Here is a 54371-nt window from a genome sequence, read left to right on the forward strand (position 1 = left end):
GTTCAGCCGTCTCTGCTGTAGGAGGGGAGGTAAGTCCTGCTCTTGGGCGAAAGTCTAAGTTTAGGCACTCCCCTATGATTACAGAAGCCCCAACTTCAACCGTACTCGGTAAGTTGGGGTAGTTCACTGTAAGAATTCAGAGGTCAGAATACAGGAGTCAACCAAAAGTCAAAAGTAAATATTACCCCATAACTAAAGTTAGGCGATGCACTGAGTTTACGGTGAGCGCAGTCGAACTGCGTAGCCGAAGTATTACGAATTATAAAAAACTCCACGCCACTTGCGGGATGGAGTTTTTGGGCATGGGGAATCGGGCATCGGGGAGGCAGTGCGGTGAGGCAGTGTGCCATTCGGGGGTTTCCCCCATGAACAACTGCCTCTCTTCGTAGCGTTAGCGACGCAGGAGCGTCACCCTGAAAGGGTCTTGGGGTTCACCCCGCGCGAGAGCAACTGCCGTCATGGGGAAGATGTACCGCCACAATCCCCTGTTTGCCCCAAGCGGCGGGGCGACTGTCCCGGAACAGACACCTGGGGATGGAGTTTCCCGTCGCTTTCAATGAATTAGTTTGTCATCAATGTTACAATGTTGACTCTTAAGGTTACAACATTTTGCCTTAGAGCTAGAACATTTTGGCTTAGAGCTACAACATTTTGGCTTAGAGCTACAACATTTTGGCTTAGAGCTACAACATTTTGGCTTAGAGCTACAACATTTTGGCTTAAAGTTACAACATTTTGGCTTAGAGCTACAACATTTTGGCTTAAAGTTACAACATTTTGCCTTAAAGTTAAAGCGATCGCTGATAGCGGTTCTCAATTGCATGGAATACAGACCATTTGTAGGGGCACAGTAACGCTGATTGGTGTCAGCCGCTTAGTACACGTCACCGTAAAAGGGGTTCGGAAATATCGAGGCAAGATGTTGGGTAACACTAAAGTTCTACCCCTACTACGAATAATTACAGCAGAAATCATGTATTTGAACCACATCTATCGTAGGGGTTTAGCAATGCTAAACCCCTACCGCGTGGTCTATTTACCTGAAAATAGCTGTAAATTCCATACCCTTTTTGTGGTGGGCTGTACTAAGGGGCTGAGTGAATTTTGAAATTACATCCGGATTACACAAGTGCAAAGTAGTTTATGTATAAAAAAGAGATTGCTTTGCATGATTAATCAAATTGTCACTTTAGAATCTTGTTGGCATAGTTCTGTACCGTGGGGAAAAGCCATGCCAGCATTAGCAGTTCAAATCCTGGAAAAAGTTTTGTTATCAAGTTCTGATATATCAGGTTACTGTTGTGGTGTCCAATGGGAGAGACAGGAATGGATTTATGCCATTGTCTGCTGTCGTGAAATACTCTACTTGCCTCAAGAAGAATTTTCTGGAACAAACGTAGTGGAAAAAGCCACAGTTGCTACACCAGCTTTTAAGTTGGGCGATGTGGTGGAAGTTGATTTTAGTGAAGAACCATCACGTCGGATTATTCAAGGGATTTTTAGCCTGAAAAACAATTGGCTTTATGCAGTAGAATGGCGTTCCCCAATTTTGTCAGAAATGGCATCGGCTCAAAGTAGAATTATCTGGCTTGCGGATGTGGATTTAGTAAAAGTGAATGTATGACTGTATGACTATGTTTTTGGAGTTGTACCAAAAAAGTTAGTGCGATCATCCGAGTGTGCGCTTAATTGTTTGGGTTGATTTCCTATTGCTGGGATTGAATCTTAATAGTGAATCAACCAAATCCCAAATCCGAAGCTGGTCTATGAAGGACGCCTTTTGCGAGAAACTTTTAGCGATGAAGCAGCGATGCGAGAGGTTTTGATAAGTGATTGTTGGGTAACTTTAAGCACTATTTTGATCCCAGGCTGACAAATGAGATTTTGAACAACTCACTGCACCTTCAAAAAATATCGCCGCTTTCGTGTCCACAGCCGTCACAAGTCGCGTGCTGTTTAATAACACTCAGCATTTACACTGTGGTATAAAGATTTACTATTAGATAAGATAATGCTTAGAGGCATAAGATACATATATGATATACTCTACTGAGGCAAATAAATCAGTAGAGTATTTTTATAGGAATCCGGTATCTGTTCCTTGCCCCTCACCCAACAATTTTGGGGAAGCCAGCCTAGTGCTAGTTTTCCTCTCCTACAGTCATATATCTAATGCAGAAGACAGCGATTCGGGGGTGTCGAGGGAATGGCTGCTGTGATGAAGAATGAAACCTGTCCGAGTCTATATGTCAAAGTTTCTGGTATTTAGCGCCTACGCTGTGATTATTGTTGCGGCTTTCTCGCAGTCTGGCTGTGTGCGCGAGAAAACAAAAAAAATTGTCGGATTTTCGCAGACAGAGAACATCGGCCCGTGGCGCATCGCCGAAACGAACAGCATCAAAGAGGAGGCTGCCAAGCGTAAGAAAACTTACGATTTCCTGATGACGGATGCTCAGGGGCAGACATCGAAGCAATTTTCTGACATCGAGGATTTGATTGCCCGACAAGTCGATGCCATATTTCTCGCGCCACGCGAATATGAGGGTCTTACACCTGCTCTCGAAGCAGCGAGAGCGGCAAAAATCCCGGTGTTTCTCATCGACCGTGAAGCTGCGGGAAGACCAGGCGAGCATTTCGTCAGCTTTCTCGGGTCGGATTTCATTGTCCAAGGCCGCCGTGTTGGCAAATGGCTGGCTCAGGCTACTAATGGCAAGGCGTCTATTGTGGAACTCACCGGAACAGCAGGGTCATCGGTCGCAATTGATCGGGCAAAGGGGTTTCGGGATGCGATCGCCAGTTATCCCAACATGAAGATCATCGCCACCCAGACGGCGGATTTTTCGCGGGCTGCGGCCGTGCGTGTAATGGAAAACATCATTCAGGCTAAAGGTTCTGATATCACCGCAGTGTATGCTCACAATGACGAAATGGCATTGGGTGCCATCCAGGCTCTCAAGTCCGCAGGCATGAAGCCTGGTAAGGATGTGATCGTCGGTTCAATCGATGGTCAGAAAGCCGCACTTGAAGCGATTAACCGTGGTGAGCTTGGCGTGAGTGTAGAGTCGAACCCGCGTTTTGGCCCACTTGTTTTCGCTACGATGGAGAAGTATTTTGCTGGCAAAAAGATTCCTCCTAGAATAATTCTTGAGGACAGACTCTTCGATGTGACAAACGCCAAAGATTTTGTGCAAGAAGCATACTAGTACTCGACCAACCCAAAAGAAGGCAGGGGGAGCAGGGGGAGCAGAGGGAGCAGGGGGAGAAAAGAACTTGATTTTCTTACCATAAACCCCGCAAAGTTTCTTTGGTGGACTACTAGTACTCGACCAACCCAAAAATGACGGGTGAAGGCAGGCTGTTCTTGAGCAGGAGGAGAAAAGAACTTGATTTTCTTACCATAAACCAAGCATTGTTGCCTTGGCAGACTACTAGTAGTTTCTCAAGCGAAGTTTGAAGGGTAAAGGAACGAACCGCATAGACGCAAAGCGGCTTCCCGCAGGGTAGGACGCAAAGAGCGCAAAGGAAGAAGGAAAAGAGAGAAATAAAAATTTGATTTACCAAGCATTGTTGGCTTAATAGACTACTAGTACCGCAAGGCGGAAGTCAAAAGTCACGCATAATTGTATTTCAAGCTCTTGCGCCATATAAATAAAGATAAAGATAGCCAGGAAATATGCTGAACCTGGACGATGAATAAACAAGATGACGACTATGGGGTATCAGGACAAAAACTAGGTAAAGCCGATGACTCAGGCGACTCGAACTGTCTTGTGCATGAGGGACATAAAGAAAAGTTTTTCCGGGGTATCGGCGCTCCGGGGCGTCGATTTTGAGCTAAAGGCGGGCGAGATCCATGCGCTGGTCGGAGAGAACGGCGCTGGTAAATCGACACTCATTAAGATCATGACGGGAGCGTATCGACGAGATTCGGGTGTTATGGATTATGGCGATCCCGTTACATTCCAGAACCCGACCGAAGCGCAGGCGGTAGGCATCGTAGCTGTCTACCAGGAAATCCATCTCGTGGGTTTCCGAACCGTTGCTGAGAACATTTTTCTTGGCAGAGAGCCGCATCGCTTTGGGATTATTGACAGACGGCGCATGAACACTGAGACATCGGAGATATTGGAGCGCCTGGGGTTGGATATCGACCCGCGATCGCTGGTTAGTTCGCTCAATATTGCCCATCGCCAAATGGTGGCGATCGCACGCGCTATATCCTTTGGTGCGCGGGTGCTTATCCTCGATGAACCCACGAGTTCGCTTACCGAAACCGAGGTTTCTGTTCTTTTTAATGTCATGCGGCGGCTAAAGTCGGAAGGGACATCCATCGTTTACGTCAGCCACCGTTTTGAAGAACTTTACGCCGTGTGCGATCGCGTCACAGTTCTGCGTGATGGGTGCAACATCGTAACGCAATCCCTGGCCACGCTCAATCGCCTGGAACTCGTTTGTTATATGCTGGGCCGCGAACCAGAAGAGGTGAGCAAAGGAGTCACGGCGTTCGCAGGGCGATCGCAAAATGCGGTAAATCGACCAGTGCTGCTCCAGGCGGAAGCTCTCAAATATAAGAAACGGCTCGATGGTGTCTCGATTGAAATGCGGCATGGCGAAATCGTTGGGCTTGCGGGTTTGCTCGGCTCTGGTCGAAGTGAAACAGTGCGTACCCTGTTTGGGGCTGAACCACTTGAGGGTGGAACTGTAAAACTCGAAGGTAATCTTCTATCCCTGCGTGATCCTCATGATGCCATCGACGCTGGGATAGCTTTCCTTTCAGAGGATCGCAAGGCGGACGGCATCATCCCTGAGCTTTCGGTGCGAGAAAACCTCACCCTCGCTGCACTACCAAACCTTACGCAATGGGGCATCGTTTCCAGAAAACGACAGAATGAGCTTGTTGATCGTTTCATGCAGCGCCTTGGAATTAAGGCGACTAGCGCCGAACAGAAGATCCACGAACTATCAGGCGGCAATCAGCAGAAGGTTCTTCTGGCGCGATGGCTGTGCAAAAATACAAAACTTCTTCTCCTCGACGAACCGACTCGCGGTATCGACGTTGGTGCAAAGGGCGAGATCCAGCGCCTGATCGCCGAACTAGCAGAGCAAGGGCTGGGGGTTCTGATGATTTCATCGGAAGTGGAAGAGCTAGTTGAAGGTTCGCAACGTGTTATCGTCCTCCGTGACGGGCGGTCAATCGCAGAACTCAGTGGTGAACAAAAGAACATAAAGGCAATTCTGCACGTAATGGCGGAAGGTGCACGTCAGGAAGGCGTGAAACAGAGCAGGACAGATAATGAATAGCAAGAAGCCTGACCTGAGTTGGAAAAACCTGTGGAACCCAAACTTGGGTGCCCCGGCGGCACTGCTAATTCTCTATGTTGCGAACGCCGTTTTCACTCCGCGTTTCGCTACAGTTAGCAACACCTTGAACATGTTGCTCCAAGTATCCACCACAATGTTTATTGCCGTTGGGATGACATTTGTCATTGCCTCGCGTGGCATCGATCTGACAGTCGGCTCTACTATGGCATTGGTTTCAGTTATTGTGGCATTGCTTATTAAGTATGGAATTACTGTTGCCATTTCGTTCGCCTTGTGCTGTGCCCTGTTGGTAGGTCTACTCAATGGCTTTCTCATCTCACGTCTGAAACTTGATCCCCTGATCACTACCTTGGCGGCTCTGATCTTATGGCGTGGGGTCGCTCAGGTCATCGGGGATGGTCAGCTCGTTCCCTTCACCCATCCCACATTTGAAGCGCTCGGAAAGGGCTATCTCGGTTTTATACCAATTCAGGTTGTAATTGCGGCAGTCGTCATTGCAGGAGCCTTCTTCTGTATCCGCTCTACGCTTTTTGGGCGTCAGATTGTTGCAGTCGGCGGCAACGAGAAAGCTGCAAGGCTTGCGGGTATCCGTGCGGAACGGGTGAAATACATCGTCTATATAGTTAGTGCCCTGCTTGCTGGGCTGGCCGGACTCGTCGAGACGGCGAGGCTCGGTATGGGCGATCCTAGTAAGGTCGGTGTCAACGCGGAATTCGAGGCGATCGCAGCCGTTGTTGTTGGCGGCACGCCCTTCTCTGGTGGCCGCGCTAATGTACTCGGAACTGTTGTGGGAGCGCTGATCATGCAGGTAATTTCCACAAGTTTCAACATGCTTTTGATTCCCTTCACTTGGTCATTAGTTTTAAAATCCGTAATCATTCTTTTCGCCATTTTTTTACAGCGTCCTAAGGAGGTTTAACGTGTCATGGCTGCTACAAGGTCTCTTGCAGTTGCTGGAATGCGGCTCTCGAAGCGTCTCGCCAGACTCCTCACCTCGCAAGGTGTGCTGCTCATGCTCCTTAGTTTGGCTGTTTTCGCATCGTTTCGTTATGAAACCTTCCTGACACCTCTTAATCTCATGAATATCATGCGACAGAACAGTATGCTGGCGATCGTGGCACTGGGCATGACTGTCGTGATTCTGAGTGGAGGAATCGATCTCTCCGTGGGTTCCCTCGTTGCTCTAGGCGGTGTCGTCGCGGCATTGCTTGCTGGACAAGGAAGCTTTGTGGCAATTGTTGGCGGCATTGCCAGCACCACCTTGCTTGGTGTGGTAAACGGTCTTCTCGTATCCCGCGCAAGGCTCCAGCCGTTCGTTGTTACGTTATTCACCGCAAGCGCTGCACGGGGGCTAGCGTTGAGCATCACCGAGGAGAGGTCGATTGCAGTACCATCGGCAGCATCAGGACTTGTTTGGCTGGGCAGAGGGTTTATTGGTTTCGTTCCTGTCCCCGTGCTTATAGTTGCGCTCTTATATTTTGCAGCTTGGTTTATGCTGCACAAAAGCCGATTAGGGTTGCATGTGTTCGCTATCGGCGACAACGAGGAAGCCTCCCGGCTGATGGGCGTGAACCCAAACCGAGTGAAGCTTGCGGTCTACACATTCAGTGGTATGCTTTCAGGGCTTGCTGGTGTCGTTCTCGCGGGTCGTCTAGGGGCGGGTCAGCCTGTGGCTGCCTTTGGCTGGGAAACGGATGCGATCGCCGCGACTGTCATGGGAGGGACATTTCTCGTAGGGGGGCAGGGGAGCGTGTTTCCGACGCTTGTCGGTGTACTTTTACTAGGAATGATGTACAACCTTCTGAATCTTGAGGGGACTATTACTCCGTGGTGGCAGCTTGTGCTTCGAGGCGGCTTTCTACTTATGGTCGTGATATTCCAGCAGCGCATCGCCCAGAGGGAATAATACCAATTCAATTAATGATTTTAAACACATCCTTGGGTAAAGACGCGATGAATCGCGTCTCTACAGATGGTCTATTTGTCGCATTCTTTTTTCAAATTGGTATTACGCTCTACTTGCAAGAGCTTCCGTCTTCACGTTTCAGTGTTTCGCGCAGCCTGTAAGAGCTTCCGTCTTCCCTGTAAGAGCTTCCGTCTTCACGTTTCAGTGTTTCGCGCAGCCTGCAAGAGCTTCCGTCTTCCCTGTAAGAGCTTCCGTCTTCACGTTTCAGTGTTTCGCGCAGCCTGCAAGAGCTTCCGTCTTCCCTGCAAGAGCTTCCGCCTTCACGTTTCAGTGTTTCGCGCAGCCTGCAAGAGCTTCCGTCTTCCCTGTAAGAACTTCCGCCTTCACGTTTCAGTGTTTCGCGCAGCCTGCAAGAGCTTCCGTCTTCACGTTAGCAAAAACATACTTGCGTTACACCTATTTTCACGCATATAAAATATACTTTTGCAGTACAGTAGTACTGTGTGCTGACAATAAATGTGGTTCAAAGATGTAAAAACTACTGTTAGTCATTTAAGTTTCAATACTTCTCGGTTAAGCCCAAAATCAGGTAAATTAAGGGTTTCACCTTTTCTTCGTGAGATTCATCCTTTTTTGCTCTTTTTGATTAGACATAGAAGGGAAAAAGAATGTAAAGACGTAGTAGTGCTACGTCTCTACAAGGGTTCTGGGTAACGCATATTTTATTTCTGGAGATGTCTATTGGCGATCGCTAGAAATATTATTAGTATTCAGCAACAACTAGCTCCTGGGCACTTATGACTACTAGGGCACAATCAGCACTGGGCAAGGGGAAAGATTAATTACGCGAGTGGTAACACTATCATCGGCTCCCTCTTCAGTCAACCCTAGCCCCCGACAGCCCATAATGATTAAATCGGCTCCGATTTCATCAGCGACATCGCAGATAGTAAAAGCTGGTTTACCTCGCCTTTCCAGGATTTCGGATTGAATTCCTTGCCCAGAAAATAAAGATTGGGCATTTTCCAACAGCTTGGCAACTACCTCTGGTGACACCATCGGATCTGGACTAGGCGCATCTGGAGGTGGTTCTTCTACCACAGACAGCAGCACCAAGCGACTGCTGTACTTTTTGACTACGTTTGTAACTACATCAGCAGCTTCCCGCGTTTCCCGGCTTTGATCAATAGGAAATAGTACTGTCTTAAATATCTCTGTCACTTGGGTACCCCTGACTCCGGTAAAATCTTGATGGTTCTACTTTCAAAACAATAACAAAAAGGCAATCAGGAGAGTTTGGTGTGTCCAAAAAAAGTTTAGCAAGTTTATCTTCGGCTGATATATCTGGGAAACGTGCCTTAGTGCGGGTTGACTTTAATGTGCCTGTGGACGATCAAGGCAACATTACCGACGATACTCGGATTCGCGCCGCTTTACCAACCATCAGAGATTTGACGCAGAAGGGTGCTAAGGTCATTCTCGCCAGCCATTTTGGCCGTCCTAAAGGTGTGGATGACAAATTACGCCTAACTCCCGTTGCCAAGCGTCTCTCTGAGTTACTGGGGCAAGAAGTCGTTAAAACTGATGACTCCATTGGCGATGAAGTTGCAGCTAAAGTTGGCGCCCTGCAAAATGGCCAAGTGCTGTTACTAGAGAATGTCCGTTTTTACCCAGAAGAGGAGAAAAACGACCCAGAATTTGCGAAAAAATTGGCAGCTAATGCTGATTTTTATGTAAATGATGCTTTTGGTACTGCACACCGCGCCCATGCTTCTACTGAAGGTGTGACTAAATTCCTGAGTCCTTCTGTGGCTGGATATTTGGTTGAGAAGGAATTGCAATATCTGCAAAACGCCATTGAAAATCCCCAACGTCCTTTGGCGGCAATTATTGGCGGTTCCAAAGTTTCCAGCAAAATTGGCGTGATTGAAACGTTGCTGGAGAAATGCGACAAGCTAATCATCGGCGGTGGAATGATTTTCACCTTCTACAAAGCCCGTGGTTTAAATATCGGTAAGTCGTTGGTGGAAGATGACAAGTTAGAACTAGCGAAATCTTTGGAAGCTAAGGCTAAGGAACGGGGCGTTACCTTCTTGTTACCCACGGATATAGTATCAGCAGATAAGTTTGCTCCTGATGCTAATGCGACAACCGTCAGCATTGAGAACATCCCCGATGATGGTATAGGTTTGGATATTGGCCCAGACTCAGTAAAAGTTTTCCAAGATGCCCTTGCAGATACCAAAACGGTAATTTGGAACGGGCCAATGGGTGTGTTTGAGTTTGATAAGTTTGCGGTAGGTACGGAAGCGATCGCTCATACCCTCGCCGAAATCGGTAAAACTGGCACAACTACCATTATTGGCGGCGGCGACTCAGTAGCGGCTGTGGAAAAGGTTGGTTTAGCCGACCAAATGAGCCACATCTCCACCGGCGGCGGCGCTAGCTTGGAGTTACTTGAAGGTAAGGTATTGCCTGGAATTGCAGCTTTAGATGATGCTTAATAGCCATCTTTAGAATTATGTAGAGACGTTACATGTAACGTCTCTACAAATAGGGGAAAAACTGTGGAAACTAAATGGCTGGAATGGGCACAAAAGTTACAAGCGATCGCTCAAAATGGTTTGACTTATTCTGAGGGTGTTTTTGATATTGAACGCTACAAACAATTACGAGCGATCGCCACAGAAATTATAGCTACTTACTCAAATGTAGAACACAGTTATGTCCTAGATTTATTTAGCCGTGAACTAGGATATGCAACTCCCAAAGTTGATGTGCGAGGAGCAATTTTTCGGGACGATACTATATTGTTAGTCAAGGAAAGAGCTGACGGCTGTTGGACTTTACCTGGTGGATGGGCTGATGTCGGCGAGTCGCCCAGTGAGGTAGTTGTGAAAGAAGTATATGAAGAATCTGGATATCAAGTACGCGCGATTAAACTACTAGCAGTCTATGACAGAGACAAACAGGGACATCCACCGTTTCCGTTTTATGTCTACAAGCTGTTTTTTAAGTGTGAAATTATTGGTGGTTCTCCATCATCAAGTATTGAAACTGAAGAAGTAAGTTTTTTTGCTGAAGATGCGTTACCAGAACTTTCCATCGGACGTGTAACACCAACACAAATCACGCGACTTTTTCAACATCATCGCCAACCAGATTTACCGACAGATTTTGATTAAATGCCTCTGCATTACGAAAATGGGGATACAGAATTCATGGCTTTATTCTGGCTGTTGAGTTCTGATACCATTTCTTTGTGAGGCTGCGCCAAATTTTCTTGGCTTCTTATTTCTTTGTTTGTGTCCTTTGCGTTCTTCTCCCTTGGCGTTAGCCTCTCCCTTTGGGAGAAGGGGAGACGCTAACGCGAATGCGGTTCGTTCATCATATAGTTTGGCGCATCTTCATACAGAACTGGTATGAATTCTGACTCATGAAATAGTCCGGACTTGTAAATAGTCTCTTCTTGTGTAAGGGGGACACGTTACCGTGTTCCCCCAGCTAGGAGGAAAAGTATCCTTGAATCTGCCTTCTGATGTCAGTACAATCTTTAAGTTGACAACGTTCTTATGCAAAACTGACTTGTAGTGTATAAGAACCAGGGTCAAAGGTACTACTAGAGAAACTTCCCCCAGTTTCAGGGAAGAAAGCAAAGTCACTCACTGAAATGGAGTATATACCTGCATCTAGGAACCTGGTGATTAATGAGGAACCGCTACCCCCACCATCGTCGTTAGATTCCAGTAAATTACCAGCATTGTCAAACAGTCCGAGAATTGTATCTCCCGACATCGCTGTGCTGATAGTGACAGTTCCTGAATTTGCTAAAGAAAATGTGAAAAAGTCGAAATCGGGATTATCCCCCGGTTGAACTGTTGCTAACTGGGCTGAAGCATTAACGTTTGAGCCTGATGACAAGGAACCTAATATCTCAGCTGTTGAGAGTGAGTTGTTTGTAGCTTTTCCAGCAATTTCCAGCTCATAGTTGAAAAGGAAGTCATCACTATCAAGTATGAGATTGTTTCTCCCCTGCACAATACCTATGATCTCATCTGGCTCTGCTCCCGGTTTGTCTAACAATATTCGTGTGTTGTTTCCAAAAACTTCCAGACGGTAGTCTAATAAAGATCCTTTGAGTTGAATTTGATCTTGGCTAGAGTCAAAGTCAGTAAGACTAGCGAAGTCCGCAAAACCAGGATTGGCAATGTTGTTATCGTCGTAGAAAACACTTATAAAGTCCCCCAGGATAAATCTATCTGCCCCAGTTCCACCAGTCAAGGTATCAATTTCCCCTAATCCAGGTGGAAGCAGATTACTACCAACAAAACCACCAGCAAAAACACTGATGAAAACGTCATCTCCAGACCCGCCATTGAGTCTGTCATTGTCGAGTCCGCTTCGTAGTCTATCATCCCCGTCCTCACCGTTGAGGATATCATTGCCGCTACCACCGATTATTGAGTCATCGCCTGCTCTTCCATTTAGAGTGTTCCTACTCAAATTAGTACCGATGAGGATGTTATTAAGACTGTTACCTGTCGCATCAATGGCGCTAGTTCCCGTCAGCGTTAGATTCTCCAGATTGGCACCGAGTGTGTAGGTGACAGAAGACCGGACGGTATCTGTGCCTGAATTTGCAGCTTCGGTAATCGTATCAACAGCACTGTTAATTATGTAGGTGTCATCGCCTGCTCCCCCATTCAAAGTGTCAGTGCCCAAGCCCCCATCTAGTGTGTCATTGCCATTTCCACCGATTAGACTGTCGTTTGCCGTCCCACCTGCGAGGGAATCGTTACCATCTCCACCATTCAAGAAATCGTTACCGGAGGGACTATTGGCATTACCACCACTAGCCCAACCAACTATCGTGTCATTTTCCGAAGTCCCAGAAATCTTGTCAGGACTTGTAGTGCCGAAAATAAATGCCATGTTATTTCTCCTAAATTTCTCACCAATACGTAAGTTCAGCCTCAGTCAAAGAACTATTCATCAGTAAAGATGTAAATTACTTGCCATTTGTGTAATCTAAGTTAAAAACTACTAAGTTATCTGGTTAATAACTTCTAAAGAAAAAATATCCACTTATTTATTGTGGGCTGACCCGAAAAGCCCGCCTTTGCTTGTGCAGGAGCGAGACGCCTATTCTAAAAAATTAGATAATTTCTTTTTTGAAAGTCCCTTAATTTCTGACCCAAATGGTAAGTAATTTGATCAAATGTTTGGGTTCTTTTTCCAAACTTTTTTGAACCGACGCTGTAATTATTTACATATCATGAAATCCAATGTTATGTCAATTTTTTACCAAAATTTAAAAATCTTAATAGATAAATAGAGTTTGTAGTGTAATAAAATACACATGTATTTTTTAATTAATTATTGTTTTAAAGTAATGATTTTTTTTGGTGAACATTGGAAGATTTTTCAGATGAACGCGGTATTGTTGTTAAGTTAAGTTTCAATATCATTTTTTTACTAAAAGATAATTTTATATTAAAAAAGGCATTGTAAAATTCCCAAGTTTCATTGATATATTAATCCAGGAATTTTTGCACTTAATAAAACTTAGGCTTTACATAAATTTTATTAAATTTTATATAGTTATTTAGGAGTGGAAAATTATCGATGCCTGTCTTCAAAAGTGACGCTACGCACAGTCGCTAACCGGAGCTTTCGCCCTGCTCGCCTGGGCACTGTGCTAACAGATGCCTGCGGTGGGCTGCGCCAACTGCGGGAAACGACGCGATACACTTTTCGCTGCGGTTCTTGCTAGCCTACGGATACTCACAGAAACCGTCGAAACAAATCTCAATAAGCAAAAGTCCATCTAGACATATCTTTCGTAAGGGCACAGCATCGTTCCCTACAGCATGGTCTATTTCCGATCGCAAGATAATTAAGAAAAACCTTGAAAGGGCTAGGTTTTTGGGGAAATTTGATCATCTATTTGGATGAAACCATTTTTTCGCTGGCAATGATATGCAAATCAATATTTTTGAGCAAGCGCACTAATTTTTGCGTCAAAGATCCTTTGAGGAGCATTTGCCAGCGCGATCGCTGACTCTCTCCGATTACAATTTGGGTGATTCGATATTTTTCGGCGACTTGGGCGATCGCATTAGCTACGTTACTGTTGGTAACACGAATAAAAGTACCTTCAAATTCATTACAGAGTTTCTCACAAGTGTGAATGTGTAAGCTTTCCTCCTTGGTGAGGAAGCGTTCTGGATCGGCGACAAACAAGCTATAAAGCGGCGCGTTCATATAGTTAGCCAGCCTCGCACCCCGGCGTAACAGCTGCACTGAGTTGGGATAAGTAGATATACACACCAAAACCCGCTCGTGAATATTACAAAATTGCCCATTGGGGGTAGTAGCGATCGCATTTTCTTCCACGTTGTCTGCTACTTCCCGCAAAGCCAATTCCCGCAAAGCAATCAGGTTACGACGTTGGAAAAAGTTATCGAGGGATTGTTGGATTTTTTCCGGTGCGTAAATCTTGCCTTCTAATAACCTTTCTTGCAGGGTTTCCGGTGTGACATCTACTACTACTATTTCATCTGCGTCATCCAGAATCTTGTCAGGAACACGTTCACGGACTACTACACCTGTAATTCTGGCTACTAAGTCATTAAGACTTTCCAAATGTTGGACATTCATTGTGGAGTAGACATCAATACCTGCTGCCAAAACTACTTCTACATCTTCGTAGCGTTTTTCGCGTGGGGAACCAGGGACATTGGTATGGGCAAGTTCATCGATTAAGACTAATTGGGGCGATCGCTTTAAAATAGCATCTGTATCCATATCCGTTAGCGTCAACTCCCCGCGAGGATATTCCTTACGGGGTAAAATCTCCAGCCCCTCTCCCTTCTCAGCTGTCTCCTTGCGTCCGTGGGTTTCCAAAAGCCCAACGACGACATCAATTCCTTCCTGTTTAAGTGCGTGTCCCTCTTCCAGCATCCGGTAGGTTTTGCCTACTCCAGGAGCCATGCCAATAAATATTTTATGCTTGCCCCGGCGTCGTACCGGATAAAGCGAGTAACTTGCAGAATTTAAAGGTGCAGTGCTAGCTGAACCAGTATTACTATTATCTGACATTAGACCTCTTGCATGGATATTTTAAATAATTCGTAATTCGTAATTCGTAATGGGCTTCGCCCCGCAACGCTTTCGTAAATTTTGTTTTGTAATGGGGATTTAACCCCAACACAAAACAAAATTTTTATTGAACCGGGGGACTTAAACCCACGGACAGGAGTTAAAACAAGAATCTTATGGCTCACGTAGAGGCGCAGAGAGTAACGAAAAAGTTATCTATTTATTCCTAACTCCAAACTCCAAACTCCTAACTCCAAACTCCTAACTCCTAACTCCTAACTCCTAACTCCTAACTCCTAACTCCTAACTCCTAACTCCAAACTCCTAACTCCAAACTCCAAACTCCAAACTCCTAACTCCAAACTCCTAACTCCAAACTCCTAACTCCTAACTCCTAACTCCTAACTCCTAACTCCTAACTCCTAACTCCTAACTCCAAACTCCTAACTCCAAACTCCTAACTCCTAACTCCTAACTCCAAACTCCTAACTCCTAACTCCTAACTCCTAACTCCCCACTCCTAACTCCTAACTCCTAACTCCTAACTCCTAACTCCTAACTCCTAACTCCTAACTCCTAACTCCCCACTCCCCATTTACTAATTTTCCTGACGATTAAAATCTTGCAAGTAAAGAGCATAATTCAATCGGAGAACATTGACTCCCGGTTCGCCAAAAATCCATAAAAATCTGCCATCAGTATATCTAGTAATTAAACGTAGGATTTCCTCTTCTTTTACTCCCCGCGCACTAGCAACCCGCGTCAATTGCTGCCGTGCTGCTCTCAAAGAAATATGCGGATCTAAGCCAGAACCAGACGTATAAATTATATCAGCGATCGGTTGAAGATTTTCGTCTCGCAATTGATTTGCCTGTTCTAGAATCCGGTTGAGTAGTTCTGGATTGCTAGCAGCGAGATTGCTGGCTCCAGATATGCCAGTTGGCTTGGCTTTTTTGCCTTGGCTATATCTAACAGTACTGGGACGAGGATGAAAATATCGCTCAGATGTGAACACTTGACCAATTAAAGCTGAACCAATTGCTTCATTATTTAGATTCCGCATGATGCTGCCATCTGCTTGATAGGGCAATAAAACTTGACCCACTACAAGGATTATCAGAGGATAGATGATTGCAGTCAACAACCAAAGCATTAGAGTTATAAAAATTGCTCTGATAGTTTCTCGAATAATAGCCATAAAATTTTTCCAATTGCTGCTAATATTTTATTTTTCATTTTTAGTTATTTTACTCAAGCAGAACACTAAATTGTATTGGGACATTGCCTGTGTCAGATTCATTGGCAAAAACTTTTCCCAAACATCGACCTGTTTATTTATATTCTTCTTTTTCCCTCTCTCAACAGGTAAAAGTAAAAATGTTTATTATTTTACTTTGGTCAAGATGCGATCGTTTCGCAGCGTCCCTATTTTTGCTGTGATCAAGCCAAGCCCACAATTGTAATCAGTATATCTATCAACTTAATGGCGATAAATGGTGCAATCACCCCACCTAAGCCATAAATTAAGATATTGCGTTGCAGTAGCTGATTTGCTGTCAGTGGTCTAAACCGCACACCCTTCAATGCCAACGGAATCATCGCGGGAATAATCAAAGCATTATAAATCAGTGCTGATAGAACAGCAGAATTAGGGCTAGTCAAATTCATAATATTCAAGCTTTGCAAATTAGCAGCGACAAATATCACTGGGATAATCGCAAAGTATTTAGCAATATCATTAGCTATAGAAAATGTCGTCAATGCCCCGCGAGTAATCAACAATTGTTTACCAATGCTAATGATATCGATCAGCTTTGTGGGATCGGAGTCCAAATCTACCATGTTGGCGGCTTCTTTTGCAGCTTGCGTCCCTGTATTCATCGCAACGCCGACGTTAGCTTGGGCTAATGCGGGAGCATCGTTAGTCCCATCTCCCGTCATGGCAACTAGTTTGCCTGCTGCTTGTTCCTTTTTAATGACGCTGATTTTGTCTTCTGGTGTGGCTTCGGCAATGAAGTCATCGACTCCAGCTTCTTTGGCAATGACAGAAGCTGTAATCCGGTTGTCTCCAGTTAGCATGATGGTATGCACTCCCATCCGTCGCAGTGCAAGAAAGCGATCGCGGATACCAGGTTTAACTATATCTTTGAGATAAATAACCCCATAGATTTCGTTATCTAGACTGACTGCTAGGGGTGTACCTCCCAGGCGAGAAACTCGTTCGTAGGCAGCATCCAATTCTGGGGTGTCGCGTCCGTTGCGGGAACGGACAAATCCTTTAATGGCTTCTACTGCTCCCTTTCTCGCCTCATGCCCACCAGGCAAGTTTGTACCACTCATCCGTGTTTTGGCGGAAAAATCAACTCCTTCTGCCTGGTTGAAGTCGAAATCAAACCGTGCTACTAACTTTTCTGCCAGTCGCGCAATGGATTTACCTTCTGGTGTATTGTCAAAGACACTAGCTGCCCAGGCAACATTAGCAATTTCTGACATTGAATGGCCGTTGATGGGAATAAATTCTTCCGCCAAACGGTTGCCGAGGGTAATTGTACCTGTTTTGTCAAGAACTAAAGTGTTGATATCTCCACAGGCTTCGACTGCTCGCCCTGAAGTGGCAATGACGTTAAATTGGGCAACTCGATCCATACCAGCAATGCCGATGGTACTTAGTAAACCGCCAATGGTTGTAGGAATTAATGCTACTAATAGAGCAATCAAAATTGGGATGCTGACTGGACTGTTGACATAGTAGGCAAGTGCGGGCAGAGTTACCACGACTAACAAAAAGACTAAGCTGAGAACTGCCAGCAATACTGTCAGGGCAATTTCATTGGGTGTTTTGCTGCGTTCTGCCCCTTCTACTAAGGCAATCATCCGGTCAATAAAGCCTTTGCCTGGGTCATTAGTGATGCGGATAATTAGCTCATCTGAGATAATCCGCGTCCCACCAGTAACAGAACTAGCAACGTCGGAACCTGATTCTTTTAATACTGGTGCGGATTCCCCAGTAATTGCCGATTCATCCACTGAGGCGACACCCATGATTACTTCGCCATCGGCAGGAATCATATCGCCAGCAATGACGTAGATGTTATCGCCCTGTTTAAGGCTGGTGGATGAAACTTCACTAATTGTGCCATCGGCAGCAAGTTTTTTAGCGATCGTCTCTGATTTCGTTAATCGCAAGGCATCGGCTTGGGCTTTACCCCGCCCTTGTGCCACTGCTTCGGCAAAATTGGCAAACCAAACTGTAAAGAATAAAATCCCCGATAACAAGCCGTTGAAAACTTGCGGGTTCTTTTGCAGGGCTGGGCCAAATAGATTGGGATCAATCGTTAGCAATAGGGTGATGATTGTCCCCACCCAAACCACAAATATCACTGGGTTTTTGATTGCATACTTAGGGTTGAGCTTGACAAAAGCATCTCTCATTGCCCTTAAGTACAGCCACTTATTACTTGTACTGGCCTTTTTACGTGTTTGGCGGCGATCGCCAGAACGAGGATTTGGCCGTCTAGCTTTGAAGTTAGTTGCCACTTGATTCATGAATAAAGTTAGAAGTTAGGACTAGGAGTAGAAGCAATACGGTTCGGATAAGATCCCCCCGCCTGTGGCGACCCCCGATAAATTGGGGGTAAAGGAGGAAATTAGCCCCCCAATTTATCGGGGGGTTGGGGGGATCTTTGCAGGGTAAACAAGCTAACCGAACCGTATTGGGAGTAGAAGTAGCGCTGTCAAGGTGAATCTTGTATTTATTACGAGCCTCTGAACTCGGCACTTGAGCCTTTGAACTCGGCACTTGAGCCTTTGAACTCGGCACTTGAGCCTCTGAACTCGGAAGTTGAGCCTTTGAACTCGGCACTTGAGCCTTTGAACTCGGCACTTGAGCCTCTGAACTCGGAAGTTGAGCCTTTGAACTCGGAAGTTGAGCCTCTAAACTCGGAAGTTGAGCCTCTGAACTCGGAAGTTGAGCCTCTGAACTCGGAAGTTGAGCTTCTGAACTCGGCACTTGAGCCTTTGAACTCGGAAGTTGAGCCTTTGAACTCCGAATTTTCAAAATTCTAAAAGAACAAGTGAAGATTTTGTTTGAACGAATATGAAATTTAAGCTAACGCGATGTGCAACTTAATATTTTGACCTCACTTCCATTCCTCTCTTCCTTTAAGGAGAGAGGCTTTGAATTTTCCCCCTTCCCTCATAGGGAAGGGGGTTGGGGGGTTAGGTTCGAGTAAAAGTTGCACACGGCGTTAAGCTATATATCACCTTGACAAGCCCATAAATAAATTTATGGGGTTCAAAATCATTGATTTTTGACTTTTGACTTTTGACTTTTGACTTCCCCAAAGGGGCTGACAGGGCTAGAGTTAGGAGTTATTAGGAACTTCCAATACAAAAAAGATCCAATCTGTAGAGTGCGTTACTAACGCACCTTCATCAGATGGTGCGTTACGCGATCGCTAACACACCCGACGAAACCGGATTATTTATTTTTTAGTATTCTCTTAATTCCAAACTTATAACTCATAACTTATAAATTTTCTAACTGCCAGACGCTAATTTCAAACCCTCAGCTATGGGGCCCAAAGCCAGAACGGGAAAGAAAGTCAACACTCCCAAAACCAATGTCACTCCAGCAGTGATACCAGTAAATACTAGAGAATCCGTTCTCAGGGTACCAGGGGTTTCTTGTACTTGTTGTTTGCGAGACATGCTGTCAGCTAACAGTAGGATGGCAATTATCGGAATGTAGCGTCCTCCGATTAAGCTAACTATTGTACTCAAGTTCCACCACAAGGTGTTATCCCTCAACCCTTCTAAGCCGGAACCATTATTTGATGCTGCTGAGGCGTATTCATAAACTACTTGAGAAATACCGTGATAGCCAGTGTTGCTAATTCCAGATAGGGAGATGGGATAAGCCAAAGTGATCGCACTGGGAATCAAAACTAGAATTGGGTGAATCAACAGCACCACGCTGGCGAGGACGATTTCCCGCTTTTCAATTTTGCGTCCTAAAAACTCTGGGGTGCGTCCTGCCATTAATCCAGTTAGGAACACTGTGAGAATTAAGTAAATAAATAGGTAAGCTGTTCCAGTTCCCTGGCCACCCCAGATAACCTGAATAAACAAGTTGAAGAGAGTCGAAAATATTCCTTGCGGCATCAAAGAATCATGCATCCCATTCACAGCACCAGACATAGTAGCGGTAGTCATAACTGCCCAAAATGCCGTTTGTGCCCAGCCAAATCGAACTTCTTTACCCTCTAAATTGGGCTGTTCTAATCCAAAAGCGTTATTAACAAGGGGATTACCTTGCAGTTCTCCCACGGCTGCCACCCCCACCAGAACTACAAAAATCACAAACACCATCCAGAAAAGTAGCCAAGCTTGTTTGATGTTCTTGGCAAATATACCGTAGGTGTAAATCAAGGCTGCTGGTATAGAAATCATGGCGAGCATTTCTATCAAGTTAGAGGCACCATTGGGATTTTCAAAAGGATGGGCTGAGTTTACGCCAAAAAAGCCTCCGCCGTTCTCGCCCAAAAGTTTGATCATTTCAAAGGATGCCACCGGGCCTCTGGCAATATATTGCGTTCCGCCTTCTAAGGTTCTTACAACCAGAGTCTCTTTTAATGTTTGTGGTACACCTGCTACAAGCAAGGCGATCGCTCCAATAATCGAAATCGGCAGCAAGATTCGCGTAATTCCACGCACAAGATCGACGTAAAAGTTCCCCAATTTTCTACCCGTCAACCCGCGAATAAAAGCAATTCCCACGGCTAACCCAGTGGCTGCGGAGGTGAACATCAAAAAGCCCAAAGCCGCTACCTGGCTAAAATAGCTTAAGGTTGTCTCACCAGCATAGTGTTGCTGGTCGGTATTGGTCACAAAGGAAATGGTTGTGTGCAGTAATACATCCCATTTGATAGCACCGAAGCCGTTAGGATTCCAGGGTAAGAGTCTCTGAAAATATACCAGCAAATACACTGAAATACCCATAATCAGATTGCTGCAAATTACAGCCTGGATATACTGCCAACCCGTCATATCATCTTTCCTGCGGACACCCGCTACTACGAACATACTTCGCTCTATCGGGTTCATTAAAAAATCAAGCAGTGTTCTTTCTCCCAAAAAGACACGCGCTATGTATCTACCCAGTAACGGAGTGATTGCTATGACAATACACAGTGTTAAGCCAATTTGTAAAAAACCTTGTCCCATATATTTCACGCTCAATTAAATTTAAGTGTTAGCAAGCCAATTCTTAGAAATAACAGATTAACTGTTGGGGTATTTGATTTCGAGGGATTTGGTGATATTTCATGTCACCGTCATTTTTAAATCTGGATTTACTATTTTCAGTTATTACTATCCAGATACTTATTAAACTTATTGTTAAGAATATGTAATTTTTTATTATTAATTCATCTATCTCGCTAGTTATGATTATTTGTTTATACAATACATTCTCGAAGTTTGCTACTTTCAAAGAATATAAATATCCCAGAGAATTTTATTAAAGGGATTACGGATTGGGAAGGTTGTGGTAAATACTCCACCCCTGGAGGGCAATTACTTAGCCCCCAATCTTCAGTTACCCAAGGCTATTTCATTCTCATCTAGCCCGCCTCAGAATGAATTCTGAGTCTAATAGCGAAAGTCGTCTAAAGACGACTGAGAAAAGGTTATAGCCCGTTTTAACGGACTTGAGCTATAAGAGAGGAAATTTAGTTCTGGGCGATTTATGTCTAGAACGAAATAGCCCTATCAGTCCCCAGTTACCGTTTTTGCATCTGAACAATCAGAATTTTCAGGTTAATGCTCAAGTTTACATTTGCAGATATAGATTGCAGATAAATCATAATCGCTAAATTAAATAGTTGTAAAGATTGTAGGATAAGGATTTTTTAGTAAATCAGAAATGAAGATATTAAATCGATTAGTGGCTATGAAAGAAGCTATAAACGAGCGTGGGGAGACTTATGGACTAATAGCGATCGCCTTTGCGATCGTGATCAGCTTGGAATATTTAACACCACCTGAGTACGTATTTGGCTACCTCTACACAGGGACGATTTTGTTAGCAGATTCACGATTGAATCGGGGTGCTGTGTTGGGGATCACTCTTGCCGCTACAGGATTAACACTATTGAATTTGTTTGTTCCCGGAGGAGAAATGATTAATTCCCCAACGTTGGCAAATAGGCTGATTGCAGTATTGGCGTTGGTGGTAACGGGTTGGTTAAGCCATCGCAACCGCCGCAATGAAGAAGCGATCGCTTATACGCAAGCACAATTACGCTCCCAAGAACAACTAGCTACCATGCGTGAAGATTTTGTTTCTACCCTAACGCATGATTTGAAAACACCCCTATTAGGATCAATTGAAACGCTGAAATATCTTCAAAATGAGCAATTTGGTGAAATCACGCCAATGCAAGCAAAAGTCTTACAAACAATGGCTCGTAGTCATCGGAGTACACTGCAATTAGTCCAAACGCTTTTAGATGTATACCGCAATGATACCGAAGGGTTGAAACTACAGTTATCACCTATTAATTTGGTAACTGTGGCGGAGGAGATAATCGCCACCCTGACTGAACTAGCGAAAACACGACAGGTTTATATTTCTCTCCACTATGGCGAATCAGATTTTCGCAGCTTTCTTTGGGTAAACGGCGATCCTTTGCAACTGGGGCGAGTCTTCACCAATCTCCTAAGTAATGGCATAAACCATACCCCTCGTGGCGGTAAAGTAGAAGTAGTACTTGAAAGTTATTCTAGCGATCAAGTAGTAAAAATATTCGATACTGGTTCCGGCATTACCGAAGAAGAGTTACCCCACTTGTTTGAAAGATTTTATCAAGGACATAGCGATCGCCACGTCTGTGGATCTGGGCTAGGGCTTTATTTGACCAGGCAAATTATAGCTGCTCATGGGGGTACAATTTGGGCAGAGAATCGCTCACCACGAGGCGCACTGTTTGGTTTCCGCCTCCCTGCTTGTCCACCACCGGGGAGATGAGGAGTGGAGGGAGATGAGGGAGATGAGGGAGCAGGGGGGGCAGGGGAGAATAATAATTTTTAACTCTTGACTAATGACCAATGACCAATGACTAATGACTAATGACTAATGACCAATGACTAATAACAAATGACGAAAATCTTACTTGTTGAAGATGATGAATTGTTTCGGCTTGGTCTGCGGATGCGGTTGCAACAAGAAACCACTTTGGAGATTGTCGCAGAGGCAGAAGATGGGGAACAAGCTGTAGAATTAGCAAATCGCTATCCCCTGGATTTGGTGTTGCTGGATATAGGTTTACCGGGGATTGGCGGGATTGAGGCTTGTCGCCAAATCAAGCAGAAGCACCCAAATTTACCAATTCTTGTTTTAACCTCTCGTTCTGAAAAACCCCTGATTTCGCGGTTAATTGCCGCCGGGGCGCAAGGTTACTGCCTCAAAGGTATTCCGGCTGAGTCTCTAATATTAGCAGTGCGATCGGTTGCAGCAGGGGCTTCTTGGTGGGATCAAACGGCAACAACAGAAATTAGAGCAGCTTTTGAGGGTAATTCTACTATGGTGCTGCCTGCAAAAACTGAGGAATCTTTAGAAAATCCCCTAACCAAGCGGGAGCAAGAAATTTTGGCACTCGTGGCAACTGGCAAAAGCAATCAGGAAATTGCTGAGGTTCTCTACATTGCCCCTGGTACAGTGCGGGTTCATGTCCATACTATTTTGCAGAAATTAGAAGTACGCGATCGCACTCAAGCCGCAGTTTTAGCTATCCAAAAAGGATTGGTAGCACCAGAATTGTTAATTAAGTAGATTAAAATTCAATCTTAAATACGTTTGTAGTGAGGACTTTAGTCCTCAAATATTCAAGCACTAAAGTGCTTACTACAAACCTATCAATGGCCTATTTTAGATAAACCAGATTTCTCAATCTTTTAGCCCAAGAAAATCACATAATATTGATAGGGTCTACATCTATTGTCAAGCTAACAGATTGAGGACAGAGCGATCGCACTTCTTCCCAATCTGGCAATTGTGGTAATGCATCGGGGGCAAATTTAATCAATATCTGCCAGCGATAACGATTAGCTACCCGCAAAATACTTGCTGGTGCTGGGCCTAATATCTCGAATTCTTCTTCTGTACTCAAGGTTGTGGCTATTATTTGCGCCGTATTTTGCACTTGAATGGGATCGAGACTACTTAAGCGCAATAAAATTAACCGCCCATAAGGGGGATAATTGAGGGCTTGGCGTTGTTCTAATTCTGCTTGGGAGAAAGAGTAATAATCGTGCGATCGCACTGCTGCAATTACCTGATGCTCTGTAGTATAAGTTTGTACGATCACCCTCCCCGGATCGTCGCCTCTACCAGCACGTCCAGCGACTTGAGTCAAGGTTTGAAATGCCCGTTCACTGGCGCGATAATCTGATAAATTTAGCAATCCATCGGCGGCGACAACGCCCACAAGTGTCACCTGTGGTAAATCCAAACCTTTGGTGAGCATTTGCGTACCGACTAATAAATCTGCTTCGCCGTTGGCAAATTGGGTAAGTAGGGTACGGTGTGAGCCTTTGTTGCGGGTGGTATCGCTATCAAAACGAATCAAGCGTAACTCTGGGAACTGTCGCGCTAGTTCCTGCGTTACTCGCTGAGTACCGCTACCGAAAAATTTTAGGTAAGGGGAACTACAATCAGGGCAGAATTTGGGGTGCGATCGCGCATAGTTACAATAATGGCAGCGCAATAATTCCGGCGCTTTTTCTTCGGTGTGGTGATACGCTAACGACACGTCACAGTGCGGACATTCCAACACATATCCACAACTGCGGCAAGATACAAAAGTACTGTGTCCCCGCCGATGGATAAATAAAATTCCCTGCTGTTTTCTCTCTTGCAACTGTTGCAAAGCTTCTTGCAGCGATCTACTAAATATAGAACGATTTCCCTGCTGCAACTCTTGCCGCATATCCACTATTTCCACAGGCGGTAAAGGGCGGGAGTTGATGCGTTCGGGGAGGGAGAGGTAGTGGGAGGGATGAGGGGGATGAGGGGGATGAGGGGGATGAGGGGGATGAGGGGGATGAGGAGGATATTGCTCCCTCATCTCCCCCATCTCCCCCTGCTCCCTCATCCCTCCCACACTTACCCAACTCTCCAACGAAGGGGTAGCGGAACCCAACACCAACGGGCAATTTTCTAATTCTGCTCGCCATTGGGCGACGGTACGGGCGTGGTAGGTAGGTATGGGTGAGTCTTGCTTAAAACTACTATCGTGTTCTTCATCTAAAATAATTAAACCCAGGTTGGGCAAAGGGGCGAAAACTGCACTGCGCGTACCAATGACAACTTGGGGTTCTCCTGTGAGCATTTGTCGCCAAGTGTCGTAACGTTCGCCATCGGAGAGGGCGCTGTGATAGACGCTGACTTTATTACCAAAACGGGCGCGAAAACGATCAGTTAGCTGGGGTGTAAGTCCAATTTCTGGGACTAAAACAAGGGCGGATTTGCCTTGGTTGAGGAGAGGTGCGATCGCTTGCAAATATACTTCTGTTTTTCCTGAACCTGTCACTCCATGCAATAAAACTTCAGCAAACCCATCTAATGTCTGGATTGTTTCTAAGGCGCTAGCTTGAGCAACAGTTAAAGATTTAGCCCCATCGCCTGCTAATGCTGGCCCCTGTTCGGTTCGCAATATTTCCCGTTCTTCGATGACGATGTAACCCTTTTGTGTCAACGTCTTGAGGATAGAAGAACTAGCATTACAAATTTGGAGTAATTCATTTTGCCACAACTCCCCACCATGCCGCCGCAGCACTTCCAAAATCTCTCTTTGGCGAGTAGTTAAGTCGTGGTCAATTGTACCTGTAAGCGTGACTGCTTTTTGCAGCTTTGGTCGAGTTAGTCGCGGCGGTTCTAAGTAGCTTTCTACTAAACCAAATCGCAGCAACTCCCGAATTCCCCGATAGGCAGATTTGACTTTTTGTTGGAGGTAGACAAAACTGTAGTCCCCAGCCGATTGCGCTTGTAAAAGTTCCCAAACTTGCCGCGCAGTTGGAGTCAAAAAAGCTAAAGGATCAGGAGATGCCAGTAAATAACTACTCCCCACTGCCCCCCTTGTACTGAGCGCAGTCGAAGTATGCCCTCTCCCTCCAACAAGGCGGATACGACGCTGCGATCGCCCCAGTAACCCTGGCGGCAGAGCAACCCGGATTACTTGAATTAGGGGCGTATAGTAATATGCAGCGACTCGATTGAGTAATTCCCAATAAGCACTTGGGAAAAATCCAACGCTGACTATATCTTCTACTTCCCGGATTTTTTCTGGTGGTAAATCGACATTTGGTTGTGCCAGTAACCGAATAGCGATCGCTCCTAATTGTTGTGCCCCAAATGGCACGCTCAAAATATCCCCTGGTTTTATTTCTAACTGGGCTGGCAATCGATAAGTAAATAGTCCTGTACTTCCTGGACAGTCTACCAATACTTCAACCCACCTATTAACAGTTATACCTGACTGGTATGATTGACTAGGTTCAGATACTAATAAAGGAGATAATTTTACGTCATTAATATACATAGTTTCTGACTTTATAGTTAGATATTTACCTCACATAGCTGGTCAAAAACAACCTAGCTAAATTAAGTCTAATTTTTTATTTTGTTAGACTTAAATGGTATTTCCCAATACTGTTATCCTTTATAATACTTGATAAGTTTCCTCTTATGTAATCTACTAGACAAATTCGTATCAACTACACATGCAATAAATATTTGGTACCCACTATACAAATAAAAGCATGTCAGCCCTTCCTGCAACAGTTGCTCCATCTACTAAATAGGGAGTAGCCTTTTTCCGCCTATCGATAGATATTCAACCCTTTCTGTATATGAGATGCTTTTATACAAATAAGAATATCTTGAAATTAAGCTGCCATTATTATAATTTCTCTCATTTGGGTAAATTGAAATCAGGAATGCATAACTCCAGCACCAGGTTTTTAATTTATCCAGTGATTTCCAACGGATAAACATTAAAAATATTTATAAAAATATATGAAAGTTTAAGATATTTGGATGGTTAGCTGAGATTTCTATGTTTGTTAAGGTTGAGAAAGTTTGAGGGGGTTTGACATATTTGGTAATTAAGAAAAAAATGAAGAATATAATCTGTTAGGAGCCTGAGAAGAAAGTTTTGTTGGGTGCGAAGGCCAGTTTAGTTATAGGTTGTATCTAACTGTAACCCATAGGTGTTAGGTAGATGCCGATTTTCATTCCTGAAGAAAAACTAGCATAAGCCTGAATTTCGCTATATAAACGGGTGCATTCGTCCCTTAGGGAAAACTACCAAGCCTCAAACGAGTAGCTGTAACTAAATTATGTACCAAACAAAGCAACAATCCCTAAAGGAAAATATGAATATTGTTGAATTAGGAGAAATGGAAATACTGGAGAATACTGCTGATATTGAAGAACCATTACTCGATATTTTAGAAGCAGTGGCAGATGAAGAGCCTCCAATTGTAGTAGAAAATCTGGAATCAGACGAACGCGACGGGGATGATATGGCCGCGGCCCGTCCTTCGGGATACAATAAAACCGAGCATGATGATGCCGTCGGCGCGTTTTTTAAAGAGATGGCGCGTTATCCGCTTCTAAAAGCTGATGAAGAGGTAGAGTTAGCGCGGCGAGTTAGGTTTCTAGAAGAAGTTAGAGAATTACAAGCAGCCTTAGAATTAAAACTGGGGCAGGAACCTAGCAAGGTAGAGGTGGCTTCCGAGCTAGAAATGACGGAAAAGCAATTAGAAAATCGCTTGTATCAAGGTAGAGTAGCGAAACGCAAAATGATTCGCTCGAATCTGAGATTGGTAGTTTCTATTGCTAAACGATACCTGAATCGGGGAGTGCCTTTCCTGGATTTAATTCAAGAAGGAGCGATGGGTTTAAATCGCGCTACAGAAAAGTTTGATCCAGATAAAGGATATAAGTTTTCTACTTACGCCTATTGGTGGATTAGACAAGCGATTACCAGGGCTATAGCTAACGATGCGCGGACAATCCGGCTACCTATTCATATTGTTGAAAAGCTTAACAAGCTAAAAAAAGCACAACGAGAACTCAAGCAAAAGCTTTGTCGCAATCCTACTGAAGGAGAAATGGCAGAAGCTTTAGAAATTAGTGTGCAACAACTACGCCAGCTACAACAACTACGGCGTCAAGCACTTTCTCTCAACCACCGCGTCGGTAAAGAAGAAGACACGGAATTGATGGATTTGCTAGAAGATGAAGATAACCTGTCTCCAGAAGCAAAAATGAATGAAAACATGATGCGTCAGGAGATTTGGGAAGTCTTGGGTGACGTGTTAACTCCACGGGAGAAAGATGTAATTTCTCTACGCTATGGTTTGACAACCAGCGAACCCTGTACCTTAGAAGAAGTTGGCAACATGTTCAATCTTTCTCGTGAACGAGTGCGACAAATTCAAAGCAAGGCCATGCGAAAATTGCGCCGTCCCCACATAGCCAAACGTTTAAAAGGTTGGTTGATTTAATTACATCTACAAAGATAGATTAGCTTCATTAACGAACATGGATCAAATAAAGTGCGTAGGGTGTGTTATCGCGTAGCGTAACGCACCATCCTAGATTTTAGGTGCGTTAGGACAAATGCCCATAACACAAAACTAGCTCTTTATTAAATCTACATTCTTAAGGAATGAAGGCGAGCTTGTATCTGCTATATTTCTTGAGCTTCACCTATTGCAAATTGCAAAAACAGGGCGTTTTTTACCTTTTTTCGTCTTTTATTTAGCCATTAGTCAAAAAAACTTACACACTTGCCTATGGGGGCATCCCAATCTTGCCAAAATACACAGGACTGGTACAAAAACCCTGTACAAACCTCTTTCCTTTGCGTTCTTTGCGTCCAACTCTTACGAGACGCTGCGCGAATGCGGTTCGTTATTTCATTCTCCGCCTAAGTCCAAATACCATATAAAAATAAACTTGCACATTTGGGATGCTCCCTTTGCCTATAGACTATGGACTATGAACTATAGACTATAGACTAATGACTTCGCGTAGCAATTTGATTGTGCGTTTTGCTGAACCAACTGATTACAGCGTACTGTTTAAATTAATTCAGGGGCTGGCTGAGTATGAAAAATTATCTCACGCTGTCACTGGCAATGCTCTCGAACTTAAGGAGCATTTATTTGGATCGCACAAATATATAGAAGCGATTTTAGCAGAATCTGCGGGTCAAGCCGTTGGTTTTGCCCTATTTTTTCATAATTATTCAACATTTCTGACTAAGCCAGGAATTTATCTGGAAGACTTATTTGTTTTACCAGAATTTCGTAGGCAAGGTATTGGTAAGGCTCTTCTTACTAAAGTAGCTCAGATAGCTGTAGAACGTGACTGTGGGCGGTTAGAGTGGAGTGTGCTGAATTGGAACGAATCAGCTAAAGTATTCTACCGTAGTATGGGAGCATCTATATTAGATGATTGGCAAATTTGTCGTGTTACAGAAGATGCGCTTACTCAGTTAGGATCTGTTAAATAAATAATTCGTAATTCGTAATTAAGTTTTGTAATGGGGATTTGAACCCCAATACAAAACTTGCGTGATTTTTGAACCGAGGGACTTAAACCCACGAAACTCGTTAAAATAATTCACAATTGATAAATTGATAATAACGGTCTTACCCGTAATAATAGCGGTAAGCAAGTTCGTAGTAAGGACTTTAGTCCTTATTTTCTAATACCAATTTTCACTAAGCTTGCACTTAATAACTACCCCTTCTTACTTAGCGTACTTGGCATTAGCCTGTGGCTTGCCACTGAGCGTCCAATACGATTCGGTTAAGCCCAAAAAATCAAAATGTGTAGGTTGGGTTAAGGAACGAAACCCAACTATTGCAGGGTTTTGTTGGGTAACACTAAAGTTCAACCCAACCTACAAATATTCTTAACCCAAGCGTATTGACTACGCGTCTACATTTAATAAATATTAAGTGCATCTTTATAGCGAATTGGTATAAGTACGCTTTGTGCTTACTACAAACCCCGAATATTTAAAATCCAAAAACTTGATGAGAAGTTTGACAGCTTGTCATTTGACTATAGCAGCGCCTCAACTGACAATTATGGAGGATATCGCAGCGAATAAGCTGTTATTGGAGAGAGAGAGAACACGAAATGAAAAAAATTATTACAGTGATGCTGTTAGGCATAGCAATCTTCACCTTTGCCTTCAGTAGTCCAGCTTTGGCAGCAGATGCTGTTAGTGGAGCTAAAGTATTTAGTGCTAATTGTGCCTCTTGTCACGCGGGAGGTAAAAATCTGGTTCAAGCTCCAAAGAACCTGAAGAAGGAAGCTTTAGAAAAGTATGGTATGTACTCAGAGGAGGCGATTATCGCCCAAGTTACAAAAGGTAAAAATGCCATGCCTGCTTTCGGCAGTCGTTTAAAAGCTAATCAGATTGAAGATGTAACTGCTTATGTGCTTTCACAAGCAGATAAGGACTGGAAGTAGACTAAAATCTAACTTCAATAATTAACAATTTGCGGGGCTTTTTGTCCCGCTAATTTTAAGGTTGCCGAAATTGTCAAATAGGATGCTTATACCAATTTTGGATTTTAGACTTTCCTGCGGAACGCTACGCGTAGCTTGCTTCTCCGAAGGAGTACGACTACGCTCAGTCGAACGATTTTGAATTTTGGATTAAGGTTTTTATAACAAGACTGTTCCAAAAATATCAAACAATACTACCTATCCTCATTTGGTATTATGAGTTATTTGTATCGATTATTTCTCAGTCTAGTTATTGCTTTCCCTCTCACTTTTTTGACTTTAACTGCACATTCATCACCCATCATATATATCACGCAAATTACAGGGGCTGATTTCTTGGAGTTTGCGACAACAAATTTCGTCTGTAACGGAAATCGCTCTTTTTTAATAGTGTAAGAGTTATACAGGGTATCCACCGGCTTGAAAAATCTGTTCGGCGGTTAAATTTAATTCGGGGAAAGTAGGTGAGATAATGCGATCGCTACCTCGAAACTGGTTGACTTGGTATTCTCCCTCAATTAAGGTGTAGAGCGAGACAGTTGGTTGTTTGGGGTTGCCAATAAATCGCCTACCGCCTAAAGCAGCATAGTCTATAATCCAATATTCTGGGATACCTACAGCCTCATAATCAGCAGCTTTTTTTAAATAATCATCACGCCAATTGCTACTCACTACCTCAACTACTAAGGGTATTGATTCCGCTTGGCTTACAGTAGATTCTTTTTTCCATAGAGGTTCGTTTACCAAATTGGGGCGATTTAATATCAGCACATCTGGTGAGTAAGCAGATTCATTTTCAGGCGGTTTGACTAATGCTGTTTTGGGTATGAAGTAGGGGAGATTTAAACGAATACACTCTCTAGTAACTTCAAAGGCTAAAAATCCAACTACCTCTTCATGATCGCCTGTGGGTTGTGGCATCTCGACTATTGCTCCATCATGCAATTCATAACGTTTTCCAGTGTTGTCAGGGTATTTAGCAACGAATTCATCGAATGTAACTACTTTGCCTAAGGTTTGAACCATAAATTATTACCTTCTATTTTGTTTGTGAAGCATCCAGTTTTCTCAATGCTAATGTAATTCGTAATTGCTACAAGGTAAGAGACTTTGAGGCTTATTCCCTTTTGCCTTTTGGAGCCTAGCTTGCTTATGAAGCCGAATCTCTCTAGCCCTTGGAGATCGCACGTCTAGCAATTTGAGCGCTTGAGACAGAAGAAAAGATATCTCAAGGCAGATTGAGATCATATTACCAGTAGAACCGAGATCACACTTCAATTAGTACATCTCGGCTAAAGTCAATATTTATACTTCAATATAACAAATGCTCATATAGGAACTTAAACTATGACAATGAAGAGAGGAGATCGCAGAGATTCTAATTATGACAACGCTGTTAATAATCCTCGCTCACGGCAGAAAGAACCAGCTTCTTATCATGAGCTTAAACTTTCATTGATGACTGTTCGCGCCAATTTTGAGGAAGCTGCATCTCAACGCGATGAAGCAGAACAACGTGCAAAAGAAGCTGCATCACAACTGGTTCATGTTCAGCAAAAGATTCAAACTTACCAAATCGAGGCTAATGAGCTAAAAGAGCGTATCGCTCAAAATTATCGTTTTTATATTGATGAGCAAGAAAATCATCAAAAGACGCTCTACCTTTACAACGAAGAAAAAGCGAAAATATCCCAGCTAGTTCATATTCACCAGCGAGAGATCCAAACTTGCCAACTCGAGGCTAATGAACTAAAAGAGCGAGTTACTCAAAATTACCAGTTCTATGTTGATGAACAACAAAGTCATCAACAAACCCTCTGCCTCTACAACCAAGAAAAAGCGAGAGCGACTGAATTACTTACCAAATATGAGTTAGTAAACTCTGAACGAGAAATGTATTTGAGTTTATACAATGAGGCTAAAGCAGAACTCAAGCATGAGCGACGTTCTAAAGCTAGTATTAAGGGATGGGAAACTCGCCGGAAAGCCGAGAATGAACGACTAAAACGGGAAATCGCCCAGATGGTTGTGCTACTGCGTGAATCCTTAGAAAGTAAGGATGAAGCAGTAAACAGTCTTTACGTTGTAGCAGAGCGTATGGATCGAATTCAATCTCTAGTTGATTCGGTAGAAGAAGAAACAACTAACAATCCTATGGGTTTGGTACAAAAGTTTAAACGCATCTGGCTGGCTATTAAAGATATACTTTCTGAATAAATAAGCATACTCATGAGCAAAAAATCACTCCCAACGACGCAAAAACAAGGTAAAGCGAGGTTGGGAGATCAAATTCGCAGTATTGCTGATCGCCTTAAACAAGAGACTGATGTACAGATAAAAGCAACTTCTAAGATTTTAGGGGCTGCTGCTCAAATTGCCGAAAATCATGATCGACTTATTAGTGAAGTGGTTGATATGGTTGAGTCAGACCTTAATGTAGAGAAACAGGGATCTCAGAAGTATATTTATACTGTTGATATTCTGAAGCAACAGTTTAAAACATTACGAGATGCAAAGGCTCACTTTAACCTGAAAGTTAGTAGTTGGGAATCACTTGTTAATAAATTAAATGCTGCATCTTGCCAAACAACTATAAAACAACATAAGCCTCAATCAAATCAGGTTTTTACAAAAAATTATGTAAAAAAGGTTGAAGATAATTTCAATAATATTGAAAATTTGATAGTTTTTTTAGAACCTGATGTTGCAGAAATGTTTCCCAATTCTGAAGCAGTAAATGAAGCTCTGCGTTTTCTCATTAGAGTTCAATACGCTTGGGTTAAGGCTAAAAAATAAAACTAGTGTAGGTTGGGTTGAGGAACGAAACCCAACATTATCAAGCCTTTGTTGGGTTTCGTTCCTCAACCCAACGTAGCATTCTTCTTAACTGAACCATATTGCATTAGAGTTGCGAGTAAAAATTTTTTTTTAAACTGTAAAGTTGTATCCATAAAAATTGGACATAATTCACGCAATTAAAAACTCCTATAGCGCTACTTAATCATTTGTAAACAACAAAATTACCCGAACTCTCAGAGAAATCGGGAATCTAACCGTGGAAATATGACAGCGTGTCTTTTGACATGATTTTACTATTACAGCAACAATACTACGTGGTGACTGTTTTTAGTTGGTGTGAAAGAGAACGTGAAAAAGGATTTTTTGTTGCTAACAGTTGCTTTACCGAGTTTACTGATAGCGTTTCCTGGTTTTGCTGCTGAAAGTGAAATTAAGCAGAGAAATACTGATAAATCAACCGAAGTCATTTCAGATATTCGGAGTTTGAGCGAGATTGAGCTACCCGCCACTAATGCCGAATTATTAACTCAACAATCGGCACCGAGTGAAGTTAATCCAGATCAGCCAGAAACAGAGCAAACTCAGAGCGATGATGCAGAGATTTCTATAGAAGTGATCGCAGAACCAGACAACCTACCTCAATCTACTCCAACTTACGTAATTGATAAAGAAGAAATTCAAAAGCAGGGCGCTACAAGTTTAGCCGATATTTTGAAAAGAATGCCTGGTTTTGCTATCAATGATGTAGGTCATGGTGCAGATATTCATACAGGTACATACTACCGGGGAGCCTCAATTAATCAGTCTGTATTTCTGATTAATGGCAGACCAATTAACAATAATGTCAACACTTATCATGGTGGAACTGACTTAAATAGCATTCCTGTAGAGGCTATTGAACGAGTGGAATTATATAGCGGCACAGCCTCCGCTTTGTATGGTTCTTCAGCTTTTGGGGGAGTTGTGAATATTATCACCAAGGAAGGTTATGGCAAACCTAAATTGAGCGCTAGTGCAGAATTTGGCTCATTAAGTTTAAATAATCAACAAGTAACTTATGGTGGTTCATCTGATAATGTCAAATATAATTTCAGCTTTGAAAGATTCTTTACAGATAACCGTTACCGCGTTCCTGTAGGTGCAGCAAATCGTGACGGACAAGGTTTTTTATCAAATGCAGACACAGCTACAAGTACCTACTTTGGTAGCATTGGAGTAGATTTAGATAAAAAAAATTCTTTGAATTTAGATGTTACTAAACTCAGCAGTCGTCGGGGCTTAATTTATTTCGGGTTCCCTCTCCAAAGAGATAGATTAGACCACGATGGTTTAAATGTTGGCTTATCCTGGAAAACTCGACTAGGTAATGGGGAAAGCTCTAATCTTACAACCTCAATTGGTTATAACCAAGATTATTTCAGCACCTATGGCCCGACGGGAGTATCATTTTATCGTAGAGGGTCTTTAGATACACAACAACTCACAGCTAGAGTAGATCATGAGTGGAAAATTACTTCCAATAATAAATTGCGCTGGGGATTAGATTTGAAAAACACCGACTTAACCGGTGATGTTTTTAGTACAAATCCTAATAGTATTGCCGAAAACGAAAAGGAAGATCGGAGTTTGTTCAATACAGCTTTATTTGCTGTCAATACTTGGAATATTAGCGATGATTTTCTGATAGATTTAGGGCTAAGGCAGACATTTGACAGCCAGTTTGGAAATTATCTCAACCCTAGTGTTGGGTTACGTTATGCTGTCACTCCAATAATAGCAGTGCGTGGAAGTTGGGCAGGGGCACAACGCAATCCTGGCTTAGATCAGTTGTATGTTTATGATACGGTTCATGGTTGGGATCCTAATCCTAATTTAAGACCAGAAACTGGCTCTACTTGGAGTGCGGGAGTAGATGTAAATTTTTCTCAAAACCTGATTGGACAGTTTACTTACTTTGGTAGTAGTATAGGCGATCGCTTGGGAGTCATCGCCGGAAAATGGGAAAACATTGGATTAGTAGATACCAATGGTTTAGAGGCAGCTTTGCAATTAAGAATTGCCCCAGGCTGGTCAACTTTCCTCAACTATACTTATACAGATGCTCAAATAAAAACAGGTACAGACAGAGGTTTACAGTTAGGTTTAATTCCCTACTCTGTACTTCAAACTGGCGTAGGTTATGAAAATGCAGGATGGCAGGCTAACTTGTATGTTACCTACAATAGTGGCGCTCGCAGATCCATCTTTGCTCCCGATAACAAGAGTACAGATTTTGCACCATCTTTCGTGAATTTAGATTTGACCGGTCGTATACCTTTAACTAGCAATTTAGGACTGACAGTCTATTTAGAAAATCTACTCGGTGAGCAATATGAGCGAGTTAATCGCATTTATAGCCCTGGATTCACTTTTCGCCTGGGTTTAAGCGCTAATTTTTAGGTATTAAATCTAGAGATTTTGTAATGACAAAATCTCTACTAGGACTTATATCATGTCCGCATAAATAGTTACGCTAACCACAGTCATTACACCCCACCCCCAACCCCTCCCGAAGAGCGGGGAGGGGAGACAAAGCATAGCTTTGGCGGGGTGGGGTTCTTCGGGTTTGATAAGTAATCAAGCGGACATGATATTATGCATTGACAAGAAATACCAAATATGGAGCAAGGTTAAAAACCATATCTTTCGTAAGGGCACAGCATTGCTTAACCCCTACAGTATGGTCTATTTACGATCGCAGGATAATTAAGAAAAGCCTGAAAACTTCCTCAAGATAGGTAATGCACATCACGATGCATTTGTACAGTGCGTAAGTCCTATCTACATTATTGGGATAAGGTGAATGAGTATTCGTGCCAATCGCAAATGGGGCGATACCCAATCGCTTGATAAATATGATTGGCTGTGGGATTGGCTAAATCTGCTATGAGGAAACAATGGCTACATCCCAGGTCTAGCAGTTTTTGGCTTAACGCTGCGACACAGGCAGTGGCATATCCTTTGCGACGATACTCTGGTGGTGTATAAGCTAAATTGATCCGACCAATTGTAGGTAACAATTGTTTACTAGACGCAACTGAAACTGGAGTGCTATCAACCCAAAAATAAGTATTCTGCTGTTTCAAGCGATTATCTACCTGGTGTTCGACATCTTCGCTCACCGCCTCATCTATCTCAGATAAAAATGCAGAAAGCCAGTTGATCAAAAGAGAGCGATCGCCTTCAGTTGCCAGTCTGAGATATCCTCTGGCCGTTGAGACTCTTTGCACTGCCGTTAATTGGTAAATTTTCATTACCACCGACCGTTGATAGAATTGTCCTGTCAGCGCTTGCCAAGTCTGCGAGAATATTTCTGTCTCTCCAGCAAGTCCCATGTTTCCTGGTAGTTGCTCTTGACGCAAATCTTGAGCAATCAACCGCAAGGCATCCATATTCTGGGCTTTGGATAGTATCAATTTTTGGGGTGGGGTGCGGATAGCAACAGCCAGAATCTCACCACTTGTTTGGACAATTGCTAAATAAGGCTTACCCAGATAACGTTCTGGGTTATGCAGCAAGGTATGCGAAATACTGAGCAAAACATTATTTTCTACCTGATGCTGGAGTAAGTAAGCCTGAGTGCAGTGCCAGAACTCCTGAATGTTGTTGAATCGATGTAGTTGCATGATTTGCCTTCCTCACGAACCAAGTGACGAGCTAGAAACTTTTGTTGGTAAAAAAAAACAAAATTTGGTTGTGGACAGCAGTGAATAAGCATATCCCAGTCATTTTTGCTTGGGTTTTAGGGGATAGGAGTTCAGAAACTTTTAAACTTTTATGGCAAATTATAAACTATTGGCAATCTGATTTTTACGTCACTGCTTAAAAAGGGCGTTAGGAAAGATCAACAAGTGCCTAAAATTATAGCCAACTACTTTTCAAACATCCTCTAAGATTTACTTTTAATCTAAAATCCCAAATTTTTATGAGAGCCAGAATTGAAAATCAAATACTTTTTATCCACCACGAAGATTTGCCAGAGTTTAAGAAGGGTGGTTCGGTGGTGAGAAATTCTTATTTCTGGGCGCTACGTTCAATTGCTGCTCAAGCTTCGCGTTATCGTGATTGGGAATACGAACCGGAGGTTTGGCTAGCGCTTTCACGAATGCTTTTATCGTTTGCTGAATCTGGATATTTAGGCATTAGAGAAACCTTGCTGGAGTTTCCTTTATCTCAAGGGGAAATTCCTAGTTTGCTGCGAGATGTATCCACTTTTGAGTAGGGTTGCATAGCTTTTGTTTGCGGAAAACACCGAAATAAGTAAGTCAAATGACCTTTTGAGTAAGTCAAATGACCTTTTGCTTGCGGAAAACACCAAAATGAGTAAGCAAACTGGAGTTTGAGTAAGTCAAATAAACTTTTGCTTGCGGAAAACACCAAAATGAGTAAGCAAACTGGAGTTTGAGTAAGTCAAATAAACTTTTGCTTGCGGAAAACACCAAAATGAGTAAGTCAAATGACCTTTTGAGTAAGTCAAATGACCTTTTGTGAAAGCATTTAAGTATTTTGAGAAAATAATCAGGCCTTTTGAGAAAGCAATTAGGCATTTTGATAAAGTAATCAGTAAATATACCTGACGATTAAAAATTGCGGCTACACATTGCTGTAATTAAAATTACATTACCAAAATAATGCTTGTACTCATCAGGCACTAAAATGAGGTTTAATCCGTCACGATTAGCCATCATAGACAAACCCTAGTTAACAGTAGTGCTGAACCAAGGGTAGTTGTGAGAAGACAATTAAAATGTACCAGTTAGTGTAGAAGAACAACGTGAAAATAGCGATTATTGCTAAAACATTACTTACATCTATATGTTTGTTAGCTTTATTTACCCCAAGTCAAGCATCGGCTCAACTTATACCGCAACCTTGGGTTTCAGTTGGTGGAAAAGATGGTGATGTAACTTATGCTGTAGGAGCTAGGGCTTTAAATTTTGGGGTTGAGGTAGGAATTGGCCCTGATAGCGCTACGGGAGTAGATGTTTTGAAATTTATCAGTTTGCCTGTAATTTCACCCTATGTAGGAGTTGGGCTTTATTCAGAAGATAAAGGTGTTGCAGTTTCAGGTGGCGTTCAGGTAGGTGCTACTGATAATGTTTTTGTCGGTGCTGGTTACAATTCTATTCGTGGCTTTAACGGGCAACTGGGAATAAGATTTTAACAGTGCTAATAAAAGCATCAATGGTTTTCTTGTTGACGCACAGGACAAAAGAAAATAGTATCGAATCAGGTACTTAATTAGGTGCTAGTATGGTTAACCTTGAAAATATCCACTCGTTAACGGACTTCCGGCGCAATGCCAGCAACTATGTTGAGCAAATCAAGGAAACGAAAGCTCCACTAGTTTTAACGGTGATATCATGTCCGACTTAATACTTATGTCATTGCGAGCGGAGCGTGGCAATCCCAAACCTTTGCGATTGCTTCATTTCACTTCGTTGCATTCGCAATGACATATCGTAAGTGATTTGCCGAACTTGATATGAATGGCGAAGCAGCAGTGGTGGTTCAAGATGCCCGTGCTTTCCAGCAGATGTTGAATCGATTGCAGCAGCTTGAAGACGAGCTAAACCAACTGAAGCTAGAAAGCTTGCAACAGGAAGTTCAAAAGGGTATTGACCAAGCTGACAAGGGCGAACTCTTAAATGGGGAAGAAGTGATGGCACGGCTCCAGGCTCGCTATCAGGCTGCTTTGACTGACGCTTAATAATGAGCTATTACACTTTTACGCCGTTAGCAGTCAGCGACCTTAATAGCATCTATGAATACATAGCTGCGGATGACCTGGCAATAGTGGGACGATTGCTTAACCGCTTTACCGAATTGTTTCGGAAACTTGCTGCTATGCCTGGAATTGGTCGTAACCGCCCTGAGTTAGGGGAAGGTATCAGGAGCTTTCCCTCTGGAAATTATGTCATGTCCGCTTGATTACTTATTAAACCCGAAGAACCCCACCCCTTAATCCCCTCCCCGCTTGCGGGGAGGGGAGACAAAGCGTAGCTTTGGCGGGGTGGGGTGCAATGACTGTGGAAATCATAACTAATTATGCGAACATGATATTGTGTCATTTTTTACCGCACGGTTGAGGGAGGCATTCAAATTATGCGTGTCTTACATGGGGCGCGGGATATCGAGAAGATATTTGCTCAAGACACCGAATTTACGCCGGAGGAATAACTGAAGTTGACATTAATTCTCTAACATGCTCTGCGGAATCTTGTTGTAATACTGATGCCACGATCGCTTCACTTTCAACTATACAAAACCTAGCGATCGCCTGTTTCACTCCAGGTATACTTTGAGGATTTACGCTCAATTCATCCAGCCCTAAACCTAATAAAATTGGTGTTGCTAAAGTATCTGCTGCCAATTCTCCACATAATCCTACCGAAATCCCCGCCGCATGGGCAGCTTGGATTGTTTGCTGCACCATTCGTAAAACTGCTGGGTGTAGCGCATCAACTAAATTTGCCACGCGGGGATTAGTGCGATCGCTAGCCATGACGTACTGACTCAGATCGTTAGTCCCTATACTAAAGAAGTCTACTTCAGCAGCTAACTGATCTGCGATCGCTACTGCTGCCGGAACCTCCACCATAATTCCTACTTTCATCGCTGCATCAAAGGAAATACCAGCTTGATTTAGTTCAGCCTGTACTTCACCCAAAATTACTTTAGCTGCACGTACCTCAGTTACACTGGCAATCATTGGCAACATGATCTTAATTTGGTGTCCGACACTGGCTCTCAAAATTGCCCGTAACTGAGTTTTGAACAAATCCAGATGATCTAAACAGAAACGAATTCCCCGCCAACCTAAGAAAGGGTTAGCTTCTGGAAAACCTACTCTGAGATAAGGAAGTGGCTTATCACCACCGACATCTAAGGTACGAATAATTAGCGGACGATTATCTAAAACTTGGGCGATCGCCTGATACACTTCTAGTTGTTCTTCTTCAGTGGGGGCGCTTGTCCTATCTAGATAGAGAAACTCTGTGCGGAGTAATCCCACACCTTCTGCACCGCTAGCCACCGCAACTTGCACATCACTTATACTACCAATATTGGCGAAAACGCTAACTTGCCGACCATCACGAGTAATTGCTGGCTGGTGTGCTGTAGCTCGTGCTTCTTGTTGGGCAGTTTGCCAAGCTTCTCGCTTTGCTGCCAGTAAATCCAAGATATGTGATTCTGGTTCTACCCAAGCTTTGCCACTTTCACCATCAAGTGCCATTAGTGTACCATCTGCCAAGTGCAACACCTGGGCATCCACTCCCAAAACTGCGGGAATACCCAATGTTCGGGCGATAATTGCGCTGTGAGAAGTGGCACTACCTGAAGTTGTACAAATACCTAACACCTTTGTCGGATCTAGTCTAGCGGTATCTGAAGGAGTTAAATCAGTCGCTACTAAAATCGCCGGTTCCTCAAGATGCAAGTTAGCAGGGGCATTCCCAGCTAATAATCGCAGCACTCTTTGCCCGACATCGACAACATCGTCAACTCGCTCTTGCAGGTAAGAATCCTCAAGTGTGCGGTAGGAAGTCGCTACTTCATCGACTACGGCTTGCCAAGCGGCTTCAGCATTTATATGGTGTTCAAAAATGCGCTTTTTAGCCGCTTCCAACAGTACTGGATCTTCTAAAAATAGTAATTGGGCATCGAAGATAGCAGCTTCAGCGTCACCAATTTGCAGAGAAGCTTGGGAAAAAACTGCTTGGATTTCTTGTTTGGCGGTGTGCATTGCTGCCTGTATTCGTTGCCACTCTATCTCATGGTCATCTACGTGATATTCCGTAATCGAAATGTGGGTGGATTGATAATGAACAACAGGTGCGATCGCTACTCCAGCAGATGCTGCAATTCCCGAAAGTTCGCCGTGAGTTGCTGGTGTAACTTCATGGTGAAATGCTGGTGGAGAATTCAAGGCAACATTATCTTCACCAAAATTATTTGCGAATAATCCCTGTAATGCCGCTAGCGCCTCATCTGCATCAGAACCAGTGGCAGTAATCACCAATTCGTGTCCTTGACGTACCCCTAAAGTTGTAACTTGGTTAATACTGTCACCCCTAACTAGCTCAGTATTTTTCGTTAAATTCTGCACTAGAATTTGGGATTGAAACCGGGCTGCGGTTGTCACAAACTGCGCTGCGGGACGGGCGTGTAATCCTAAGCGATTGCTCACAATTACCCTGATTTCTCGCGTTGGTGATTCTAGATTGGTTGTTGAGGTGTTGTGACTTACAATTGACAACGGCCTACTAACTACACCCAATTGAGTTGCTTTTGCTAGGAGTGCGCCGCGTGCTTCCGCCATGACTTGGTGAATATCTCTACCAGCCGCCGCAGCCACTACAGCAGCGATCGCACCTTCTACTAGAGGTGCTTCACACAAATACACTTTTTGCTGTTGTGCTTCTGAAAAAAACTCGATTGCCATTTCTGCACTCAGCAAAGCACTACCCAAATCCATTAACACCAAGACACCATCATCAGAAAAAACAGAAGCGATCGCTTCATAAACCTGAATGGAATCTGTACCCAATGGATTTTCTGGATCTTCAATACCTGCTGCAACAGCGATAGAGACTTGGCCTTGAACCATCTGCGCGGCGAGTTCCCGCACACCCAAAGCTAGTTGTTTACTGTGAGAAACGATGACAATTCCAATCACTGCCACACCGCCAAACTTATTAAGAGGTTTGCGTTTAGCTAGTTATCCATTTCATTTTCCCATTCCGCACCGCTAAAAATAGCGCTTATCTTTATAGCGCTTTTTAGTTGATTCCAATACAGACCTAACCCCCAGCCCCTTCCCTACTAGCGTTGGGGAGTAAAATTCAAAGCCTCTCTCCTCTTAGGAGAGAGGAATGGAAGTGAGGTCAGAGTGTATTGCATACAAACGAAAAGCGCTATATTACAATTGCAACTGCCCGAAAATATTCCGGTCTTTCCAGCTAGAAATCCGAATAAAATAGCCTTCTTTTACAGAAATACGTGGTGTCCATTCATAAACTCCATCGCTAGCGGTACGGTCAGAAATGTTTTGGATAAGTTTGTTTCCATCGTACAACTTAATCGAGACATCGCCGTTAAGATTATCCCGCCACAATATTAAATAAGGCTGATCCTTTTTTGCAAGTACTTTCTTCACTGGCTGACTGATTAAGATTTTTGGTGCAACCTGATTTTTGGTTTTTTTACGAAATCCCAAATAATGAGGTAGGTGTCGGAAAGTAGGATTTTCTTGTGAATTAGACAGTTGTGGAACAATAATATTTCCCCTCTGGGAATTAAATAAATAAGTTGATCTGCCCCCATCAACGGTAATGATATCCCCTTTAACTCCTAATTTCCGTAATAAATCGGCTGCTTCATCCAGAGTTGCTTGGTTCACCGTCATAATCAACAAAAGCTCGTCACCCTTAACACCATCTTTGTTCAGAGTACCGATGACTTGATATTTATTTACTTGGTTTTGGGCTAATACTTTCGCCGGATGATCGCTGTATCGGTAAGTGACGATAGCATTCTTCACTGCGTTTTGGTTGAGAGGCGAACCGCTACCCTGGTCGTAATCGGTAATATATGCCTGCTTACTGTTCCAGACTAGAGCTTTGAGGTGAATATTACTATAGTATTTATCTTTTGGTTGCTTGATTGGGCCATAGGGGCTAGTGCCACCACTGATAACTACACCATTGAGTTTAATTGGAAAAGATAATTGAGTACTAGATTGGTATTGCTCAAAAAAAGAACAATTAATCAGCGAAAAAACGTTGTTTGCATAAAGTTTCTTATATTCGTCTGTTACTTCCGAAAACAACTTATTTTTGAAAAAGGGGCTGTAATGTCCACCTTCCCCTTTATAATATTTACCCTCATTTAGACCCATATTATCTACCTCTCCGGTAATTTGGTCTATCTGGATTTTGCGAAGATCAATAACTTGTAAATATGCTTCGTTACCATTTGTTAATTCTTTTTTATATAAAGCTGCCCCGTCTATAGTTTGGAGAGGCTGATAAGAAGATAGAGGGTTGGAAACTTGGGCAATCAAAAGGCTACTCAGAATCGGCAGCAAAAAAAGCAATAAATTGATCACAACATTCATAGTCCAATACAGTTCAGTTAAGCATTTCTTTCTTCTCTTCCTTTGCGTTCTTTGCGTCCTTTGCGGTTCGTTAAAAAAATTGACTTTGACTAATATTTAAGCCTTAACTGAACCGTATTGATTCATAGTCTCTTGACCACAATTGCACAAAAAGTTGTCGTTACCACTTTAAGGCTAATGAGTTGCGATCGCATTTACAAAACTTTAGTTAATATCACTTAAAGCGATTTCTGATGAAAAAAATACCTATGTTGAGGAGTTTCGACTACTTCGACTTACCTCGGCAACGCTTGGCACAAGTCGCTCAGTACAAGTTCGCTCAACTCTCAATTACTCACTTGGTTGAGCGTTCGCGTAGCGTCTGGCAGAGAAGTCGAAACCAACGGCTATGGTAATTTTATTACTAGAATTCACTTAAGTAGCTGGGCAAAATTAAATTAAATTTTAACCCTCAAATCGCCACGAATTTACGCAAAGCTGTACTCAGGAAACTTTTTGATTTGAGCTAGTATAGCGGTTCTCGTTTACGTGAGGTACACCCGTAGGGGCACGGCAGTGCCCATTGGTGTAAACTTAAGCTCAAATGCTTGTCCCACAGGCGTTTTACCCCACCCCGCCAAAGCTATGCTTTGTCTCCCCTCCCCGCCTGCGGGGAGGGGATTAAGGGGTGGGGTTCCGACGACTTAATTAGTAATTGAGTAGGCTTGATATAACGTCATTGCGAGGGTTTCACGTTAAGTTGACACCAATAGGCACTGCCGTGCCCCTACACCTCGTGATGTAATGTTGTACCACATCTGAATGGGAACCGCTATAAACAGATTTATAAGTTCATTGCAATGATTGCTGCAAATGTTAAAGCGTTTCTTATACATCAAGCAACATTAGCTGCAAACGTTAAAGCGTTTGCAACAAAAACTTATACATTTCTTGCAAATACTTAATTTTTTCTTATACATGAAAGAGCAATTGTTGCAAATGTTTAAGCATTTGCTGCAACTGATTATAGCTGACCTGCAAATACTTAAGCCTTTCTTATACATCAAGTAACATTAGCTGCAAACGTTTAAATTTTGACAACTAGTGTTTAAATAAGAGCGATGTCTACGACGGGGTACGCCTACGCTGTTTGGTTAGTAGTTGGTGATGAGATCAGGTCAGGCTAATTAGTTACAGTTACCACATCTGTGCAAAAATCGGAAAACCCTCTTTCCCCCAGCAAGAACAGCAAGAACTGCGGTCTTAATGATAAGTTTTTAACCAGACACGATATGATGGGTTGAGTCAAAGAAACATAGTTGGTGAAGCATAAAGACAACGCTTGCTGTAGCATAATTGTGGTTTTGTACTAATGGTATAAGAGATGACGGCTCAATTTGAATACAGCACTCTTGCCCATCCCCAGGATATTCAGCAGCTTGGGACTATCTTTGAGCAGTGTTTCATCAGTGGGCTTGGTGGCGAGGAAGCTTACATTAATCTGCTTGGCGTAGAAAATTTCCGCATTATTCGTGAGTCAGAACAATTAATTGGTGGATTGGCAACTCTGGATATGGGCCAGTGGTGGGGTGGTGTGCGTGTACCAATGACAGGAATTGCCGTAGTGGGCATTGCTCCAGAGTATCGCGGTTCGGGAGCTGCGATCGCTCTCATGCAGCACACCCTCAAAGAACTTTATGCTAGAGGTATACCGCTCTCTGCTCTTTATCCAGCAGTTCAAGGCTTGTATCGAAAAGTCGGGTATGAGCAGGGGGGTAGCTGGTGTAATTGGGAAGTTGCAACCAATACTATTCAGCTACGGGAGCAACCTCTACCTTTGCAACCAGTAGTTCCGATAAATCATGAAGTCTTTCACGAACTATATCAGCAACAGGCGAGATTAACGCATGGATATTTAGACCGACATCCCGCAATCTGGGAGCGCTTAATCCAGCCAGATGAAAAGGAAACATTTTACGCATATTTTATCGGTACAAAAGAGAAACCCGAAGGCTACATTCTCTTCAGCCAATATTCAAAAGAGGATGGCACAATCCTGCGAATCAAAGATTGGGTAATTCTCACAGCTGCGGCTGCACAAACATTCTGGTCTTTTCTTGCCAGTCATCGCTCCCAAATTGCCCAGGTGCGATGGAGGAGTTCTGCAATTGATTCCTTGACATTGCTGCTACCAGAACAAACTGCCAAACTTAAGAATACAATGCGTTGGATGCTGCGGCTAGTAGATGTAGTCAAGGCGCTGGAGATGCGGGGTTATCCATCGGGAATTCAAGCTGAACTGCACCTAGATATTCTAGATAATTTGCTAGATGCAAACAATGGTAAATTCATCCTTTCAGTTGCCAATGGACGCGGTGAAGTTACAAAAGGTGGAAAGGGTGAGTTGCAGCTAGATATCCGAGAACTAGCACCAATATATACAAGTTTGTTCACACCCTACCATTTGCAAATAGCCGGAAAACTGCATGGGACAGAAACAGCTATTTCAGCAGCTACGCAAATATTTGCGGGTAGTTCTCCTTGGGTGGCTGATTTTTTTTAATGTGAGATGTCAACAAACTTTTCTTTAGTTGAACTAAAGTTCAAGTCTGTCCCTCTGCGACTGGGCGAGGGATCGTATTTATCCCGTTCCCATTTTATTGTCACGCTTCGTTACAGGTTAAAATTCATAGTTCTCGTTTACGTGAGGTACACCCGTAGGGGCACTGCACTGCCCATTGGTGTCAACTTAACGTAAAAGTCATGTCTCGCAAGGAACTGAACTTCCTTGCTAATAGCGAAAGTCATCTGAGAGATGACTAAAATATAGCCAAAAATCTTTAGTCTACTTCAGTAGACTTTAGCTATTAGCCTTGAACTTTAGTTCGAGGCGGGTGAGTCAGCCAAGCCAACAGTTAAGCCATTTCTAGGCTTTTGTTGACACCAATGGGCTGCCGTGTCCCTACACCTGGTGATGTAATGTTGTACCGCATCTGGATGGGAACCCCTATAAGAGGATGTTTGAAAAGTCATCTTGTCGGTAGCAAAACGTTTTAGATCCCCCTAAATCCCCCGATAAATTGGGGGACTTTGATCCGGTTCCCCCCTTTTTAAGGGGGGTTAGGGGGCAATACGGTTCGGTTAAGCCCAAAAAATAAAAATGTGTAGGTTGGGTTGAGGAACGAAACCCAACCTAAGAGCGGGGTTTGTTGGGTTTCACTTCGTTCAACCCAACCTACAAATATTCTTAACCGAACCGTATTGGGTTAGGGGGGATCAATAAGTGCCTAAAATCACAGCAAACGACTTTTCAAACATCCTTAAAATTCTCTCTGTACAAAACATAAGTCGGAAACATAATTAATCCTTTGCTCGTCCTTCCGCTAGATTAACAATTTCTGTTGTTGTCAACTCACACCACAAATCAAACTGTCAGCGATTTACTTTTAATAAGTAATGATGATTTATCGTGCTTATCTAATCCCAAATATCATCTCAAAAAATAACTTAGAGTACTCCAAGTAAAAAAATGCCCAATTGTCATTGCGAGCGAAGCGAAGCAATCGCAAAGACTGGGATTGCTTCGTCGTTCCTCCTCGCAATGACGGGTTTTGGATCATTTATTTTTTGGAACACTCTTAATGGTATTTCTGACTTTTTCTCCGGAAGTTCAGCACAATCATCAGAAAAAAATCTAAGTAAAGCTGATTAGTCGCTCCTAACTTGCACACCCACAATCACAACATGAAATCACATCTACTAGCGATTGGTTTAAGCAGTTTAGTTCTAGTTGCAGGCCAAGCTAAAGCCTCACAATTACAGTCTTGGTACTATGATTCTAGCCAAAACCAATTAGACCTAACTACCACTTCGGGAATAGAACCAAAAGCCTTTTTATTAGATAATCCTAGCCGATTGGTAATTGACTTACCTGGAACTAATTTTAATTCTGATAGTGTCAAACAAAGTTTTGGGAAGGCAGTTAAAGAAATTCGCCTCGGCAAACCAGACTCTCAAACAACTCGTTTTGTCGTAGAATTAGCTCCTGGTTATGATGTTACTTCCCAAAATATATCAATTAAAGGAGATTCTCGCTCTCATTGGATTTTCAAATTCAATTCATTTGACCGCCAAAATAATCCCATTGTAGGGGAAAATCGAGAAGATATTGCCATCAAATCTACAGATGCATCTACATTTGCTGGAGTTGTGAATCTTGGTCAAGAGATGGTTGGTATCACTTCACAAATTCGCAGCTTGTTAGCAAGTTATAAAACATTAAATCCAGGAATCTTTTTCTTAGATTTAGATACAGGAAACTATATAGATATCAATGGTGAAAAAAGATTTGCGGCTGCCAGTACAATCAAATTTCCCTTATTAGTCGCTCTTTTCCAAGAAATAGACGCTGGTAGAATTAAACTCACCGATAAATTAGTGATGCGGCGCGATTTAAAGGTTGGCGAATCTGGAACTATGCAATACAAACCCATCGGAACTAAATTTAGCGTCCTAGAAACTGCTACCTTGATGATGACAATCAGCGATAATACCGCCACAAATCTGATTCTCGATCGCTTGGGTGGTGCAGCAAAAGTTAGCCAACGTTTTCGTAGCTGGGGATTGCAAAATACAGCAATTCGGAATCTACTTCCAGACATTCCTGGCAAAAATACAACCAGTTCCAAAGATTTGGTCAGATTGGCGGCGTTAGTTTATAATAATCGTTTGCTATCCCCAAACAGCCGCAATCAAGTTTTAGGCATTATGCGGCGTGTCAAAACCAATAGTTTACTACCAGCTGGTATTGGTCAAGGAGCTACGATCGCACACAAAACTGGTACATTGAGATTTATCATTGGTGATGCGGGTATAATTCAAATGCCCAATGGGAAAAGCTATTTAGCAGGTGTTTTGGTGCAAAGACCAAACCACGATCCTAAAGCTGGAGATTTTGTCCGTGAAGTTTCGAGAAGAGTCTATAATTACCTAGACAATACCAAAGTTAGCAATATAGAACCGATACTTGGCGATGCCTCCGGCGGGCTACGCCTACGCACTCGTTAATAAATGTCTGACTTTTCACGTTATGTAGAAAAGCTAACGATTCACCTAACCCCCTAACCCCCAACCCGTGGCGGGAAGGGGGAAAATTCAAAGTCTCTCTCCTCAAAGGAAGAGAGAAATAGAAGTGAGGTTTTCCAGATACCGTGAAAAGTCAGAATAAATATAGGGGCGTACAGCTGTACGCCCCTACATATCTTATGTATCAGGTATTTCGTGAAATGTTATTACTCCAAGAAATTTTGTATAGCACTACCACCATTCCTACCAACAGCAGGAATTTCCAATAGGCTATCCGTAGCTTTGCCCGTACCATCGTCGATAACGGATCTCTGATTACCCGGATGTCCATTGGGCACGAAAAGTTGCGGATGATCAAAAGGCGCTTTCTCCAACCTAACTCGGTCATCAGTCAGTCCCTTTAAAAAGGCGACCAATTGCTGTTTTTCTTCTGGTGAAAGATTCAGGGGGGGAAGAGCGCCAAAGTCACCACCTCGATTGTAAAAATCAATCACTTGCTCTAAAGTCGCTTGACCTCCATTGTGGAAGTAGGGGGCAGTGAGTTCGACATTGCGAAGTCCAGGCGCTTTGAAAGCTCCGTCTGCAATCACTTTTTCACTAGAATTCAACGGTGGAGTCAGGGTGGGGGGGTTTTCGCCGAGGAGAAGCTGAAATTTACCCAACTGAGCCAATCGTGCTTCTGAAAGCGGATTATTACCCTGCAAACCGTCATTAGCACCCAAACCGGGGTCGTCCGTAACAGGTCTAACGCCGATATTGAAGAAGCCATTGTCTTCAGGGGATTTTGCACCGAACGGCGCACGTTTGATTCGTCCGTCTTTAGCCACGCTGCTCACTGAAGCAGCTGTTAATTCTGATCCAGCGTGGCAACCAATACACAGAGCCTTGCCCTGAAACAGGTCTTTACCTAGTTGCTGCTCCTTGGTTAGGGCTGCGGTGTTTCCTGTCAAGAAGCGATCGAAGGGCGTATCGTTGGCAATGAGTGTAGACTCGTACAACTGAATTGCCAGCCCAAAGAACAGTGAGAAGTTATACTCCAACAGCGTGTACTCATCGGTTTTAGAAGAGTTATCAGGGCTGTTGACAAAATTCCGTCTACCTTCAGCATCAACTTGAATGAGTCGATTAGACTTCCACCACTCCGGCTTAAAGGCATCTTTAATCAGCTGATCGTAGGTTTTATCCTTCAGCCCGGGCTGAGGCGATCTACTGTCTGCACCTAAAACGCTGTCTTGTGGATGCACAACCTGTTTGCCTAGCGGTCTGAGGCGAGATAACTTTTGCCCCAGGACTCGGGGGAGCTTTGTACCTCTAATTGACAGAACATTTTGCAGCAGTGTGCTGATAGATTTACTGTTGCCAATTTGCGCCAAATTACCAGTAAGTTCTTCAACGGAACTGAGTAGCGGCCCAATTAGAGTATCAGCAAGATTATCTAGATTATCTAGATTATCTAGCGGCAGTGTGCTGAGAGATTTTTTGTTGTCAATTCGCCCGAACTTATCACCAATTTCTAGAAAAGTGCGACCATCAGCCGACAACTCAAAGGAACTCAGTGGCGGCCCTAGCGCCTGAGAAGCCAAAGACGAATTATTCAGTCTGATTTTGACAAATTTGAGCTGATTTGGCTTTTCTGCTTTTACCACAGAGGCGTTAGGGTCTCTTAAACCGAAGGGATTCACCCCATTAAAGATGTTCTCTGCCCTTCCATCCCAAAAGTTGCGGAAGTTGAATGCTGCATTAATTACAGTTGGGGTATTACGCGGCTGGACGCGGCGCACATTTGTACCTCCGACGTTAAACACCGGATCTAGCTCGTTTTTTACTTCGTCTTCCGCGCTACCAGGTTTAACATCAACAAACTTAGCATTGAAGACCCCCTGAGAGGAACTGACATCATTTCGGTCAGATACAACGGTTTTAGGATCATTCGGGTTTGACAGCTTGTGAAAGGGAAAATCTTCTGGTTTAAGCTGGTAGTTTGGCGCACCACCTACATCAAAAGCTGTATCCGGATTCACTGTACCATCAGCGTTAATCCGCAAAAGCCCAGGAGAAATCTGATTTTTGGATCTATTGTCGGCTCCAGCATGGAAGTGACAACTAGCACAGGAGGTCTTTCCGTCGCTCCCAACTTGCATATCCCAGAAAAGAGCCTTTCCTAACTTGATTGCAGCTACTTTGTCTTTTACAAAGTCTCCAAGATTGTTAGGCTCTGGAACCGATACGCTCTTGAGCGAAGTTAGAGGCGGCGGCGTAACCTGTGCCGATACGGTATTTCCAGCTATTACTGCTGCCAGAATAATGGCAGCAATTGTTATAGTCTTTGAAAATCTTAATCTTAGGTAGTTAAGCTTGCCATTCCTGAATTTCCACCCTTGGCGTTTTATTTTTGTCACCAAAGGTTTGAGCAAAAACCGACCTCTTGAGGTCAGTAGCATGTAAATTGATAAGCTAGTAAGAAAGACTACTAAGCTTATTATGGGTATAATCCCCATAGTTTTTTTGTGGTTAAATAACACCGAAAAAAATTATACATCTTGAATTAAATTTCAAATGTAATATTCATGTAAAGTAATTAGACAATTTACAAATTTTATGTGAGCAAAAAACGCTATCAGACTATAAAGAAATTCACTAAAGTAGGTAAGCTATTCTACATTTAACTTGCATTCAGCAGGCTATTAACATGCTTTATCTACAAAAGCTTGATAAAATTTAGGTATACAAATTGGATACGTTTTAATTTATCATCAGCCCTACTTTGGGTAAAATATTTGAATGTCACTACATCAAAGTTCTGGTCGCTGGCGCTTAGGGCTAGCGTTATCGCTATTGACGGTCTTATTGTGGGGAATTTTACCTATTGCTCTGGCGGTAACTCTGCAAGTACTTGATGTCTATACCGTTATTTGGTTTCGGTTTTTGGTATCATTTTTACTGCTTGGTGTGTATTTAGGAATACGCGGTAAATTACCAAAGTTAGAACAACTGCGTTCTGCTTCTTGGAAATTATTAGCGATCGCTACACTATTTTTAGGGATTAATTACTTTCTCTTCATGCAAGGTTTAGCACTAACATCGCCTGCTAACGCTGAAGTTCTCATTCAATTATCTACCCTTTTATTAGGTTTCGGAGGGTTAGTGATTTTTAAAGAACGTTATCGGCTATATCAATGGATTGGTGTCAGTGTAATGACTTGCGGTTATCTTTTATTTTTTCGGGAACAACTGACAAATTTAATTACAGCGCCTGGCACATACATACTAGGTAGTGTCTTGATTGTGCTAGGAGCAACGGCATGGGCTATTTATGCTTTAGCACAAAAGCAGTTATTACAATCTTTATCTTCCTCTAGCATTATGCTGATTATTTATGGGGGCTGTGCTTTATTATTCACTCCTCTAGCCAAAATACAATCACTTTTTATACTTGATAGCTTCCATTTATTAATGCTAGTTTTTTGTGCTTTGAATACTTTAATCGCTTACGGTGCTTTTGCCGAATCATTAGAACATTGGGAAGCATCACGAGTGAGTGCCGTAATAGCTTTAGCTCCCATTGTGACATTAATATCAGTTGCAGTTGTATCAGTTATCGCACCTAATTGGATACCATCAGAAAACTTCACTTCCATAGCAATATTAGGAGCCGGTTTAGTAGTCACAGGTTCAGTAGCGATCGCTTTGGGTAAAGCTAATTAAATAATTCGTAATTCGTAATTCGTAATTCGTAATGGGCTTCGCCCCGCAACGCTTTCGTAAATTTTGTTTTGTAATGGGGATTTAACCCCAACACAAAACAAAATTTTTATTGAACCGGGGGACTTAAACCCACGGAACTAGTTAATAAGAATACCTTTCAGGATTTGTACTGGCTTTTTCATCTAGTAAATTCATGCCATCTTCAAAGCTACAACATAAATACTGAGGCAGAGCATTTTTTATTTGTTATGATTTACTAGTGAAGGCAAACTACGGAAGTCAGCCTCTTATAAGATGGATACTTTAACCATCTGTGTGACTCTGTAGGATCTGATTATTGACTTGATAGCCAAGAAAAAATTCTTGAAGAAGAATTCAGAAATCAGAATTCAGGAGTCAGAATTAATTACTAGAGAATTCTAACTCCTGACTCCTAAATTCTGTTTTGAAAAAACCCAGGCTAAGAACTTTAAGTAAACCAAACAGGGTGCCCGAATAACTACCAAAGCCAACACCTGATAAAACCAGACTACCGAAACAGTTGAGCGATGAATAGTTTGTTTGGTAATTGGGCCAGCACCCTGAGAAAAAATTCCCTATTGCTGGTTCTTTCAATGGTGCTGCCAACATTTGGAATTAGCAATTCTGTCTTGGCAGCAGAGCGGATTTATGCATCTTATTCAGCTTTAGAGCTTTCCATTTCAGTCACTACTTTAGAAAAGTACGCCAAAACAGGTATAATTAACGAAGATTTGGCAGCCTATCAGCAATATCTGCCTCTACAACAGCTTCAAGAATTGCGGCGGATTTTACTTAATCGTGTGAAAGTTACTCCGGTAGTAGTTTCGCAACTTCTCTACACACCGCAAGGAGAATTGTTGTTGCATCGGCTGGCGCAAATAATTATAGCCAAATCTCCTCATCCAGAACCAGGATTTGGTGCTTTGCGTTCGGCGCTAATTTTAGCCTCTGGTGAATCGGGAGGCTTGACACTTTTGAATGTGTTGCGTAAATATCCCAGCAGCAGCATTCGCCTTGATGTCGCGCAGACTTTGGAAATAGCTACAGAATTGGAGAAACTTGTTAACCAAACCCATCGGGCGATCGCAGCAGTTTCTCAAGAGTCTAAAATAGAAGCTGCTATCATCAAACAACCAAATTTATCGCAATTACCCGATTTAAAGGTTCCGGGAAAGTTTAAGTCGCAAAAATACACCCAAAAGTTTTTCGACTCAACACGCAATCGGCTTTTATTAACTGATATTTACATTCCCAATGTCCAGAATACCGCACCCGTAATTGTGATTTCTCACGGGTTGGGTTTAGATAGCAGCAACTTTCAATATTTGGCCACGCACCTAGCTTCTTACGGATTTGCCGTCGTCGTTCCCAATCATCCTGGTAGTGATGCTAAACAATTGCGTTCCTTGCTAAAAGGACACGCCAATGAAATAGCAGAACCAGGTGAATTTCAAGACCGACCAATGGACATAACATATATCCTGAATCAATTGGAAAAAGGTAATCAATCTGATTCACGGTTTAAAGGTCGGTTAAATCTGCAACAAGTCGGAGTATTTGGTCAATCATTGGGAGGCTACACAGCCTTAGCCTTGGCAGGCGCTAAAATCAACTTTGAGCAGCTAAAACTTGACTGTCAACCAGCAGCACTGCAAAATACCTGGAATATGTCTTTAATGCTCCAGTGTCGCGCTTTAGAATTGAGCATCAGCAAGTCTGGCAAGGATTATAACCTGCGGGATGAGAGAGTGAAAGCTGCGATCGCAGTTAATCCCATTACTAGTTCTATTTTCGGCAAAGCTGGCTTAAGTCAAATCAAAACTCCAGTGATGATTGTCGGCAGTAGTGATGATACAGTTGCACCAGCTTTATCCGAGCAAATTTTACCTTTCTCCTGGTTGGCGAATTCACAAAAATATCTCGTCATGCTTGTAGGTGGCACTCACTTTTCCACTATTGGCAATGCCAACCCCGCAAATCAACAAGTAGCATTACCTGCCGATATGATTGGCGATGCTTCCCAAGCGCGTCTTTACATGAATGTTTTAAGTTTACCTTTCTTCCAAACTTATGTTGTAGGAAGACCGCAATACACCCCCTACCTTAATGCAGGCTACGCTCAAAGCATTTCTAGTAAGTCGCTTGGTTTGAGTCTCGTCAAGTCATTGAATACAACCGAATTAGCACAATTGCTGGATATTAAAGGAGCCAAAATCGCAAAAAAAAACTTCCCAACACCATAGTCGGCTTCGGATTTTGGATGTTGGATATTGGTGTTGCATTGCTGCATGTGATGATTTTTATTTGACTATAAACAATTAGTTTGTTTAAGCTGTTACGCATAAAACTAGTACATTTACCTGATGACTGTTGACCGTTGACTGATGACCGATAACCGTCAACCGTCAACGATTATAAAGAATGTTTAGAGGTTGTCTCTAAAGAAATGTGAAGAAAGCCAAATCAGGCGATAATCTCATCTGAGGATAGATCAAGAAGTGAGGTATTATTCTTCAGAAAAATGGGAAGAAAAACTTATCAATCTGATGTCAGTGATGCAGAGTGGCAAGTGTAGCCCTGTCAAGGTGACAAATAGCCGGATAATAATGCCATGCGATCGCAAACTAAAAAGTAGCGGAGGAGATGGTGAATGCTGGGAGCAATATTTGAGCGTTTTGTAAAAGAGAGTCCAATTAGTG

38 protein-coding genes and 2 pseudogenes are annotated in these 54371 nt (G+C 43.0%); 27 read left to right on the top strand and 13 right to left on the bottom strand.

All coding sequences use genetic code 11. The features are described 5' to 3' along the window. Positions 1-143 precede the first annotated feature (143 nt). Positions 144-350: a hypothetical protein gene (locus LC586_RS25160; RefSeq protein ID WP_229487620.1), complete on the bottom strand. Its 207-nt coding sequence runs from the start codon at positions 348-350 to the stop codon at positions 144-146. An 818-nt stretch (positions 351-1168) separates the two neighbouring features. On the opposite strand from LC586_RS25160, the gene LC586_RS25165 reads away from it, so the two are divergent. The 5 genes from LC586_RS25165 to LC586_RS25185 all read left to right on the top strand — a co-directional run bounded on the left by LC586_RS25165 (position 1169) and on the right by LC586_RS25185 (position 7228). Then, positions 1169-1624 carry a DUF1392 domain-containing protein gene (locus tag LC586_RS25165; protein ID WP_229487622.1) on the top strand — a complete coding sequence of 152 codons (456 nt, stop codon included), beginning with the start codon at positions 1169-1171 and terminating at the stop codon, positions 1622-1624. Between the two features lie 601 nt (positions 1625-2225). Continuing rightward, positions 2226-3203 (top strand): ABC transporter substrate-binding protein, encoded by a 978-nt coding sequence (locus tag LC586_RS25170; protein ID WP_229487630.1) that lies wholly within the window; start codon positions 2226-2228, stop codon positions 3201-3203. A gap of 541 nt (positions 3204-3744) precedes the next feature. Further along, positions 3745-5301, top strand: a complete 1557-nt coding sequence (locus LC586_RS25175) for a sugar ABC transporter ATP-binding protein (protein ID WP_229487632.1) — start codon at positions 3745-3747, stop codon at positions 5299-5301. Further along, a complete protein-coding gene (locus tag LC586_RS25180) occupies positions 5294-6241 on the top strand; it encodes an ABC transporter permease (protein ID WP_229487634.1) in 948 nt (315 codons plus the stop codon). The genes LC586_RS25175 and LC586_RS25180 overlap by 8 nt, the downstream gene beginning before the upstream one ends. A 6-nt stretch (positions 6242-6247) precedes the next feature. After that, the gene (locus tag LC586_RS25185; RefSeq protein WP_229487636.1) at positions 6248-7228 is read left to right on the top strand and encodes an ABC transporter permease; all 981 of its coding nucleotides are present in this window, start codon (positions 6248-6250) and stop codon (positions 7226-7228) included. Positions 7229-8032: 804 nt separating this feature from the next. Here LC586_RS25185 and LC586_RS25190 read toward each other — a convergent pair. Beyond that, positions 8033-8440, bottom strand: a complete 408-nt coding sequence (locus LC586_RS25190; RefSeq protein WP_229488010.1) for a universal stress protein — start codon at positions 8438-8440, stop codon at positions 8033-8035. Positions 8441-8529: 89 nt separating this feature from the next. On the opposite strand from LC586_RS25190, the gene LC586_RS25195 reads away from it, so the two are divergent. Next, a complete protein-coding gene (locus tag LC586_RS25195; RefSeq protein WP_229487638.1) occupies positions 8530-9732 on the top strand; it encodes a phosphoglycerate kinase in 1203 nt (400 codons plus the stop codon). A gap of 63 nt (positions 9733-9795) precedes the next feature. Beyond that, entirely contained in the window at positions 9796-10413 is a 618-nt protein-coding gene (locus LC586_RS25200) for an NUDIX hydrolase (RefSeq protein WP_229487639.1), read from the top strand. A gap of 385 nt (positions 10414-10798) precedes the next feature. Here the strand turns inward: LC586_RS25200 and LC586_RS25205 are convergent, their stop codons facing one another. The 4 genes from LC586_RS25205 to kdpB form a co-directional block, all read right to left on the bottom strand. Further along, on the bottom strand, positions 10799-12160 hold the full coding sequence (locus LC586_RS25205) for a pre-peptidase C-terminal domain-containing protein (protein ID WP_267921725.1): 1362 nt from the start codon (positions 12158-12160) through the stop codon (positions 10799-10801). Between the two features lie 1011 nt (positions 12161-13171). Then, positions 13172-14329 (bottom strand): universal stress protein, encoded by a 1158-nt coding sequence (locus LC586_RS25215; RefSeq protein WP_229487641.1) that lies wholly within the window; start codon positions 14327-14329, stop codon positions 13172-13174. Positions 14330-14927: 598 nt separating this feature from the next. Further along, complete coding sequence (gene kdpC, locus LC586_RS25220) at positions 14928-15527, bottom strand: K(+)-transporting ATPase subunit C (protein WP_229487650.1); 600 nt, start codon at positions 15525-15527, stop codon at positions 14928-14930. A 242-nt stretch (positions 15528-15769) separates the two neighbouring features. Continuing rightward, entirely contained in the window at positions 15770-17875 is a 2106-nt protein-coding gene (gene kdpB / locus LC586_RS25225) for a potassium-transporting ATPase subunit KdpB (protein ID WP_229487788.1), read from the bottom strand. Positions 17876-18115: 240 nt separating this feature from the next. Here kdpB and LC586_RS25230 point away from each other — a divergent pair, with 240 nt between their 5' ends. After that, positions 18116-18394, top strand: coding sequence for a hypothetical protein (locus LC586_RS25230; RefSeq protein WP_229487790.1), 279 nt, complete (start codon positions 18116-18118; stop codon positions 18392-18394). Positions 18395-18868: 474 nt separating this feature from the next. Here the strand turns inward: LC586_RS25230 and kdpA are convergent, their stop codons facing one another. Then, the gene (kdpA, locus tag LC586_RS25235; protein ID WP_229487798.1) at positions 18869-20554 is read right to left on the bottom strand and encodes a potassium-transporting ATPase subunit KdpA; all 1686 of its coding nucleotides are present in this window, start codon (positions 20552-20554) and stop codon (positions 18869-18871) included. Positions 20555-21281: 727 nt separating this feature from the next. Here kdpA and LC586_RS25240 point away from each other — a divergent pair. Both LC586_RS25240 and LC586_RS25245 read left to right on the top strand, forming a co-directional pair. Further along, entirely contained in the window at positions 21282-22358 is a 1077-nt protein-coding gene (locus LC586_RS25240) for a sensor histidine kinase (protein ID WP_229487808.1), read from the top strand. A 129-nt stretch (positions 22359-22487) separates the two neighbouring features. Beyond that, complete coding sequence (locus tag LC586_RS25245; RefSeq protein ID WP_229487816.1) at positions 22488-23162, top strand: response regulator transcription factor; 675 nt, start codon at positions 22488-22490, stop codon at positions 23160-23162. A gap of 136 nt (positions 23163-23298) precedes the next feature. On the opposite strand, the gene priA is transcribed toward LC586_RS25245, so the two are convergent. Next, positions 23299-25929 (bottom strand): primosomal protein N', encoded by a 2631-nt coding sequence (gene priA / locus LC586_RS25250; RefSeq protein ID WP_229487823.1) that lies wholly within the window; start codon positions 25927-25929, stop codon positions 23299-23301. 799 nt (positions 25930-26728) lie between these two features. Between priA and LC586_RS25255 the strand changes: the two genes are divergently transcribed. The 3 genes from LC586_RS25255 to petJ all read left to right on the top strand — a co-directional run bounded on the left by LC586_RS25255 (position 26729) and on the right by petJ (position 29885). After that, positions 26729-27901 (top strand): RpoD/SigA family RNA polymerase sigma factor, encoded by a 1173-nt coding sequence (locus tag LC586_RS25255; RefSeq protein WP_229487833.1) that lies wholly within the window; start codon positions 26729-26731, stop codon positions 27899-27901. 518 nt (positions 27902-28419) lie between these two features. Then, entirely contained in the window at positions 28420-28914 is a 495-nt protein-coding gene (locus LC586_RS25260; RefSeq protein WP_229487843.1) for a GNAT family N-acetyltransferase, read from the top strand. Between the two features lie 635 nt (positions 28915-29549). Continuing rightward, positions 29550-29885 carry a cytochrome c6 PetJ gene (petJ, locus tag LC586_RS25265; protein WP_229487857.1) on the top strand — a complete coding sequence of 112 codons (336 nt, stop codon included), beginning with the start codon at positions 29550-29552 and terminating at the stop codon, positions 29883-29885. A gap of 438 nt (positions 29886-30323) precedes the next feature. On the opposite strand, the gene LC586_RS25270 is transcribed toward petJ, so the two are convergent. Next, a complete protein-coding gene (locus LC586_RS25270) occupies positions 30324-30950 on the bottom strand; it encodes a Uma2 family endonuclease (RefSeq protein ID WP_229487866.1) in 627 nt (208 codons plus the stop codon). Between the two features lie 321 nt (positions 30951-31271). Here LC586_RS25270 and LC586_RS25275 point away from each other — a divergent pair, with 321 nt between their 5' ends. The 3 genes from LC586_RS25275 to LC586_RS25285 all read left to right on the top strand — a co-directional run bounded on the left by LC586_RS25275 (position 31272) and on the right by LC586_RS25285 (position 35162). Further along, positions 31272-32141 carry a coiled-coil domain-containing protein gene (locus tag LC586_RS25275; protein ID WP_229487868.1) on the top strand — a complete coding sequence of 290 codons (870 nt, stop codon included), beginning with the start codon at positions 31272-31274 and terminating at the stop codon, positions 32139-32141. A gap of 12 nt (positions 32142-32153) precedes the next feature. Beyond that, positions 32154-32720: a hypothetical protein gene (locus LC586_RS25280; protein ID WP_229487876.1), complete on the top strand. Its 567-nt coding sequence runs from the start codon at positions 32154-32156 to the stop codon at positions 32718-32720. Between the two features lie 351 nt (positions 32721-33071). Beyond that, positions 33072-35162, top strand: coding sequence for a TonB-dependent receptor plug domain-containing protein (locus tag LC586_RS25285; RefSeq protein WP_229487891.1), 2091 nt, complete (start codon positions 33072-33074; stop codon positions 35160-35162). Positions 35163-35548: 386 nt separating this feature from the next. On the opposite strand, the gene LC586_RS25290 is transcribed toward LC586_RS25285, so the two are convergent. After that, entirely contained in the window at positions 35549-36388 is an 840-nt protein-coding gene (locus LC586_RS25290) for a GNAT family N-acetyltransferase (RefSeq protein WP_229487904.1), read from the bottom strand. Between the two features lie 25 nt (positions 36389-36413). Here LC586_RS25290 and LC586_RS25295 point away from each other — a divergent pair. The 6 genes and pseudogenes from LC586_RS25295 to LC586_RS25320 form a co-directional block, all read left to right on the top strand. Continuing rightward, positions 36414-36582, top strand: a pseudogene (locus LC586_RS25295) (IS1 family transposase); the annotation flags it as partial. 105 nt (positions 36583-36687) lie between these two features. Next, positions 36688-36984, top strand: coding sequence for a hypothetical protein (locus LC586_RS25300; protein ID WP_229487913.1), 297 nt, complete (start codon positions 36688-36690; stop codon positions 36982-36984). A 552-nt stretch (positions 36985-37536) separates the two neighbouring features. Further along, positions 37537-37926 (top strand): hypothetical protein, encoded by a 390-nt coding sequence (locus tag LC586_RS25305; protein WP_229487921.1) that lies wholly within the window; start codon positions 37537-37539, stop codon positions 37924-37926. Positions 37927-38015: 89 nt separating this feature from the next. Further along, positions 38016-38120 (top strand): annotated as a pseudogene (locus LC586_RS25310) (type II toxin-antitoxin system Phd/YefM family antitoxin); the annotation flags it as partial. A 127-nt stretch (positions 38121-38247) separates the two neighbouring features. Next, a complete protein-coding gene (locus tag LC586_RS25315) occupies positions 38248-38472 on the top strand; it encodes a hypothetical protein (RefSeq protein WP_229487929.1) in 225 nt (74 codons plus the stop codon). A gap of 2 nt (positions 38473-38474) precedes the next feature. Next, positions 38475-38693, top strand: a complete 219-nt coding sequence (locus tag LC586_RS25320) for a type II toxin-antitoxin system RelE/ParE family toxin (RefSeq protein ID WP_229487939.1) — start codon at positions 38475-38477, stop codon at positions 38691-38693. Positions 38694-38925: 232 nt separating this feature from the next. Here LC586_RS25320 and ptsP read toward each other — a convergent pair whose 3' ends face one another. Together ptsP and LC586_RS25330 are read right to left on the bottom strand one after the other, a co-directional pair. After that, on the bottom strand, positions 38926-41442 hold the full coding sequence (ptsP, locus tag LC586_RS25325; protein ID WP_229488012.1) for a phosphoenolpyruvate--protein phosphotransferase: 2517 nt from the start codon (positions 41440-41442) through the stop codon (positions 38926-38928). A gap of 243 nt (positions 41443-41685) precedes the next feature. Continuing rightward, complete coding sequence (locus LC586_RS25330; RefSeq protein WP_229487947.1) at positions 41686-42882, bottom strand: phosphodiester glycosidase family protein; 1197 nt, start codon at positions 42880-42882, stop codon at positions 41686-41688. Positions 42883-43130: 248 nt separating this feature from the next. On the opposite strand from LC586_RS25330, the gene LC586_RS25335 reads away from it, so the two are divergent. From LC586_RS25335 to LC586_RS25345, 3 genes are all read left to right on the top strand, one after another. Then, a complete protein-coding gene (locus tag LC586_RS25335) occupies positions 43131-43277 on the top strand; it encodes a hypothetical protein (protein WP_229487956.1) in 147 nt (48 codons plus the stop codon). A 968-nt stretch (positions 43278-44245) separates the two neighbouring features. Continuing rightward, a complete protein-coding gene (locus LC586_RS25340) occupies positions 44246-45424 on the top strand; it encodes a GNAT family N-acetyltransferase (RefSeq protein ID WP_229487964.1) in 1179 nt (392 codons plus the stop codon). A gap of 1181 nt (positions 45425-46605) precedes the next feature. Next, positions 46606-47928: a serine hydrolase gene (locus LC586_RS25345; protein ID WP_229487980.1), complete on the top strand. Its 1323-nt coding sequence runs from the start codon at positions 46606-46608 to the stop codon at positions 47926-47928. 224 nt (positions 47929-48152) lie between these two features. Here LC586_RS25345 and LC586_RS25350 read toward each other — a convergent pair whose 3' ends face one another. Further along, positions 48153-50387 carry a cytochrome-c peroxidase gene (locus LC586_RS25350; RefSeq protein ID WP_229487984.1) on the bottom strand — a complete coding sequence of 745 codons (2235 nt, stop codon included), beginning with the start codon at positions 50385-50387 and terminating at the stop codon, positions 48153-48155. Between the two features lie 340 nt (positions 50388-50727). Between LC586_RS25350 and LC586_RS25355 the strand changes: the two genes are divergently transcribed. Together LC586_RS25355 and LC586_RS25360 are read left to right on the top strand one after the other, a co-directional pair. Further along, positions 50728-51651 carry a DMT family transporter gene (locus LC586_RS25355; RefSeq protein ID WP_229487992.1) on the top strand — a complete coding sequence of 308 codons (924 nt, stop codon included), beginning with the start codon at positions 50728-50730 and terminating at the stop codon, positions 51649-51651. A gap of 614 nt (positions 51652-52265) precedes the next feature. Continuing rightward, a complete protein-coding gene (locus LC586_RS25360; RefSeq protein WP_229488009.1) occupies positions 52266-53915 on the top strand; it encodes an alpha/beta hydrolase in 1650 nt (549 codons plus the stop codon). Positions 53916-54371 lie beyond the last annotated feature (456 nt).

Source organism: Nostoc favosum CHAB5714, from assembly GCF_020829495.1.
GTDB lineage: Bacteria > Cyanobacteriota > Cyanobacteriia > Cyanobacteriales > Nostocaceae > Nostoc > Nostoc favosum.

Bases quoted from the DNA above. Each gene is read 5' to 3' on its own strand.
- LC586_RS25160 (WP_229487620.1), bottom strand. From the start codon at position 350: ATGGCACACTGCCTCACCGCACTGCCTCCCCGATGCCCGATTCCCCAT.
- LC586_RS25165 (WP_229487622.1), top strand. From the start codon at position 1,169: ATGATTAATCAAATTGTCACTTTAGAATCTTGTTGGCATAGTTCTGTA.
- LC586_RS25170 (WP_229487630.1), top strand. From the start codon at position 2,226: ATGAAACCTGTCCGAGTCTATATGTCAAAGTTTCTGGTATTTAGCGCC.
- LC586_RS25175 (WP_229487632.1), top strand. From the start codon at position 3,745: ATGACTCAGGCGACTCGAACTGTCTTGTGCATGAGGGACATAAAGAAA.
- LC586_RS25180 (WP_229487634.1), top strand. From the start codon at position 5,294: ATGAATAGCAAGAAGCCTGACCTGAGTTGGAAAAACCTGTGGAACCCA.
- LC586_RS25185 (WP_229487636.1), top strand. From the start codon at position 6,248: ATGGCTGCTACAAGGTCTCTTGCAGTTGCTGGAATGCGGCTCTCGAAG.
- LC586_RS25205 (WP_267921725.1), bottom strand. From the start codon at position 12,160: ATGGCATTTATTTTCGGCACTACAAGTCCTGACAAGATTTCTGGGACT.
- LC586_RS25215 (WP_229487641.1), bottom strand. From the start codon at position 14,329: ATGTCAGATAATAGTAATACTGGTTCAGCTAGCACTGCACCTTTAAAT.
- kdpC (WP_229487650.1), bottom strand. From the start codon at position 15,527: ATGGCTATTATTCGAGAAACTATCAGAGCAATTTTTATAACTCTAATG.
- kdpB (WP_229487788.1), bottom strand. From the start codon at position 17,875: ATGAATCAAGTGGCAACTAACTTCAAAGCTAGACGGCCAAATCCTCGT.
- kdpA (WP_229487798.1), bottom strand. From the start codon at position 20,554: ATGGGACAAGGTTTTTTACAAATTGGCTTAACACTGTGTATTGTCATA.
- LC586_RS25240 (WP_229487808.1), top strand. From the start codon at position 21,282: ATGAAAGAAGCTATAAACGAGCGTGGGGAGACTTATGGACTAATAGCG.
- LC586_RS25245 (WP_229487816.1), top strand. From the start codon at position 22,488: ATGACGAAAATCTTACTTGTTGAAGATGATGAATTGTTTCGGCTTGGT.
- priA (WP_229487823.1), bottom strand. From the start codon at position 25,929: ATGTATATTAATGACGTAAAATTATCTCCTTTATTAGTATCTGAACCT.
- LC586_RS25255 (WP_229487833.1), top strand. From the start codon at position 26,729: ATGTACCAAACAAAGCAACAATCCCTAAAGGAAAATATGAATATTGTT.
- LC586_RS25260 (WP_229487843.1), top strand. From the start codon at position 28,420: ATGACTTCGCGTAGCAATTTGATTGTGCGTTTTGCTGAACCAACTGAT.
- petJ (WP_229487857.1), top strand. From the start codon at position 29,550: ATGAAAAAAATTATTACAGTGATGCTGTTAGGCATAGCAATCTTCACC.
- LC586_RS25270 (WP_229487866.1), bottom strand. From the start codon at position 30,950: ATGGTTCAAACCTTAGGCAAAGTAGTTACATTCGATGAATTCGTTGCT.
- LC586_RS25275 (WP_229487868.1), top strand. From the start codon at position 31,272: ATGACAATGAAGAGAGGAGATCGCAGAGATTCTAATTATGACAACGCT.
- LC586_RS25280 (WP_229487876.1), top strand. From the start codon at position 32,154: ATGAGCAAAAAATCACTCCCAACGACGCAAAAACAAGGTAAAGCGAGG.
- LC586_RS25290 (WP_229487904.1), bottom strand. From the start codon at position 36,388: ATGCAACTACATCGATTCAACAACATTCAGGAGTTCTGGCACTGCACT.
- LC586_RS25300 (WP_229487913.1), top strand. From the start codon at position 36,688: ATGAGAGCCAGAATTGAAAATCAAATACTTTTTATCCACCACGAAGAT.
- LC586_RS25315 (WP_229487929.1), top strand. From the start codon at position 38,248: ATGAATGGCGAAGCAGCAGTGGTGGTTCAAGATGCCCGTGCTTTCCAG.
- LC586_RS25320 (WP_229487939.1), top strand. From the start codon at position 38,475: ATGAGCTATTACACTTTTACGCCGTTAGCAGTCAGCGACCTTAATAGC.
- LC586_RS25330 (WP_229487947.1), bottom strand. From the start codon at position 42,882: ATGAATGTTGTGATCAATTTATTGCTTTTTTTGCTGCCGATTCTGAGT.
- LC586_RS25335 (WP_229487956.1), top strand. From the start codon at position 43,131: ATGTTGAGGAGTTTCGACTACTTCGACTTACCTCGGCAACGCTTGGCA.
- LC586_RS25340 (WP_229487964.1), top strand. From the start codon at position 44,246: ATGACGGCTCAATTTGAATACAGCACTCTTGCCCATCCCCAGGATATT.
- LC586_RS25345 (WP_229487980.1), top strand. From the start codon at position 46,606: ATGAAATCACATCTACTAGCGATTGGTTTAAGCAGTTTAGTTCTAGTT.
- LC586_RS25350 (WP_229487984.1), bottom strand. From the start codon at position 50,387: ATGCTACTGACCTCAAGAGGTCGGTTTTTGCTCAAACCTTTGGTGACA.
- LC586_RS25355 (WP_229487992.1), top strand. From the start codon at position 50,728: ATGTCACTACATCAAAGTTCTGGTCGCTGGCGCTTAGGGCTAGCGTTA.
- LC586_RS25360 (WP_229488009.1), top strand. From the start codon at position 52,266: ATGGTGCTGCCAACATTTGGAATTAGCAATTCTGTCTTGGCAGCAGAG.